This is a genomic window from Planctomycetaceae bacterium, assembly GCA_041398825.1.
Classification (GTDB): Bacteria; Planctomycetota; Planctomycetia; order Planctomycetales; family Planctomycetaceae; genus F1-80-MAGs062.
The window spans coordinates 1-57,671 of record JAWKTX010000002.1; the positions used below are offsets into that span (position 1 = coordinate 1).

Sequence of the window (57,671 nt, forward strand, 5' to 3'; positions counted from 1 at the left end):
TTTGCGGGATGATGTGTTGAATATTACGGCAAGCGACCAGCGGGAGCGGCGGAGTCCGTACCGAGCGGCAGCTCGAACCGGGTGGAGGGCAATGCCCTCCTTCGATCTGGTGCAGTCACGTTCGGCCAACAAGGTGAATGAAATCACGGGCATCAGCAACACGACCGGTACGGCATGGGCGACTCCGTCGTACGATGCGGCAGGCAATATGACGGGCCTGCCGGATGCCGGAGAAAGCACACCAGTAGGCTCCAACCCGGCGTGGGTACCTCTGGTGGAAACGCAGTGGAATACGCTGACAGAAGCCCAATGGTCGGCCATGACGGAGACCTACTCGTCGGTGCCTGAACAGATGCAGGCTCAGTATGGTGCATGGAACCGCTTAGTCTCCGTTCGTGGCGTTGCCAGTCCGATTGTTGAAAAGCTGTGCCGAATTTCTTTGGATTCCAAGAGACTTGGTTATTACCCTTGCCAACCTTGAGTGCGATCTCCGTGTTCAGTACATCAAAGAACTAGCTTAACCCTCGAGTACGCAACGGGATCGTCTGTCACCGATCAAATTCGAGCAGACCGCATCTTCTAAGTACAAGAATGGATCATTGCCGACGCTATTGCTTCAAGGCACGCGAAGAAGATCCGGCGATTGATCTTCGGCAGGGATAGTTGTCAGGCACGGTCCTGGCTGTCATGCTTTCGTTCAGCGATGGAGACGGATGGTTTGTGTACCTGGCACATTTCTTCAAAGTGTGACGATGTCACCAGTGCGCCGGTATCGTAGATTTCCAGAAGCGTTCTGGTCGCTGGCGTGATCTGACCTGATGTTATTGACATCTGAGAGTTTCATCACGTGTTCTTTGGCCGATAACAATCCTCTGTTCATGGTGAGTTGCAAAATGAAAATGACGACGCTCTCCGCTTTTTACGTTTGCAGCCTGCTTTCGAGCAGTGTTTGCCTGGCGGGGAAAGGGACCGACATTTCTCCCGACCTTGCGAAACCGGGACAGCTTCTTTTCGAAGACCAGTTTGACGATGCTCAGCTGGGCACAACGTTTGTCGCTGTGAAGGGAGAGTGGAAGGTTGTTGATGGTGTTGTTGTGGGGAACGAGTTGGCAACGGACAAACACGCAGCCGTATTGAATTGCCAGAAGAAGAACCGAAATTCGATTGTCCGGTTTTCGTTTCGACTGGACGGATCAACTGATGGACTGCATCTGAGTCTTAACCACGCCAAAGGGCATCTGTTTCGAGTGATAATTGCGGAAAATGGCATGACCGTGCGTACCGATGCTGACAAGAAGGACAAGAGTATCAAGTCTGAATTGATCGGCCAGGCGAAGGGGGCCTTTGAAAAAGGCAAGTGGTATACTCTGCAGGTTGAGATGAAGGGAAATCAAGTCGTTGCTGCGACTGACAATGGCCTGAAAGTCAGCGGCGAAAATGTACGACTCGATACCGACAAACCCAACTATCGATTTGTCATGAAGGGCGAATCACTGTCGATCGATGATCTGAAGATCTGGTCGGCTGAATAGGCTTTTGCTGTCGACCCGGCCCTGACGGAAATTCATTCTGCCCGTCTGGTCCTTCCAGTGTGACTGGTCCCGCGACCCGCTGAGATCTTTCCCTGCAGCAGGATTTGACGGGCAGAGCGAATGCCTGATTCATCCGTTTTTTATTTGTGGAACGAGGTCCCCGACGATGATGACTTGTCAACGTAAAACTGGAATGGAACGGTTGTGCGCGATGTTTGTGCTGGTGTTTCTTATGATCAATTCATCTGTGATCGGTCAGGCACAGGAAATCGCGTACAGCATCCCCTACCTGGATCTGGATGATCAGACCTGGCGTCAGGTTGTCGTGGATCATGAATCCGGCCAGTATCTGGGCCATCCAACCACCGTTTTACTGGAAGATGGACTCACAATGTTGTGTGTCTATCCGAAGGGGCATGGACGCGGGGGTATTGTCTATCAACGTTCGACGGACGGTGGGCAAACATGGTCGGGCCGCCTGGAAACTCCGGCCAGTTGGGCGACTTCGAAAGAGGTGCCTACGCTCCACCGAGTGATCGACGCCTCCGGAACAAAACGCATCATCATGTTTTCCGGCTTGTATCCTGTGCGTATGGCTGTCACTGAAGATGATGGAGCGACCTGGTCCGAACTTAAGGAAGTTGGAGACTGGGGCGGCATCGTCACTATGGGCTGTGTGGAAGCACTAAAGACCGGGCCGGGCCACTATATGGCAATGTTTCATGACGACGGACGGTTCATTCGCAGCGGATCAGTGCAGGAAAAACCAGTTGCCTTCACATTGTTCAAATCGCTTTCCACCGACGGTGGATTGACATGGTCGCAACCGGAAGTCATTCATAAGTCTTCCGAATACCACATTTGCGAGCCTGGGATCATTCGCTCTCCGGATGGTAAGCGACTGGCTGTTCTGCTGCGTGAAAACAGCCGTCGCCATAATTCACAGATTATTTTCAGTGACGATGAAGGGGTGTCCTGGTCGGAACCACGCGACCTGCCGGGCTCATTGAATGGCGATCGCCATACCGGGCGATACGCCCCCGACGGTCGACTGCTGATTTCCTTTCGCAGTGTGACGCCCAAAGGGATCTCACCACCCGCCCACAATGGCGACTGGATTGCGTGGGTCGGAACGTGGGATGATCTGACCGAAGGACGCGAGGGCCAGTATGTGGTTCGACTGCGCGACAACAAGAAAGGCGCGGACTGCGCTTATCCGGGAGTTGAAATCCTGCCCGATGGTACATTTGTGATGACGACTTATGGCCATTGGTCTGCGGGGCAGCAACCCTGGATTCTGAGCGTGCGACTCAAACTAAGCGAACTCGATCAGATGGCTGCGGCCATGAAAGTGTCCCCGTAATGACGCCCATCGAGCCTGCCAGTCCGCCGGAGGAAATGTTCGACGTCGTCGATGCCGATGACCATGTCATCCAGCAGTTGCCGCGATCTGAAGTGCATCGTCGCAAACTGCTGCATCGCGCTGTGCATGTCTTTCTGTTTCGATCTGATGGTCGCCTTCTGATTCACAAACGAAGCCCGGCCAAAGAAGAATTTCCTTCGGTGTGGACGTCGTCAGCCAGTGGGCATGTCAGCGCCGGAGAAGATTACGATTCGTGTGTGCCACGAGAGTTGAAGGAGGAGCTGGGTCTCCGGGCACAGTTGATGCGACTTCAGAAGTTTGCGGCCTGCGAAGCAACGTCCTGGGAATTTACAGTGCTGTATTCGGCCTGCAGTGATGATGAGATCCATTTCGATCCGGTTGAAATGACTGAGGTGCGCTGGATGGAACTCACAGAGATCGACAAATGGATTGAAGACAACCCCGGGGATTTTTCGCCAGCGTTTCGCCTCCTGTTTCAATGGTTTCAATCTCAACCTAAAGTTCAGGACAGTTGAATCGGTTTTGAATTCGCGGTTGTTACGCACGACGCCGATCCTGGCACAGGGTTCCGTGCATAAGGCTGTGTGGCATTGCTCTGATACTGGATTCATTCTTCAATTTCGTTTTGTCGGCAGCACTGTCCCGGATTACGACTTGTACGAATATCTGCAACCGGGCGGAGAGGCCTCCGGGCATCATCTGAAGAAGCCGTCCGCGGTCATTATGAGGCTCCCCCAAACGGCCTGGCACTCACTTCTGTTCTTCAAAGTTTTGCTATGAAGCGATCCGGAAACGAAACCATAACGCTCACACATGCACAGTTCCTGATCAGCGCAGGGGCGTTTGAAGGAATGTTGCTTGCTGTGGCGTTCCTTCTGGGCTGGGGATTAAGTTGCCATCCCACCGCGCATCTGCACTGGGACAAAACCGATTTGATGATGGGTCTCTTGGCAACAATCCCAATGTTGTTGTTGCTGGCCGTTTGCTTTGTTTCGACATCCAAGGGAATTGTCGCGATCCGGGTATTTCTGAGGGAAACGCTTGGGCCTTTACTGAATCGATGCAATCTGCTGGATTTATTTCTGTTGGCTTTGCTGGCCGGTCTTTGCGAAGAAGTGCTGTTTCGGGGGCTGCTGTATTTTCTGATCCACCCCTGGAACCCCACGTTGGCAGTGATAGTGAGCAACCTGCTGTTTGGGTTCGCTCATGCGGTCACGCCATTTTACGCTATGCTCGCCGCCTTTATGGGACTGTACCTGACGGCCTTGCTGGCTGTTGATCCGACGCCAAATTTATTGATACCAATCACCGCCCACACGGCCTACGACTTTGTGGCGTTTCTGGTTGTTATCTGGGATTGGCGGCGCTGGAAAAGGCTGAATCCTCAGTACAGCCCATCGGCAGATGCGTCAGCCGAGGACGAAGAGACAGATGCCAACAAGCCGTAGTCGGTTATTGTGACTGGGCGATTTCTGCGATGGCGGACAGGGCCGCGTCGATCTGTGATTCTTCGGTGAAACAGCCGGGGCTGAATCTGACAGCACCATTGAGGTCAAATGTGTTGAGTGTTCTATGGGCCAGAGGTGCGCAGTGAAGGCCAGCGCGCGTCTGAATATCGAATGACTGGTCCAGAATCATTGCCACATCGCGGCAGTCCAGTCCGTCGATGTTCATGCTGAGGATCGGACAGCAGTCCGCAACGGCAGCATCGTCTGCAAGCGGACCATAGATCCTGACTCCGTTCATGTCCCGGAGGCCAGCGGCAAGCCGTTTGGTCAGGTCCAATGTGTGGCGATGAACCGCATCAACTGTTTGCGAGCTCAGCCACTGCGTCGAAGCCTGCAGACCACAGATTCCCGGCAGGTTCATGTTGCCACTCTCCAGCAGGTCCGGCATCTGGGATGGCTGACGCATGGACTCGCTGGATGAACCAGTGCCACCGCACCGGATGGGTTGAATCAGTTTTTCCAGACCCGGACGAACTGCAAGAATGCCTGTGCCGAGAGGACCCAGCAGACCTTTGTGGCCGGCTGCGGCCAGGAAGTCCACGTCCAGATCCTTCATGCTGAATGGAACGTGTCCGGCCGTTTGAGCCGCATCCAGCATCACCATTGTTCCCGCCTGGTGTGCCAGATCCACGATTTCGCGAACTGGCTGGATGACGCCGGTAACATTCGATGCGTGGCTGATCACCGCCAGTCGAGCGGATGATTCATGCAGTGAACGTTCAAAGTCAGCCGGATCAACAAGGCCTGTGACCGGATCGAAATCCACGAGATCGAACAGCAAACCGATTTCATCCTGCAACTGATGCAGTGGCCTCAGGACGGAATTGTGTTCCATCGTTGTGGCGATCACTCGATCACCTGGACGTACTAGTCCTCGAATGATCAGGTTCAGGCTGTCGGTGCAGTTAAATGTCAGGGCGACATGCGACGCCGCGGGAAGTCCGAGCAACCGTGTGAGCTGGACGCGGCATTGCTGAACCATGTGGCCGTTAGCTTCGGCCAGAGCATGCTGTCCTCTGCCAAAAGCAGTGCCGTTGTTTCGCATCCAGTGGTCGACGGCATCGTAAACCGATTCCGGTTTGGGAAAGCTGGTCGCCGCATTGTCCAGATACATGGTGCTTGATGCCAATGCCGCAATTGGGCCATGCTGTTGTTTTGGGCAACAGCGATTCTCGAACAAATTCGAAATGGGATCGAATGGGGGAGCGAATTGAATGGCTCAACTCGCTCCCGGGATTCAACGGAAATTAATCCTGACCTGGCAACCAGAGACCGCCACCGGATCCGCTGGCTGCAGGTTGACCGGCATCTGAACCGGGCGTCCAGAGTGATCCGCCGCCGACACCCACACCGTCCAGCTCTGACAGAAGGTGCTGACAGTCCGATTCAATCAGGTGCATTTCAAGGACTTCGCGGATTTCAGGAAGCTTCGCGAAGTACCGATCGCGAATTCGATGCAGCAACGGAATCAGCTTTGGGTCTTCCGGATCCCCAAGCCGCATCGATAGTTCTCGAATTTCTGCTTCCAGTTGTTCGCGAAAATGACTCGGCCCTTTCGGGACTGCATCATGGGCTTTTTCGAAGCACGTGTTCATGGTGGTGCTGTCGTTGTTGGAGACGGCAAGTGCTGCTCGCATCATGCAGCCGCGCACCACCCCAAACGATTCGAGGGCAGCCGGGCGGTTGAGCAATTCATCCAGCCCGCGCTGAGCCATATCCGGAAAGCCGAGCATGGAAGCACGGTTACAGAATTCCTGGAGCTGATCGTCGCTGAGCTTTGTGCAGTCCAGGCGTTCGAGATGAAACGTTGGAAGTGCTGCGCAGTGCTGACCCTCTGGTAAGTCCATCGTGTCGGGCACTTGAAGGTGCAGCCGATTGAATAAATCGTCAACATTCACTCGACGATCGGCATAGCGGGCAATCACGTCCAGCGACAGGACGCTGGCTGTGAGGGGAATCTTCAGAGATGCATCTTCAGCAGCCTCAAGCGGAGACTTGCCGCCGAGCGCAGTTTTGGGAGACGACAGCCAGTTCTCTGCCAGCTCACGATCCCGGGCAAATTCCAGTTCACGAAATCTTGGCTTTGATACGCTTTTGGGACGATGCAGGTCGATTGCAAAGTCCCTGGCTTCACGAACGATGTAGCTGCTGACGGGTTGAGGTTCGCGTGGAGATTCAGCGACAAGCTGCTCAGCAAGCAGTGATCGCAGCAAATCGAGTGCTCTTTCCGCGTTGTCGTCAGAAACTGTCACAGCAAGTTGCGAGTGTGGAATTCCACTTTCTGCACCCGCTTGTTCGCTCACCAGATCCAGTACGTCAACGTCGGCAAGAATGACGGGAAGGTCCGTCCATGCAGCAACATCGGTATCGGGGGCAGGTCGGTCGAAGATCTCAAACGATGCGGTTCGGGTGAGGAAATCTGAGTAAGATTTCTCTTCGTCCTCTTCCCGCTCTGATTTATCCCGGTGTGTCTGGACGGATTGTTCAAGAAGACTTACTACCATCGAGGTGCTTTGAATGCTCAGATAGTGTGTCTTCGAAGGAATCTGGCAGTCAGGATTTTCCTGATCGATGATTTGAGCGAGCCATTCAGCCTGAATAGCGTGAGTCGGATCCGAGAGCAAAGTGGCGGCCTGATGCAGGGATTGACATGCATCTTTCATGCGTCCGTCCCATGCTTTGCAGAGCCCCAGATTAAACTGAATGGCTCCATCACCCGGCGCGGCCTCGGCCATGCGCGAGTACAGAATCGATGCTGGTTCCCAGCAACCAATGATGCTGAGCTTCCTGGCACGCAGATCCTGCTGCATGATTTCGTCAGAGCCCGATACCGGCAGCAGAGCATGAGGCGTGCGCAGCAGATAGGGAATGCTTCCGTCGGCTTCCAGCATTGCGAGATTCATGAGGTACCGGCGACCATTTTCGGTACCGGCGAGGCGAACCGCCAGTCCCAGGTGCTCGCGGCCCCCGAGGTACTCGCCGGATGCGACCAGGTAAATGCCCACAGAGTTTGCGAGGTCCGCAATCTGCAGCGGAAATGAACGCGAAGAAATCTGAAACGCGCGATGCAGAACTCGACGCGATGCCTCGAAGCCATCCATCAGCAGGCACAGTCTGGCCATCCAGATGAGCCCCATGGGATGGTCGGGGTTATCCTTCAGGAATTGCGCAACCATTTCACGAGCTTCCTCGTGACGACCCTGCTGGGGCAAAATCATGCAAAGTTCGCCAACGATAACTTCGCGGCTGGGATAACGGGCCAGCAGGTCACGCAGGATTTTTTCGGCAGCTTCCGGCTGATTGTCCATCAGGCGATGCGCTTTGATCATGTCTGGCAGAATGTCAGCGCAGCAGAACTTCAGCTTCTTGCCGCTGCCGCAGGGGCAGGGTGAATAGGGGTCATGACTCATGAGATTAACCTGATCGAATGTTTCAAATGAACGAATTTACGGCCTTTGTGGACCGTGAATGGTGTTTCCAGTCGGGCATGAACGTCACATGCGCTGGGGCTGATGGTAGCAGGATTTGAGGACTTTGGCAGGTCAGAGGTGGCCCGGAATTGTTCGGCCGCTAAACTTGCTGTGCCGGAACGCTTGTTTTCCTGAGGCGACCTGAGTGTATCTGAAATGAATGAACAGCCAGCCGATTCGTCGCACAGCGACACGACTCCCCTGAAAACGCGGGACTTAAGCAATTCGCGTGTGGGCGAATTTCTGTTGCTTCGGCGTTTGGGAACGGGAGGTATGGCGGATGTCTATCTCGCAGAACAGACTTCACTGGGGCGGTCTGTCGCCATCAAGATCCTGAAGGACGATGTCTTGAACGGAAGTGGCTCACTTTCGTCGTCTTCCACCACTCGAAAGCGATTTGAACAGGAGGCCCGAACGGCAGCCGCTCTGAACCATCCCCATATCGTTCAGGTGTACACGACAGGCCATCAGGATGGATTGAATTACATCGTTCAGGAGTACGTTGCCGGCTGGAATCTCAGCCAGTGGATCCGCAAACACGGTAGCCCCGACTACGGAAAAGGGCTGAAATGGATGCAGGAAATCGCGTCGGCTATTCGAGCGGCCTCAGAGGCAGGTGTCGTCCATCGCGATATCAAGCCCGAAAATATCATGATCACCACGAATGGAATCTGCAAGGTGACCGACTTTGGCCTGGCCCAGCTGAACGCTGTTCCGGAAAAGAAGGTCAACCTGACTCAGGCAGGGACCACCATGGGGACGCCGCTTTATATGAGCCCCGAGCAGATCAAAGGCGACTCTCTTGACCATCGGAGCGACCAGTACTCATTCGGCGTGACGTGCTTTCACATGTTTGCGGGCCGACCGCCTTTTCCCGGAAAGAATGCCGTTAGCGTCGCTGTGCAGCATCTGAAAGAGGAACCGCCTCGGCTGGAAACACTGCGAGCCGACCTGCCTCGAAAGCTGTGCAACGCCATTCACCGAATGATGGCCAAAGATCCGGCTCAGCGTTTTCAGTCGCATGCAGAGCTTGAAGCCGTGCTGAAGGCGCTGGAAAACGTTCCGGTGAACACCCGCCTTGGCTCTGCCTACAGCGTTTGGTCCACCATTCATGCGTGGCTGCCGCCAGCAGGCATACTGATCCCCGGCCTCGTTGCTGCGATGCTTGCCACTTATGTTGCCGCCAGTCAGGTGATGCAGCCTGCACGGCTACCCGAAGTTGATAACTCCGTGCCGAAAGAGTCGACAGCGGTTCGGCAGTTCGCCGTCGCACTGCTTAATCCTCGCGACACAACGAAATGGAAAGCAGTCCTTGAGTACTTCCCGGAGACCGAAGAAGCGGAATTCGCTGCGGTGCGCCTTGGGCTGCTTTATGTCTCTCGCGGGGCATTTTCTGAAGCGATGGAAACATTTGACGCCCTGCAAAAACAAGGGCTCGTCCCGGAAAAACGTCATCTCCGCGTTCTTGGCTTAACAGGGAAAGCCTACGCCCTGAGCAAAGAAATGGCCCGGAAGGAGGCGGCCGACAATAAAGCGGACGCCGACAAACTCCGCGAACAGCGGGACGAATTGCTGGATTCGATCCAGCCGTATGGGTCTGACTACCCAACAGACTTCGATCTTGAGCTGATTTTTAGCCAGTCGCCGGAGGAGCTTCGCGAATTCTACGGTCCGTTGCGGGCTCGCAGCCCGCTCTTCCGTTGATCCGCAGTATCCCTTGTGGGTGGATCTTCGTTTCGTAAATTCCCACGCGAGCGGTGGATGTGAACGCATGATCAGGCATATGGCGTTCATTCGTCACGAATCAACGGCTTTGGCTGGACACAGTGATTGTGCGTTCGGAGAATGCCGCACTTCCATTCGGTTCTGTAAAGCGCGATCTGTTGGCGACTGTGCCCACAGATTTGGACAACACCTTTCATTCCAGCGCTTTCGTCCTGTGTTGATGGCAGGAATTGATGCTAAATCGAGACGCGATGCTGAGCTATCTGCGGGACGGTCGTCCTGTAATCGCTCCGTCAATGCTGAAGTGTGATTTCGGTAACCTCCATCGAGAGATGGAGATGCTGGATGCGGCCGGGGCACCCCTGATGCATCTGGACGTAATGGATGCCCATTTCGTCCCGAATCTTTCGTATGGTCCAATGGTCATCGAGAAGATGCGTCCGCTGACGTCGACCCCTTTTGACGCGCACCTGATGGTGACTGATCCGGCTCAGTTTCTCGACGAATACATAAAGGCTGGCTGTGAGGCCATTACCTTTCATCTTGAGGCGGTCCCCGATCCAACGGAGTTGCTGCGTGAAATTCGCAGTCGCAACGTGGTTGCCGGGCTTGCAATCAATCCTGATACCCCGTTTTCTGCTGCTGAACCCTTTCTGCCCGAATGCGATCTTTTCCTTGTGATGAGTGTGCATCCCGGATTTGGCGGCCAGAAATTTATCCCTGACGTTCTTTCCAAAGTGAGTCAGGCTCGTGCCGCAGGTGGCCCGGATCTGATCATTTCTATTGACGGTGGTGTTGGCAAAAGCACCATCGCGGCTTGTGCCCGAGCTGGAACGGACGTGTTTGTGGCAGGCAGTTCGGTGTTTGATGAACCCGATTACTCGGCGGCTGTCGCCGATTTACACCAGATCGCGCTTTCTGCGCGGTCGAGTTGCTAAGGAACAGATCCATATGGCAACTATCGTTTTGATTCGAGCTGGCTGCACTGATTACGACGATCAGCATCGCCTTCTGGGGACACTGGATCTGCCGCTGAACCAACGCGGCGTGGACCAGATTCGCGAGGCCGTTCAGGTGCTGAATGAGCGGGGAATTCGGCTGGAGGCGATTTACACCTCTCCGGAAGATCCGGCATGCGGCACTGCTCATGTTGTGGCAGAGTCGCAGGCTTCCGCAAAGGTTCGCGAGCTGGATGAACTGCGTAACGTTAATCAGGGCCTTTGGCAGGGATTGCCTGAAGCCGACATTCGCAAGCGTTTCCCCAAATTGTTCAAGAACTGCAAAGACAGCCCGGTTGCGATTTGTCCGCCGGAGGGAGAAACGCTTTCGGATGCCTGTCAGCGACTAACTCGTGTTTTGACAAAAGCGATTCGTAAGTACGATGTATTTGCAATCGTTGCTCCGGAACCGCTGGCGACCGTCATTCGGTGCACGCTGGAACGTCGGCATCCCCGCGTTTCGGCCTGCCTTTGCGGGGAAGAGCAGAAAGAGTTGCTTCAGATCATTGAAGCCGAATCGTTTGATGCGGAACGTTTTCTGGCGGGTGAATTCGTGGCACCAGCAGAAAATTCCGTCACGGTCGCTTCCTCAAATCAGGAGAATGCTCGATGAGCACTGTTGAAAACAGCGACGCAACAACATCACCTGCCAGCACGGCAGCAGCAGGAAGTCGTACGATTCCCAAACGCAGTGTTCCTGATGGTCTGTGGCTTCGATGTGATGCGTGCCATGCCACGCTTTTTCGTAAGCAGGTGGAGCAAAACCTGAATGTGTGTCCGGATTGCGGACACCACTTTTACGTTCCAACGGAAGCCAGAATTCGTCAGCTGCTGGACCCCGACAGTTTCGAGGAGTGGTGGTCCGAAATGATGCCCTCCGATCCGCTGGGCTTCTCCGATCGCAAACCATACCGGGAGCGAATCGTTGACGAACAGAAGAAGACCGGAATGCGGGACGCCTGCACTGTGGGACGCGGGTACATGCGGGGACGCCCGCTGGTTTTTGCGATGACAGATTCCGCATTCATCATGGGAAGCATGGGTTCTGTCGTCGGAGAAAAACTCACACGAGCCGTAGAAAAGGCGACCGAACTTTCGCTGCCATTAGTGATCGTCAGCGGATCCGGCGGCGGTGCTCGCATGCACGAGGGCATCGTTTCTTTGATGCAGATGGCCAAGGTGTCGGCTGCCTTAGCGCGGTTTCGACAGGCCCGCGGGCTTTTTATTTCCGTGCTGACGAATCCCACGATGGGCGGTGTCGCCGCCAGTTTTGCTTCGTTGGGAGATGTGACCATTGCGGAGCCCCGGGCATTAATTGGCTTCGCAGGTCCCCGCGTCGTTTATCAGACCTGCAAGATTGAACTGCCGGAAGGATTCCAGACCAGCGAATTCCTCCTGAAGCATGGATTCGTCGATCGAATCGTGCACCGGTCAGAACTTCGTACGGAACTGGCTCGCATCATCGACTATTGCGCTGGCTAACGGCATGTTTGAAAAGCTCTTCGGAAAAAAGAAACCGGCCCACGAAACCACCGACATCAACCGCCGATTTAATCTCATCGGCCGGGTTGGTCAGGGCAGTATGTCGAAAGTCTGGAAGGCAGTTGACCTTCAGTCCGGGCGTACGGTTGCTTTGAAGGTACTGGATAAGGAAAAAACGGCCCGTTTCGAGGCCCGTTTTCAGGGACTCAATAAGCCATCTGAGGGCGAAGTGGCGATGACGCTGAATCATCCACACATCGTCCGGACTCATGAATTCGGATGGACGACTGACGACGAAATGTTTCTGGTGATGGAATTCGTCGAGGGTGTCGGTCTGAGCCTTCTGGTGGACCTTCAGAATGACGAAATGAAGCGATATCGGCTTCGTTACATGATTCAGATCGGTGAAGCGCTGAACTTCTTCCATGCTCAGAACTGGATTCACCGCGACATTTGTCCTCGCAACATCATGGTGTCTGAGGAAAAATGCATCAAGCTGATCGACTTTGGGCTGGCGGTCCCGAATACGCCGGATTTTCGGAAACCTGGCAACCGCACGGGAACTGCCAACTACATGGCGCCTGAACTGATTAAGCGGCAGCCGACAGATCAGCGGATTGATATCTTCGCTTACTCCGTCACATGTTTCGAAATGTATGCGCGACGGTGCCCATGGGACGCTGCATTAACGATTGATGCGGTCCTGCAGCACATCAACAAGCCACCGGTCGAAATCACCTCGGTGGTTCCAAAGATCGATAAGCAAATTGGTGAAACCATCATGAAGGGATTGCAGGCTCGTCCCGATGATCGCTGGCAGCACGTCTCGGAAATGGTCGGAATTTTTCGCGAAGCTGAAGCGCGTTTGGTTCGTGCTGCCAGAGAAGCCGCTGCCCGACGTGCCGCTCGCGACACAAATCGCTGACGATCCGGTGCGTTGCGTTCTTCCGGGTTTCTTGGCTGGGTTGAAGTCGTTTGCCCCTGAGATGATTTTTGACAAACTGGAAACAGTTTTCTTGCCTCAGCGATTTCATGATCTAGGGTTTGGGTAGTCGCCCCTACGGCTGGCCATCCCGTGCAGGCGCTAGACCGTTAATGCCGCAGCAACTTCGTCTGCACGGCATCTGCGTTTCCCCTGACGCAGTTATTCTGATCAGCGTTTTATCGTTCCCGACAGCGCGGATGGGTCAGATTTCGTGAGTTTGGTCGGCTTCGTCGACCTCAGGGGTGGGATGTGAGAGCGTCAAAAAGAAATCATCAGCCAGCCAATCGCAGTGGGGCCGTCGTTGTCGAAACATCGGTTGTACTGCCCGTTTTCTTCATGTTCCTGTTCGCCATCGTTGAGTTCGGTCACTGCTTCATGGTGATCCACGCGATGAACTCTGCCGCGTCGCAGGCTGCTCGAGCAGGCATTGGTGATTCTGCAACGACCGCACAGGTGATCAGCAGAGCAAAGCAGATTCTCGGTTCGGCTATTAATGCGAATCACGAGAACGTGGTGGTGAGCGTTAAGGATGCATCTGCTTTTGATGACCCGTCGTTCAATCCGTCCACAATCAACTACAGCAGTCTGCCTGATGTTGAAGTCGCCGATCTTCCGTCTCGTTCTTTGTTTATTGTTCGGGTTCAGGTGCCGTATTCGGAAATGGGGATCCTTGGTCCGGTCTGGATCACGACAGGAAACCTCTACGGCCAGTCGGTAATGCGAAAGGAATAGCAAGGTGCTGAAACGAAGATCCACAAGAATCCACAGCTCGAAGGAACGGGAAGGAGTGGCGGCGGTTGAGGCGGCCATTCTGCTGCCTGTCTTACTGATGCTGGCTCTTGGCGCAATCGAGATCGGAATTGCAATGCGGGCTGCGACAATCATGCAGTCTGCTGTGAGAGAGGCTGGAAGGCTTGTTAATACTGACTGGAGTGAGCTGGTTGGTGACCAGGACGACCCCAATACCAAGCTGGAACGTGACCTTCGGAATTATGTGACGGCTTCGGGTTTGCCAGGTAGCGCCCTGGTGATCTCAATTACACATGCCGGCGCCGACGGAGGACAGACGTTCGATCTTGCCGACCCGGACAATGAACTACAGCATGTAAAGATTTCACTCAGCCTGCCCCATGAGAGCATCAGCGTCTTCCCGAATCGTTACCTGCGGGGCTCCAGCATTGGAGCACACCTGGTTATGCGAGCCGGTCTTTCGGGTGGTCTTTCGAACTAACTCTGCTTTTTTCTCCCCCCTCGCGTTCCTGTAAAACTTTCTTCGGATCCTTGTTGTGAGGCGGCTATGAAGACTTCTGGATATCGAAAGCTCGTTGAAAAACTGAGGGCGCATCCGCGTCGAGGCGTTTTTCTCGTGCTGGCTATCATTGCAATCATCGGCGTGATGACGTTTGTGGGTTTCGCAATCGACCTGGGGATGATTACCCTGACGAAGACTCGAATGCAGGCGACGGCAGATGCGGCCGCACTGGGGGCAGTACAGGAAATCGTTCTGGGGGTCCGTTCAGCGGGGGAGCAGGGCATAACGAACCTTGCCGAAGTCCAGGCTGTGGCAGCTCAGGCAGCAAGAGACATGGCAGCCGAAATCGTTCAGCTGAACGGTCTTTACATTGATCCTTCGGTAGACGTTCAACTGGGAACGCGATTGCTCGCGGAAGACGGCGAGTCCTTCATCGAAACGTGGGGAACGCCACCGTATAACATGGTGAGGGTGACCGTTCGAAAGACAAATTCCGACCTCACGCAGCCAGATGCGAAGCTTCGATTGATGTTTGCTCCATTTGCAGGCGACCGTTCGCAGGCCATCAGTGCGGATGCGACAGCTTTCATCGAATCGCGTGATATTGTTGCGGTGCTGGACTATTCCGGCTCGATGGCGTACGACAGCCTGTTAATGAATTCAACGGTCAATCGACTCACGAAGGCTTCTGTTGAGTCTGGTCTTGACGAAATCTGGGATGAACTGGTCGCATCGGATGTTCGATACAGCGACGAAAACAGCACGAAGAAGTTTCCGTCTGGTGGGTATGGTTTACTGAACTCATACGAGGGCACTTATCTCAGCACGAGTTCAACGTCCACTGTGATTGAAGACCTCGGGATTTATGATCCCGGTGATAACTACTGGGACTCCTGGAGCTATTCGAGTTCAAGCGGCGGCTACCATTATCGGACTGAAGGCGGCTACCAGTACCGAAAATACAACAGTGGCACACTAAAACGTCGCTCTGGCTATGGTGGATCATGGCAGACGATCAGCGATTCCCAATATCCCGGCTACTACGAAAGCACTCCTGAATCCTGCATCCCGTTCCCGCAGGAGGGAAAAAACTACTACGGAAGCCTGCAGGGTAAACCATCGATTAGTGACAGTGTTGCTGCGTGGAAAGCCTATGCCAACTACGTAATGTCTGACAGTGACCTCTACAACCAGGGGTACCGAAAGAAATATGGGTTCCGGACTTTGGCCCACTATTTGGTCGACAGCAGGAAATCCAACAGCCAGTCAGAGGATCTTTGGCGAGCCCCCATTTATCCGTTTCACGGCATGAAACAGGGGATGACCAACCTTGCCACTTTTCTTGACAGTCTGGGTTTTGGCGACCACCTTGGCCTTGTGACCTACGCAACCACAGCCCGCATTGAAACCGGTCTGAACGAAGAGGGTGCCGATGTAACGGTGGATCTGGCTGGAAACTACCTCACCGAGAATGTCATGGATATCGACACGATTCAGCGGCACAAACAACCAGGGCATTACAACTCGTCAACCGGCATCGGGTATGGGATTGAAGAAGCCAAGTCACTGCTCAGCAATCAGGGACGTTATGGGGCTCAGAAGGCTATTCTGCTGATGACAGATGGACAATCGAATCAATATCCAGGTGGCTGGAGTTCCAGTTCGCTTCCTTCAGGATGGAACTGGAATGAGATTACCGACTTCAATGACGATGGTACGGCTGATCTCGTGATTGACAGCAGCTACAGCAGCGGCGGAAATGGGGATGGAAACTGGCGTGCTGCGCTGCACACGTTTGTGCGTGCCAAAGAAGCGTACGATGCCGGCTATACCATCCATACAATCTCGATGGGTGACGGGGCAGATACGACGCTGATGAACGCGATCGCTCAGATGAGTGGCGGAGAGTACGTTCATATCCCTTCCGGCTCGTCGAATGAAGAACTTGTTTCCCGTCTTCAGGGAGCGTTCGCAGTCCTCGCTGGGCAGGTGCCCCCAGCTCGATTGGTAATCGAACAGGACTGAACGAATGAATCGTTCGGTTTCGGCTCTTTGATGCCATCTTCCCGGTTTCCCGGTCAAATCCAGATTCAGGCCAGCCGCCAATCCCGGCTGGCCTGAATTGCTTTACAGCCGGGTTTTCTGTGGGACTTTTCGTGAGATAATGATCCGGATTGTGGCATTCCTCTGGAAAAAAAACGTCCTTTGATGAATTGTCGGGGCGGACCGCTAGACTCTGGAATCATGAGCTTTTTCGGTGCGGCAAGCCGCCAATCGGGGATGGATTGACCGTCTTCATTGTTCACACGCTGGGGCACCCGGCGCAGGGCAGGGCCCGATTCATCCGTTGAGGCTCAGTTTGCTCGGTTTTCTCACGTCCACTTACGTCAGAACTGCGAATTCTATGAATCAGCCCCGCGACCTCAGGACACTGGAAAAACTTCCCTGCACAGTCTTTTCGAATGCTCGCGAAGCCGCCCGAACTGTTGCGGCCGAGATTGCTTCGATGATTCGGAGTCGAGCGGCGGAAGGTCGAAACTGTGTGCTCGGTTTGGCGACAGGTTCGACCCCAACCGGTATCTATGCCGAACTGGTTCGATTGCACAAGGAGGAAGGCTTGTCGTTTGCGAACGTCATTACGTTCAATCTTGATGAATATTACCCGATGCAACCGGAAGATCTGCAGAGCTATGTGCGATTCATGCGCGAGCATCTGTTTGATCACATTGATATTCCTGCGGGTAGTTTTCACGTGCCGGACGGGACATTGAACGTCGAAGACGTTGCCGGATTTTGCGAAGAATACGAACGTAAGATCGAAGAAGCAGGTGGCATTGATCTGCAGATCCTTGGGATTGGCCGAACCGGGCATATTGGATTCAATGAGCCGGGTTCTGACGAATCAACTCGCACCCGTATGATCACCCTGGATTCCGTCACTCGAATTGACGCTGCCAGCGATTTCTTCGGCGCCGAAAACGTTCCTCGTCGAGCGATCACTATGGGCGTTGGCACAATTCTGGCCGCTCGCCGAATCGTCATCCTGGCGTTTGGTGAAGGCAAATCAAAAATCGTTGCCAGAACCGTCGAAGGCGACATGTCACCGTCCGTACCAGCGACTTACTTGCAGCGACACCCTGATGTTTCAGTGATGCTGGACAATGCGGCGGCGGCAGGGCTGACCCGGCTGAAATCACCATGGCTGCTCGAATCAGTCGAATGGGATCCGACGACCATTCGTCGGGCCGTGATCTGGCTTTCTGAAAAAATGGGCAAAGCCATCCTGAAACTCACTGATTCGGATTACAACGAAGAAGGACTGCAGCCATTGCTGGCGGCCTATGGGTCCGCCTACGAAATCAATTTGCAGGTCTTCCGCTATCTCCAGTCCACCATTGTGGGATGGCCCGCCGGCAAGCCTGAACACCGCAAGAAACCTGGTGATCGGCCGCGTCCCTTCGACCACATCTTCCCAAAGCGAGTCATCGTGTTTTCTCCGCATCCGGATGACGATGTTATTTCAATGGGAGGCACGCTGATTCGGTTGGCTGATCAGGGGCACGAAGTGCATATTGCCTACCAGACATCGGGCAACATTGCTGTGTTTGATGACGAGGCCCGTCGGTTTGCTGAGTTCGCTGCTGAATATTGCCACCAATTCAATCTGGCCTCTGATCAGATCACATCGCTCACCGAATGTGTTGACCGGTCGCTGCAGTCCAAAGTGCCGGGACAGGTCGACAGCCCTGAAGTCCAGAAGATTAAGGGGTTAATTCGTCGCGGAGAGGCACGTGCCGGAGCGCGTTGCTGTGGAGTTCCCAACGAACGCTGCCATTTCCTGGATATGCCGTTTTACGAAACGGGTCGAGTGAAGAAGAAGCCGCTGGATGAGAACGATATTCAGATTCTTGTCGACCTGATGCGAGAGATTCAGCCGCATCAGATTTACGCAGCTGGTGACTTATCGGATCCCCATGGGACTCACCGGACATGCCTGAAAGCAATCATCGAAGCATGTGATGTGTGCCGCCATGATGAGTGGTACAAGACCTCTGAAGTCTGGTTGTACCGCGGAGCGTGGCAGGAATGGCCAGTGCATCAGGTTGAAATGGCAGTACCGCTGAGCCCGCAGGAAGTGAAACGAAAACGCGAAGCTATCTTTAAACACCAGTCACAGAAAGACCGGGCTTTGTTCCCGGGCCCCGATATGCGGGAATTCTGGCAGCGAGCAGAAGCTCGAAATGCCGGCACAGCAGAACGTTACGATAAGCTGGGGCTGGCCGAATACGAAGCTATTGAAGGCTTTGTGCGGTGGGACGGAGTTTGGGGGCTGGACGATTAGTCGTCCCTGTTTTCCCCGCAATGACATCAATGCCTGAACGGTTTGCAGTCAAAGAAAAATCTGAGCATGTCCAGCGAAACTCAACCACCATCATCGACTCCGCCGTCAGAGAATCTGACCAGTCGCGCGCCGCTGCAGGGGCGCGCGGAAGAATTACCACCGGTTACCCCGCCATCCGCTGGTTACATCATTCAACTGTTTTTGATTCCTGCACTGATTGTTGCCGCCGTGGTCGCCGTTTGGGCATTGTTTGGCAAACTGGCCGATTCAGAGACGGACTGGCGGCAAATGGTGGCAGACCTCGGCAGCAGTAACGAACATCGACGCTGGCGGTCAGCACTTGGCCTGGCCCAACTGCTGCGAAACTCTGATCGCGCACCAGTCGAAGGAGAACTTCCGCTCAGTGAACAACCGATCGTGATCGAAGGTTTGACTGAACTGCTGAAGCAGTCACTTTCCGGCAACGCCACGGATGACGAGGATATTCGTCATCAGGAGTTTCTGGCCAGAACACTTGGTTCCCTGGATGCGGATGACAAAGTGTTGCCGGTGCTCGCCATCGCGATGTCAAAGGATCAGGACATTGACGTTCGAAAAAGTGCGCTGATGGCCGTTGCGATGATCGCTGGGCGACATTTCGAAAAGGCCACTGAATTCAACCCTGCTTCTGAAGACTCGCCTGTAACGGCCGCGGAGCGGGGGCTACCGCTCAGTCGGCCGACGATTACTGATGAACAGGTCCTGCAACAACTCAGGCAGGCCGTTCAGGATGAAGATCCTGTCATTCGGCACCTGGCGGGTTTTGCTGTCGCCAGTGTGAGCGGGGATGACTCCATCGCCATGCTCAAAGTGATGCTGGACGACGCTGACAGCAAGGCGAGAGCCAACGCGGCCATCGGACTGGCTCGTAACGGGCTAACCGACGGAGTCGACCAGCTGCAGGCCCTGCTTGCATCATCGGGGGAAGCTTTTGATATGAGTTCGGTGCAGTCGTTGTCGCCCGAAGAACAACTGATGGAGAAAAATCGCTTCGAAGTCGAGCAGCCAATGATTGCTCGGAATTGCCTGCGTGCCATACTGGAACTCTGGCCCCAGATTCCCTCGGAAAAGCAGGCAGAACTGTCAAAACTTGTCGACGAACTGGCCCGCAGTCATTTTGCGGCTGACGTGCGTGCGATGGCTGCAGAAACGGCAAAACAAATCAACGCTCCGTAATTCTGGATGCCTCAGACCAGAAGCCTCCGGCAGACTTCTGTTTCGTTGTAACAATTATCGCTCGCCGCGCACCAGAAGAACTCAAAACGATCCCGACGATAGAACCCGGGTGGCCCGGGAATTACGTCGATCGCCATTTCACGACCGATGCCTGGCGGCGTAAGATGCCGGACCGAACGGGATCCGGATGTAAGACCGCTGGCACAGGCAACGGTGGTGCCGCTTGCCTGACATGAAAGAATGACGCGGATGGACCGACGCAGAATTCGCTATCGCATAGAATACGGAGTCTTTCAGATATTCCTGTTTGTGATGCGATGTCTTCCGGTTCGCACCGCGAATCAAATGGCCGACGGAGTTGCCTGGATATTATTTCACCTGATTCCCCGGCGGCTGACGCGATATCAGGTTGCCAGAGAGAACTTGCAGCGAGCGTTCGGCAATTCGCTCAACGACTGGCAGATTGATGAAACCATCCACGGGATGTGGCGTCACCTGTTTCGAATGATCGTTGAAATCGTTCATCTGCCTCGGCGGTTGAGACTCTATAATTGCCTCGACATTCTGGATTTCACTGGCAGGGATGATTGCGTGAAAGCGATGTGTTCGGGACGCCCGGTGCTGTTTCTTGGCGGCCACTTTGGAAACTGGGAAGTCAGCGTAAACACGTTCGGGCACTTTGGATTTCCCATGAGTGTCGTAGCGAGAGCGCTGGATAATCCATGGCTTCATCAATGGTTCCGGCAGTTTCGCGAATCGACCGGAAACCGCCTGATCGACAAGGATGGAGCCAGCAGTGAACTTATGCGAATCATGGAACGGGGAGGAATGGCATCGCTGTTGTGTGATCAGGATGCGGGCCGCAGTGGATTGTTCGTTGATTTCTTCGGTAAGCCGGCTTCAACTTTCAAATCCATTGGTCTGCTTGCACTGCAGTACAATGCATTGATTGTTGTGGGGGGGGCGTGGAGGTTGCCCGATGCTGAACAGGCCGGTGCGCGATGGAACCGTTTTAACCTGACAACCGAAGACGTGATTGACCCTGCTGATTATCAGGGTGTCAATGGACTGACAGAATTGACCCAGCGATTCACCACATCACTTGAGAACCTGATTCGACGTGCACCGGAACAGTACTTCTGGGTCCATCGCCGATGGAAAACAGAGCCGAATACACGACGCAAAGCTCGCGCGGCCTGAGGTCAGGCGGCCTGAGGTCAGATAGAGTGGCCAACCCAAATCAGCCCAACAGATTCCGGATTCCATCGGTCAGAAGTTGATCCAGTTGCGGCCCGCACCAGGCAACACTGACGGCGTAGCCGCCCTGCGGATAGGCTTCGGCCGTGGGGATGTACCACGGACCACCGTCGCCATACGCCGCACAGGCAACAAAACGATCAGCGGCGAATGACTGCGCTCGCAGCTGGTATTCGACAAAGCTCTCAGACGGCAGGTGCAGCATGGACACATCGTTCAGATGAAGTCCACTGAGAGTAATGGGAATCTGCATGGCTGCTCGCCGGATCCACGCCACGGTGTAGCTGGGACGATTTCGATTCACTACCGACTGGGCTTTGTCATTGATTTGCCTCATCAGACTGGCTTCATCCCAGCGGGAATCCGTTGGAGGCTGAATATCGTTTGTTTCCCATCGGATGGATGTCACGGGTTGTGGATCCAGGGCAGATTCCGACTGCACAATCCCTTCCAGAATTCGCTGTGTGAGTACAGGGCGCATTTCATGGCTGCCGTCGTTGTATTTTCCCGCACCAATATTGCCGCCGCAGCCATTGAAGTAGAGGTGCGTGCAATTCGGCTCCTGTTCCTGTCGCGCCTTCCGCGCCAGGCCGCAGAAGTCTGAGCTTACACGGCCATCCCCGTAGTAGCTCATCGGGTGGCAGGCATAGTAGTGGCAGGCGGCGATCTTCCTGTTGCCATTGTAGAAGGCGATCGTTTTCAGATAGGGATCAATCAGGCCTTCCGGCAGTGCCTGGTGTTCGGGGTTGCGCGAACTACTGCCTCGTTGCGAAGCAACCTTTCCATCCGGTCCCAGGATGCGGCGGTTGCCAGCAACTTTTTCGACCTTTGCCTGCCCGTGGGCTACATGGGTCAGTGACTGCGCGCGGGGGATGGCATCCGCCACTGCTTTCCGTCCTGCATCGAGGCAACGGCGGAAGAAATCCATTTCGATAATGTGTGGCAAGTCGCCCTGCTGAAGAACAATATCTTCTGCGGTCAGACATGCAAACGGGGCGTTGTGCTGATGGACACAGTGAACCGTGACTCGGTCGATCGTTGTGCTGGCGGCGTCAGCCAGTGCCTGCCTCCACTGGACGTGGGCCATGTTCAGCAGCCCGGTCCAGTCGACGACGCACACGACAATCGGAGCACCCGCACCAAGGATGACGATACCAATCGCTTCCAGCGAATCATCCACTGCCTCCACAGGTTTGATCCAGCCGCCGCAAAGCGAATGGCCCATGGGTGGCGTGACGTCAAATCGAAATGTTGCCAGCGAAAGCTCGCCGGGCTTTATAGTCTGTTCAGCGAAGGACGAGGGCCAATGCAGACTGCACAGTGGCAGCGATCCGGCTGCGATCGCACGGGCTGCGGTACCCAGGAAGAGTCGACGATCCGTGTGAAGGTTCTTCGAACGTGATCCGACCGGTTTCTTGGTCATCCATCGTCTCCCGTTTTTGAAGGGCTGTTCAGGTTTGAGTGCTGTCAATTAATTGCTGGCCTGTTCAGATTCCGAAGTCTCAGCGGTTTCGCCAGTGTCCTGAGGGTATAGTATCAGACGATCGTGACATAGCAGCAGCAGGTCGGCCCGGCCGTCACCTGTGACATCGACGACCATCCCTTCACGTGGTTCTGTCCCTCGACTATTAGATTCCGACACAAGCCGTTTTTCTTCGAATACCCGAAAGTGCGTCACAGCATCGATGCGATCGGAATTGAATCGAAGGATTTCGACGCCGTCGATACTTGTGTCAATCACCGTCAGGTCTGTGACCCCGTCAGAATTGATATCTCCAGCGATCACATCTGCGGGATAGGCTTCTTCCCTTTCTGTCTTATACGAAGCAAGCTCCTTCATCACAGGATCGCGGCGACCGCTGTACAGCACCGAAAAATGTTGTGTTCCGGCTACCAGCAGATCGGGTTGCTGATCGCCGTTGAGGTCGGCGACGATGGTTCCTGCGAAGCTGATACTTCCCAGTTCTACTTCCTTCCACGGGCGGTATAGGCCGTCTTCCTTCCGAAGGACTCGAAGTTTCCTGATCCCGGTATCGACCAGGACGATTTCATTGCCATCCTGACCATCCAGATTCAGAGCTGCAACGCCTTCAAGGCGTGCCGACGATTCACCAGCATTGAACTGGTCTTTGACTTGCCAGCCGTTTTCGTTGAATTGCAATTCTCTCGCGAAGGTTTCCCGAGCCGCCAGCAAATCGTTGCCCGTCACGAACAAACCACTGGCCGATCCAATGCCAAGATCCAGAACACTGCGATTAGTTTGTAACTTCAATGTTCCATCGGCCTCCTGCTGAAGAACCTGAACGCCGGCTTCACTGGTTCCATTGGGGACCGACAGAATATCAAGGCGTCCATCCCTGTTGACGTCCATGGTGATCAGATCAAGTCCACGAGAACCCGTGGCTGCAGTGACTTCAATGGGTGAAGACTCCTCGACTAATGCCCACGTGTTATTCTGATCCAGGCTAAGTCGCCGCCACGTGACGCGAGCTTTGCTTCCGCTTCCTTTTGAAAGGCCGACAATAATCTGAGTTCCGGCAGGTCCCGGGAGAGGTTCGATTGCAACCAGATCAAAACCGTCAGGTTTTTTCAGAATGGCTTCCGGGAAAGAAAGTCGGCCATCCTGAAAATGGCTGATTGCAACGACGCCCTCTTTTTCGCTTAACAGAATGGCCTCAGTTTTTCCGTCACCATTCACGTCGGCCATGCACAGATCTTTCGCGCCCAGAAGGCTTGGAAAGACTTCTGCGACCCCCAGACCATCGATGCCGTTTTGTCGAAATAACAGTATTTGCGCCTGATCGGGGTCAGTGACGACTACATCCGTCAGACCATCGTTGTCGACGTCTGCAACTCCATAGCTGCGTGAACGAACATTGCCTGCACCGATCCCGTATTGGACCAGTCGTTCCGGCAAAGCGCCTGGTTCCAGACCGGCAGGTTCCAACCCGGAAACCACCACTCGGCCGGTGCGTGATTCGACGGTGATGATTTCCTGGCCAGGTTTCTTGTCAACATTCTGCAGTGTGACGCTGCGAGGCTGCTGCAGGTCGAAGCAGATCTCCGGACCGAGTCGGCCGTCTGACGTTTGCAGCCTTGCACACAATCCGCGTGTGCTGCCTTCGTTTGCCATGTAGCAAAGATCGGCTCGCCCATCGCCATTGATGTCAGATGCCTGAATCATCGAAAGCTGTGACGAAGTGTTGATCAGAGATTCAGGTGCAATGAATCCATCTTCGGACTGGGTGATCACGTAGGTGACATGCTCCCCAAGCACGACAATATCCGCCCGCTTGTCGCCGTTCAGATCTCCGGATGCAATCATCCACGATGCCGGCTTCAGACCGGGAAGTCGTACCGACCATCGATCGCTCCATTCGCTACCCGCTTTTTCGGGTTGAAATCGAACGATCAGCTGATCCGGCACTCCGACGTAGGCGACATCCATTCGTCCATCTGAATTGAAATCCCCTGTTGTAATGCCTGCAATCTGTTTGTCGACAGAGATTTGCTGCATGTCGAAACGCCAGTCTGATGCGAGGTCGTTAATGCGAGCTCCTGCGACGGGCTTGATGGCTGCTTTATCCTTTTTCTGAATCAGGAGCTGAATGGTGCTGGAACGGTTGTCGACCAGCATGACGTCAGTCAGTCCGTCATTCGAAAAGTCACCCGCCTGCAGATTGAAGACTCGTTGCTCAAGCTTAAACAATTCGATCCCGCTGAAGCCGTAGAACTGGGCCAGTTCATTTGGTTCATCATTCTCCCCTGCGAGGGCTGAATCAGGCATGCAGTTCAGAACGGTCATTAGGAGTGTGAAGAGCAGGCGCATCGCTGCGGTCAGATGACGGCCGCCAGTACGGGAACGCCGGAGATGAGTGAAAAACGATTTCACAGGTTAGCCTTTACAGATTCAAAAATTCGTCACTGGTAAACAGAGTCAGTCTGTTGCAGCAGTGAATGTGATTTCAGTGATGATCCGTTGTTTGTCAGTGATTTCCGGTCTGCCTCGTGCCCGTTCGAGCCAGTGCCGATTTGCGCCCACGGTGTTTCGCATTCGACGAAGAAAGATCGAAGGAGCTGGTTTCGAAGCTGTTTTGCATCGGGAGAACCAGTCTCGCTTTGTTAAACAGGCTCAGGGTGAATCCATGGGGATCTGTATTTCCTTCGCAATAACTGGTTCGCTTCTTCGTCATTAATGACCTGGTGGGAAACAGGGTCCCATGCGAGTGTTCGCTGCAGCTTCATGGCCATATTTGCCAGGATGCATGACGACGTGGAAATGTGTCCCTGCTCAATATCCGAGACTGGTTTTTCACGTGATTCGATGCAGTGCAGAAAATCCTGCATATGCCCGCGCACGGCAGATGCCACATGTCGTTCCAGGTCTTTTTCGGTCCTGTCTTCCGGATACTTTTCGTATTCAAACAAGGCCTCGCCCGTCAGTTTCTGTCCATTGCCTCGCGGGGTGAATTCATACTTGTTGACGCTGAGTTTTAATGTGCCTTTGTCACCATAAATGGTGGCGCCCCATGGGTATTCGGGGTCAGGAGCAGCACCCCATGAGCGATGTTGCCAGACGACAGGAAAGTCCGGGTGCTGGAAGATCGCAGTTTGAGTATCCGGCGTATTTGCCAGAGCGTTCGTCTGCACAAGGATTCCACCAGACGAAGTCACATGGCTCGGCCAGCCCAGTTTGAGCATCCATCGCACCATGTCGTACATATGCACGCACATATCACCAAGAATGCCATTGCTGTACTCCATGAACGCTCGCCACGAACGTGGATGAATCAGCTCGGTATAGGGACGCATGGGAGCTGGTCCCGTCCACATCTCGTAATCGAATCCTTCGGGCGGAGTGGTCGGCTGCGGGTTGCTTTGTGATCGCATATGGTAGTAGCAGTACACTTCGACCATGCCGATATCTCCCAGCAGCCCTTCATTCACGACTCGATCGCGTGCTTCGATCAAATGCGGCGTGCTGCGGCGTTGCATACCGACCTGCACGACTCGATTGTTTTTTCGAGCCGCTGTCAGCATCGCATGACTTTCCACGACATCGACAGCCGTTGGCTTTTGCACCCAGACATCGATGCCACGATTGACAGCATCAATCATCGGCAAGGCATGCCAGTGGTCGGGTGTGTCGACAAGAACGATGTCGAACTGCTCCTTCGCAAGCATCTGGCGATAGTCGCTCCACGTGCGTGGTGTTCGACCGGATTTCTGTCGCCCGGCAACGATGTCTGCAGCTTCGTTCAGCATGCGTTGATCCACGTCGCACAGGCCCACGACTTCAGCCGACGAAACCTGAAGGAGCCGAAGGAGGTCGACCTTGCCATACCAACCACAACCGATCAAACCGACACGCAGTTGCTTCTGTGGTGCCGCTGCCCACACGCCGTGATTGACAGACATTGCGAATGCGGATGCTGCTGTCGTCTGAGTGGCTTTCTTGAGAAATCCCCGGCGATCCATGATTTACGTCCTGAACATGTTGAATGAGAATTCGATGGTGGTGGTCAACCAGACGGCAATCGGTGGCCTCCAGCGGACTTCCAGCAGTTTAGGTATGTGCAGAGTAAGAATCCAATTCATCTCCATCGGGATCTGTCGTTGCACAGCTGAAGAGGTGATGCGGTCTCAATTGGTGTCGTGTGTCTTTCGCGAGCCGCCACTTTGGCGCGACAGTAATCAGTCTCGCAGCCACGAGAACCGCATCCGCAGGATTTGCTGGCCAATCCAGCGTGCTTCTCCTTCTGTCAGATTGGAAATCGAACAGAGTTCGATCATTGCATCCGAGACAACAGCCAGTTCAAAGCCATTTGACGGGAGTACCGAACCGAGATTCTTCTTCGGAGACGCTGAATTCGACGGCTTCTGTTTTCTCAGCTGCAGCTGGTAGCGGCCGTTTGGTTCCCACTGTTCGCTGCGATTGAAGAAAGGCCACTTAATAACTCGTCCGATCGCGATGGTGTCGAATTTCCAGAACTCGGTACGGAAAGGGGCCAGCACTGTGAGTAACAATCCACTGAACATTGCCAGACCAATCAGTTCGAAGGGAATGAGGAAAAAGAACAGAAACCACCATTCTCCGGTGAATCTGGCTGGGCCGTTGGGAAGAGCGCCCCAAAGTGTCAGGACGAATACGGAAACAATTCCATTCCAGAAGGAATTCAGGAAAAGCAAAAGGAAAAAGGGAGCTGCTCTGAACTGACCTCTTCGTCCAAAGCGAAGTTCGGTAACCCGTTCCTCCATCTCCCACTGATTGTCTGACACTGCCGGGAGCTCCTCAGGTACCTCGATCAGCGTCTCCACCATCGCGAATGACGACGTGTCGTCGGTACTGCTCAACGCAACACGAACCACCTCCTCCTCAGATGCGACCGAGGCTGCGTCGGTATCCATAGCGAACGCCTGACCTGGATTCAGGAAGTCGTTCAGACGATAAAGAATCCATACGCGGTCCTGAGGATCTAACCGGAATCCAAACTCAAGGGGTTCTCCGGCTGTCACCATACGAATTCCGTGCAGGTGCTGATCATTCTGGGTGTGCTTACTCAGACAACCTTCGAATCGCAGGATCTCTGATCGAGGCACCTCGCGGGCTGAAAGTCGGATAATGGCGCTGCGGACGAATAATGCTTTGTCATGTTTCAATACAAAAGTTTCTCGGCCGAACCAGAGCCAGATCAGGAAGCTTGATACGGCCAGCCATGATCCCCAGAACGGAATTCCGAACGCGATGTTTCCCACAGACGGATCTTTGACAGCATTGGCGATCAGGACGACGCAGCCCACCGTCCAGCCTGATAACCAGACCACCAGGAAACAACCCGTGCCGATGGCCTTGTTTCGGATACCAAATCCTATGCCGTCGTCCGTTTCGTAGTACCGGACGCCAAGCCTGGCTGGTTTTGCTGGTGGTACGAATCCCTGACTTCTGGACGTCTGAATCACAACAGCCTGCTTTCGGGAGACGGACGGATGGGGTCAGTGATGGGCATCAACGTAACTGGATCGAACCAACTTCGGCGGGAGATTCATCGCACATTCCAGTCGATGGACGCAAGACCTGATTTGATGAGGTATGCGTTGATCTGCGAGAACGGTTTGCTGCCAAAAAAACCCCGGCGAGCCGACAAGGGAGATGGATGTGCAGATTCGATAATCAGGTGGTGCGATGCAATCAGACTCTTCTTCTGCTGCGCAGGTTTCCCCCAGAGCACAAATGCGACGTTTGGGCATTCGTTCGCGCACTGGATGATTCGGTCGGTGAGTTGTTCCCACCCTTTCTTTCGATGGGAAAATGCTTCGTGAGCACGGACTGTCAGGACCGTGTTCAGCAACAAGACTCCCTGCTCCGCCCAGGATTGAAGGCATCCATGTCCGGCGGGTTCTATCCCCAGATCATCCTGCAGTTCGCGATAGATATTTCGCAATGATGGCGGCAGTGGAACATTCCGCTGGACACTGAAGCTCAGTCCATGGGCTTGCCCATCGTCGTGGTAAGGATCCTGGCCAAGAATGACTACTTTTAGCGTGGACAACGGAGTGAATTGAAGCGCGTTGAAGACATCCTTCTCCGCGGGAAATACCTGATACTGACGGCGTTCAGCATCGACGAACTGTTGAAGCCTCAGAAAGCTGTCGCGCGCGAATTCGTCACACAGCGCATCCTTCCAGCACTCTGGCAATGCGTTCGTTTCCATTTTGAAGACGGCTTTCTCGATGAGAATCTGTGGTATTTATCCCGCTGGCATGTGACAACCGTTTCTGGTGTCCACATCGACGGGCAGCTACGCACGGTAGCATTGTGCGGATTGCGGGAAAAGGAACGCATTTTGCGGTGATCTTCAAGCCCGAAACTCGACGTGACGACCTGTTATGAAGTGGCAAAGCCGGACCGTCGCGTCTAGAATTCCCACTGAATCTGATCTTTCCCTCCTCACCTTCCTGCCCCCAAAGATGTCTTCGCCTCGACCTGATTGAGTTATGCGAAGTTACAGCTCCACCAGGAACCAAATGGCAATCTGGTTACCAATACCGTTGCCTTTGTTTCGAGACGTTCGATTAACCATAAAACCACCCTGGCTTTCCCGCACGGCCGCAGCGAAATCATGGACATTCGTTCTGGCATTTCCTGAGTCTGTGCGTTCATCCAAATCGAAAAGCGATCGAGCTATGAATCGCCACACACACAATGTCTTCGTCAGGCTATGGTCCTCCTTCGCGCTGGGAGTGATTACGGCTTCAGCGATCTGCATGCCAGCGTCCGCAGAAGAACGTGCAGAGTTTTTTGAGAGCCGTATTCGTCCGTTGCTGATACAAAAGTGCGCGGAGTGTCATACCGGTAAGACTCCCGAAGGCGATTTGCGCATCGACAGTGCGGCATCGCTGGTTGAAGGCGGGATGTCGGGGCCAGCCATTGTTTCGAAAGACGCATCGGCGAGTCTGCTTGTCCAGCGATTGCTGACGGACGACCTCGATTTAGTGATGCCACCGGAAGAGCGGCTGTCCGAAAAAGAAATTGCCGACGTGACGCAATGGGTCAATGATGGAGCCTACTGGCCAGCGGATGAAAAAGAATGGACAACAGCAGAAGACCGAGCGAATCACTGGGCGTTTCAACCCGTACAGGCTCTCACTCCACCCGATGTTGACAATGCAGACTGGTGCAGGTCGGACCTCGATCGATTTATTTCTGCAGGCCATGCCGCGAAGGGCGTGACACCACTGCCAGCGGCAGATCGCAGAACGCTGATCCGTCGGGCAACGCTGGATTTGACGGGATTGCCGCCACAGATTGAAGACGTAGAAGCCTTCGCAGCTGATGAATCTGAAGACGCATTCGAAAAGGTGATCGATCGATTGCTGGCGAGCCAGGCATATGGCGAACGCTGGGGGCGACACTGGCTCGATCAGGCACGCTATGCCGATACAAGCGGCGACGGCACGGATACTCCCATTCCGGAAGCTCGTTACTACCGTGACTACGTCATCCGGTCCATCAATGCCGACTTACCCTACAATCAGTTCCTGACGGAACAAATTGCCGGCGACATTCTTGCTCAGCAACACCCGGACGACCCGCGTGCCAATGAACAGGTGATTGCAACGGGCTACATAGCCCTGAGTCGACGATTTGGAAATTCAGCCTTTGCGGAAATGAACCTGATTGTTGATGATACCATCGACACCATTGGCAAGTCCGTCCTGGGTTTGACTCTGGGTTGCGCACGCTGCCATCATCACAAATTCGATCCTGTCACCACAGATGACTACTACGGGATCTACGGCTACTTCGAGAACACTCAGTACCCGCATGCCGGGACAGAGCACCAGAAGGATCGAGCACATTTTGTATCGCTCCGGAAAAACGACTCGTGGCCATCAGACTATGAATCGCTGGAAGCCTGGGCTGTCAGCGACAAACCTAAACAGGTCGGCGATGTCAAAATCATGGTTGGCGGTGACATCAATCAGCGGGGTGAAATTGCGAAACGCGGTTTCCTGTCGGTGCTGACCGAAGAGTTCCCGGATATTCCGAAAGACAGCAGTGGACGTCTGCAGTTTGCCGAATGGATTGCCGCAGACAATAACCCGTTGACCACGCGTGTGATCGTGAATCGAGTGTGGCAGTACCACTTTGGCCGCGGAATTGTCGAGAGCAGCAGTAATTTTGGACTGCAGGGCTCAAAACCAGGTCATCCGGAGCTGCTCGACTGGCTGGCCGCTGACTTTGTGAAACACGGCTGGTCGCTGAAACACCTCCATCGTCGGATCATGCTTTCGGCGACGTGGCAGATGGCCAGCAGTGGCGACCCGAAACTTGTTCAGCAAAACCTGAAACTGGATGAAGCGAACACGAGTTGGTGGCGTTTCGATCGTCGCCGCATGGATGCGGAAACGATCCGTGACAGCCTGCTGTCAGTTAGCCTGACGCTCGAACCCGGCGACGGTGGCCGACATCCCTTCAAACCAACCAAAGACCTCAAATATTCACAAGGGCGCCCGTTCTATGCCGTGTTTGATCACAAGCACCGGTCTGTGTATCTGATGATCACCCGACTGCAGAAACATCCGTTTCTGGCCCTGTTTGACGGGGCAGATCCCAACAAGACCACCGACAATCGTCGAGAAAGCACCGTTGCCCTTCAGGCTTTGTTCATGATGAACAGCCCCTTCCTGAAGGAAATGGCAACCGCGTTTGCAACACGACTTCGGGAATTCAGCAGTGATCCTGAAGCCCGGATTCAACACGCATACGAAGCTGCTTTGGGGCGGCCTCCAGAGGACGACGAGCTGGCTGATTCGCTGGCCTTCGTTGGTGAATACCAGGCCGAAATGAATGCCTGTGGTAAATCCGTTGATGAGGCCGAAGAATTAGCGTGGAACAGTCTTGCACGCGTCTTGCTCAGCAGCAGCGAGTTTATCTACGTGGACTGATCTGTGCGCCTTCCATACCAGAACAGAGATTGACCAGCTTCGAATTGCGAGGCACTTTTCAAAAGGTGAATGACTGATGTTTCCAAATCTGTTTTCACAGCCAGCATCCAGACGTCGTTTTATCTCCCGGAGCGCAGCGTTTGGTGCATCGGGAATCGCATCTGGTCTGCTATCGAAGCTCGCCATGGCTGACAGTGCCAACCCACTGTCACCGCTGCAGCCTCATTTCGAACCCAGGGCGAAACGCGTCATTTTGCTGTTCATGCCTGGTGGCGCATCGCATGTGGATGGATTTGATCCGAAGCCGGACCTGCGATCTCACCATGGCAGAGATGCCGGACGCGGACGAGTCTACACAGGCAGTCACTGGGGACATCATCGCTGCGGTTCGAACGGGACACTTGTCAGCGATCTGTTTCCTCACATCGGCAGCTGCATGGATGATATTTGTTTGATTCGGTCGATGCATGGCGACAAGGGTGATCACTTCGAAGCCACGCTGAGTATGCACAGCGGCACAATGGCCGAAGCTCTGCCCGGCATCGGAGCATGGGTGAGTTATGGCTTGGGGACGGAGAATCCGAATCTGCCGTCGCATGTGGTGTTCGCCGAGGCCCTGCCATACGCCGGAGCTCAGTCGTGGGACAGTAACTTCCTGCCTGCCTATCACCAGGGGACGCGGATTGTTCCCGGCAGTGAACCGATTTCAAACCTGAATCCTGACCCGCTGACAGGCGCGATGCAAAGCAAAGAACTTGCGATGCTTCAGAAGCTGAATCAGCGACACTTCGCCTCGCGTTCAGATGATTCGACGCTTGGGGCTCGCATGTACTCATTTGATGCAGCGGTTGGTCTGCAGCAAAAGGCCCCTGAGGTGTTCGATATGTCAGAGGAATCTGACGAGACTCTGGCGCTTTACGGCATCAAACGCGACGACACAAAGAGTTTCGGGTGGCAGTGTCTGGCGGCGCGACGAATGAGTGAACGTGGCGTGCGATTTGTTGAAGTTGTTGACAAAGGCAATTGGGATGCACACAGCAACATGAAAGGCTACAGCAGGCTGGCCGGGAATACCGATCAGGCCATTGCTGGTCTCCTGAAGGATCTGAAGCAACGCGGTCAACTCGAGGAAACACTCGTCGTCTGGTGTACCGAATTTGGCCGAACTCCATCGGCAAAAAAGACAGCGATGGATGGGCGAGATCACTACAAAGATGCATTCACCTGCTGGTTGGCTGGCGGTGGAAGCAGGGGCGGCCATGTGTATGGTGCAACAGACGACATGGGCGAGAAAATCATCGAGAACCCGGCCCATATCCACGATTTTCATGCGACCATCATGCACCTTCTCGGCTTTGATCACACGAAGCTGACCTACCACTTCAGCGGTCGGGACTACCGTCTGACCGGTCTGGCCGGGAACGTCATTCACGATGTGATTGTCTGATCAGCCGGGCCCCGTCGAACAGCCGAGGACAGAGGAGACGCAGCGATTGCGCACGCGGGGGACACCGAGTCGCTCGTTTGTCCTGGTGGTCTGGCGGGTACAACGCGTTTCCGGTTAACGGCGAGTTCTTTACAAAGACTCGTCATCTGTTGCCGGGAATTCGAATACGACCAGCAGCGGTCGATGGGCGGTGGAAACAGCGTCTGGCGATTGACCGTCGATGTCAACTGATGGTGCAGGATTGACTCGTGAATCCAGACTGTGGTCTCCCTCCGCAACGACACGACGATCGATCTCGGATTGATCTCCTTTTGCCAGGGTCGAAACGCCGTCTGATGCAATGCCAGCCGCAGCTTCGGGCTTTCTGATTTCAGCGCCGTTTCTCAGGCGACGAACCTCTGACTTGTCGGATGAGTCTGTGGCCATGGACTTTGAAGGTGCAGTGACATCGGTCTGAGCACGTGTGATGCCTGATGCCACCATGGGTTCGCCCTGTGATCCCGGCACGTCCTGACCGCTCCGGGGGACAGCAACCAGAACCTGACCAAAGTGTAACTCTGACGCCGTGGGACTCAGCATTGATGCTCGAATCGATGCAACAACCTGTTGCCGGTCACGATGGGCAACTTCGGATGGATTCCATTCGCTGGAGAGCACCATTGGTGAGTCAGTTACGCTCTGCAGGAAGCTGTCTCTTGCAGCGGGCGCCGATGTTAAGATGACACCGAATCGACTTTCGTTCTCAACGGATTCAGTCTCCAGAGCTTCCAGTTTAACGGCCGCTGTGCTGGCGACCCTGGACAGCAATGTCATTACTTCGCGTCGGTCCTTCTGATTCAGGCGAATCACCAGAACCTGCCAGTCGCTGCCTTCGGCGAGTATCTGAGTTCTGGTTTCTTCACTCGCTGATTTCCGAACAGAAGTCCGATCGCTTTCAGCGGCATCTGCCATCGCGACTTCGTCCATGTCTGTCGCACCAAATTCCCGGGAGAACTGCTCCGGCGACGCGACTTCAACTTCCTGGTCCAGCGGTATGCGTGGCCCGGGCATCACCATCAGAGCAATGGCCGCACAAGCGACAATCAGGGCAGCTGTCATTCTTCGGAACCCGGAAACCTGCGTTTTCTCTGCGGTCGCTGATTGAGAAGCCCCGATTGACGCGTTCGTCAGCGGAACGATGCCCGCCATCACTGACTCGGTGAATTGTCTGCCACCCGGCTGAACTGGCAGACTGCGAAGCAGTTCGCCGAGTTGTTTAGCGGACTGTTCGAACTGTTTGACTTGCCGTTCCTGAGGCGATGACAATTCGGAATAGGCAACATCCGGGGAGAATTCTCCATCCAATCGCGCCGATGCGTCTTGCATGGCATTCGCAAGTGGATCTGCAGAATCTGGAGAAAAATCGCGTGAGGTTGTCATGGCGGGGGAGGCTGGGTGGGCTTAACTCTATTGATGGCGGAATGTTACGGAAGATGTTGGATCGTCATTGTCTGCTGAAACGACCGCGCACGCAGAACGGGCACGCGCGGCGTTGCTGTTGAGACGCGGGAGAGTCGGCGAGAGTTCCGCAAATGTCGCTGCCTACGTTAGAAATTCCAATCTGAAGTTATACTGTACGGATGATCCGGTGAAAGTGAAGTTCCACTTCCTGATCAACGACCCGCCGTACCCCTTCGACGAGGCAATTGGGTTCGTGATCGGATTCACCGATCCTTTTGATTTCAGATAAAGGAGTTCCCGGTGGCACGCTGAAGGCTGCCTGGTGGATGATCTGATTTCCTGCATCCAGTTCAGGAACAATAAAGTGAACTGTTGATCCAAAACACAGCATGTGATGTTGGAATGCATCTTCGTAGGGACGGAAGCCAGGAAATGGTGGCAGCAGTCCATGATGCAGATTGACGATCCGCCCTCCGGCGAATTTCCAGCAGAGATCTGCTGGCAGCACTCTCATATATCGGGCGAGGATCACATAATCAATTTCGAGTTCATCGACGACCTGTTCCAGCTTCCCGTAGTCCGGATTCCCGTCAGCGTCGCCGATACTTACCCATGGCACATCGAATTGCTCCGCAATACTGCGGCAGGCGTTGCGGTTGCCAATCATCACGGCTGCTTCGGCTTGCAGACGTTTGTCGCGTATGGCTCGCAACAGGGCCAGAGGTGGTTCCGATCGGTACGTCGTGCAGATAGCCAGACGTGGCGGTCGGTTGAATTCAGTACGACACCAAACCCGGATCTGCAAACCTCTCATTTCGCCGATCTGGTTCAGGTGATCTCGAAGTCTTGAGACGTCGTCAGAGTCGCCCGGCCAGTCGATTCGCATCATCATCGCGAAGAGCTGCTCAGAATCACGGTCGTACATCTGAATTTCAAAGATGTTGGCTCCCGCTCCCGTGACATAGTGGACAATAGGATCTGCCAGACCTCGATTATCAGGGCCAACTGCGGTGATAATGACCTGCATGGAGTTTTACTTTCTGCACAACCCGGCGATCGTTAGTGGTATGAATCAAAATCAGGATGGCTACCGGGTTGCTCCCATACTGAATTTCCTGCCATTCGACAGAACCGGACTGTCCAGTGCAGCCGATATAGCCACAGAATCTTGCCACGGTCACGAAATGGATTCCCCAGGAAGCAGATTTTGCCTGTGTCCCGCCAACAGTCCAGTCGATACAGAACTTCAAGTCTTGTTTCTTGTGTGATCAGGAATGAATTCCGATGAACGCCCGGCTGCTACCCGTAATCGTCGTCACCGCCGTCTTTATGCTCGCATGGAGCGGCGATCGAAATGCCATGCAGGCAGCCCTCGCCCGGCGCGACGCCGTTCAGTCAGTTTTACTGGCTCAAACTTACGGACAGAAAACTCTGGAACCCAACGAGGCGAGACATGTCTCGACCCTTGTTTCCAGATCTGAAACCGCATCCGCAGTCGAAGATTCGGAATTGGTACCGCTTCCTGAGGGTATTGCATCCGGGGTCTACCAGGCTGTGAATCAGTCCGGAGCCAGTGTCCGGGTTTCCGTGCCTTCTCAGGGAAAGACGGATCAGACGAACGCGAGAGATTTCTATATCAGCGATTCAAAGGCTGGAGAACGCTGGTACATCGTGCGAATTCAGTCACCCATGACCGTTCATTAGTGCCTTCGATTCACTCGCTGGCGTCGATGACATCACAAGCCGTCCTGCGTTGTGAATAATTTCAGTACGGAATAGACGACTGCTGATATTCTCCGATGCGGGTTCATCGCCGCCGCAATCGCTCGCCATCGAAAATCATTCCTTTACCGGAAGCCGTCTTGCGATGACGACTCTGGTGCGGCCAGCGATCCGTGCAAACAGAATCGTTCGCGGTGGATCGTCTCCGGTGGGAAGCTGTTTGCGAACCGCGTGAGCGTCTGTCGGTATCCGACGACATTTGATTTCGTAGTCGCTGGACGGATTGTTTTTTCGAAGCCACTGTCTGACTTCCCTGATGTTGTTGGGCAAAATTGCTTCAACGAGGAATCCTTTCACGAACACCGATTCGACCGGCGCTTGCCCTGTCAGATATTCTTCCTCCGGATCCAGACGCTCCAGTGACAATAATTCTGCGACACCATCCAGCATGCCGCTGCGCACGACAGCTGGATCCGGGTCGAAAAGAAAAGCGCCACATTCAGCAGCCTGTGGAGCCCATGCCGAAAGCGGATCGATGGAAATGGTTTCTATTTCGACGCCAGCGTCTTGTTGTGATCCTGAACACTTCGATGTCAGGACTGTTGCTCGAAAGGGGTGATTGCCTTTCAGATGGCCAAACCAGACAGTCGCTTCGCGGCATTCTCCGTCCAGGCTGATAAGTTCAATTTCACATTCGGGGAACTTCTGTGTGAAATTGGAGGCCGGGCTGATCTTGATGGCTCCGCCAGCGGCGGTCTTCGTGAGATGCTGCATCCATTCCAGCGGCGGTTGATACTGTTCCAGTCTTTTGACGGGGCGGTCACGCCCGGCACGGCGATCAGGATCGGCATGAACAATTTGCGCGTTCCAGTCTCCTGCTGTAACATCAAGACACCGCGTGATCACCGCCGGATGTGAAGTGTCCCGATCTGCTGATCGAAGAATGTCTGCGTTCCACTGACAGCGAAGAACCATTGACGGATCGGAATCGATCGCCTGCACTTCGCAATTCCGGGACAATGCTGCGGCATCAATACCAATGCCGCAGCAGAGGTCTGTTACGGAATCGCAATCTTGAAACCGCGAAGCCTTGTACAGCGCGAGCTGCCAGTTTGTCGATTGCTCAAGGCCCACCCGCGTCAACCAGAGTTGATCTGCCCGGGGAAGAACTGAAGCTGCCCTGCGCCGAGCCTCATGGAGGCTGAGCGCCGCTCGTACAAGCTCCTCATCAAACTGTTCCCGGAGACGTTTCTGGTTCTTGAGTTCGGCATCGGTGCAGCTGGCAATCACCTCAAACACGGAAGGCGTGTGTCTAAGTCGTTGCAGCAGCAGGCAGTCCTCGTTTGACCCATCGGGATCCATCATTAGCTGCCCTTCTTTCGCATCCGAACGATACCGTCCCAGTCGGCGGGAGCTTTGCGGTCGTGCTGAGTAATCATCATGGAAAGATAATCCTGTGCGCGGTCTTCCGCCGGCATGCTGTGCAGATGCTTCCACGCCTCTGCCCATCGGCCCTGAGTGAATTCTTCTACACCCAGTTCGAAATCGTTAAGGTGCTTTGAAGTCAGTACGGGGAAGCGACTTTCAGGCGGAACCAATTCGCTGACCGTGAGAGGTTTATCCATTCCATAGGGAAGCAGCCGAAGAAGTCGCCGAACACGGCCTTCATCGGGTGGCATGTTCAGACGGATATGCTGATCAAGGTATTCATCGATCAGGACGGACACATGCAGCTCGCGCGTCATGCTTTCGAGTCGACTGGCAAGATTTACGACCGGGCCGAAGACCGTCACCTTGACTTGTTCGCGGGTTCCAATCTTGCCGGCTACAGCGCGGCCATGAGAGATGCCGATGCTGGTTTCGAAATCTCGCAACGGATGGTCCGGATCCGCCTGTGCTCGGGCAAACTCATCACGGATCGCCAGTGCCGCACGACAGGCGTTGAGCGGCGCTTCGGCGGATGCGATTGGCCATCCCCAGAATCCCAGTGCAGCATCTCCCTGAAAATCTCCGGTCACGCCGCCAAAACGCAGAATCTGACTGGTCATGACTTCCAGCGCGAGGCTGACTCGTTCCAGCAATCCCGTCAGATTGTCGGATTCCTCTTCGGCGCGATGACTGAATCCCCGGAGATCACAGAACAGCACGGTCACATCGCATTCCCGAGGTTCCAGCAGTGACGTGTCGAGATCGCGCCCCAGGGCTTCCAGAACCGGTGGAGAAAAAAACTGTCGCAGTCCGGATTGCTGACGTTCCAGTTGTCGTTCTCGCTGCAGTGACCCTACAATTTCCGCGATGAACTCAGTGAACTTAATGTCTGCATGCAAACGCTGTTCATTGGCCTGCGCGCTGTCACCGACGCTTCGACCGGTGACATAGAAAGCGCGATCCCCTCCAATATCCGTGAAGGGTGTACAGAAGGCCCAGTTGTATCCGGCAACCTGAGTGAACGGCTGGTGTTCAGCCTGTTGATCGTCCCAGATATGCACAACATTGCTTTGTTGTTCCATCGCGCTGGAAATCAGCCTGGCGCTGGGTTGAAGCATGGGACCTGTTTCGAACCGCTGCTCCTGATGGAAGACGCGCGGGCGGCTCGATTCTGTCAGCCCCACGATGGCAACCCCATCTGCATTCTGAATTCCTGCCAGTAACAGGCTGCAGAGTCGGATGTGCAAATCACGTTCGACACCCGATTCCCGAATCACCGACGGTAAGCTGGTCAGGACTTCAATTCGCTTTGCAGCATCGTCGTATCGAACGCGTTGAAGCTGCTGGCGATTGATGGCAACCTGCTGGACAGGCTGGTTGCGCGGCGAATCGCTTTGAGTGACCTGCTGAAGTTCAAATCTGGTGCCGCCGATCACGAACGATTGTCCGGCTGTCAGATTCGCATGATCGAATTCGGTGCCATCGATAAAGACAGCGTTGGATGAACCTGCAACACGTTGCAGTTTGATCCCCGATTCTGTGGGAGTGAGATCGACATGGTGTCGGGAGATGGAATCATCCCAGTCCGTTCGGATGGCTGCCTCCGGCGCGCGGCCCAGCGAATAAGTTTTCTGCTGCGTCAGCAGAAACTCCCGATCCAGTCGACGTCCGTGATGAAAGGCCAGCATTCGAAACATCGGGGTAGTATAGTAGGCGATACGACTGTGGTGTTAGCAGGCCACTGAAAAAGGTGTCCTGATCTTCGGGGACGGCATTGAAATACGGCCTGTGAGAAGCACAAGTGCAGCTGAGCCGCTGATTCCGGGTGCACGTGACGCAGCGAGTCTGTATCCAGCGCTATTCTTCAATGCCAAAGTACCGATTCAGAAACGTCTGCCGATCCTCTTCCGTCTGAACGTACTGCACCAGTGCATACAGTTTTTTCTGATCGCGTAACAGTTTGGCGGCTCTCTCATCGGGATCCGCCAGGGACGCGGGCAGAGCACCGAAAATCTGCAGTCTCGTCAGATCGATTTCATCTTCGATCACACCGTATCGCTGCAGCATGGCCAGGACGGTCTCCACTCGCCGATCATGGCGCTGGCGGTCACATAGTCGTTCGCGAAGCCAGTCAATCCCGAAGGCTCGCACCTTTTCTTTTTCATGCGTCAGTAAATCAAAAGTACGTTCATAGAATTCGGCGTCCGGATTGCTCCACCGAATGAATTCCATCTGCGTGTTCAAATCCCGCTGATCATAAAGAAGGACGCATTCGGATGGTTTTCCATCACGTCCCGCGCGACCGATCTCCTGATAGTATGATTCCATCGACCCGGGCACATCGGCATGAACGACGAAGCGAATGTCTTCTTTATCAACGCCCATTCCAAACGCATTTGTAGCCAGAACAAGGCGTCGACGCCCTTTCATAAAGTCGTCCTGAATTCGTTTTCTCTGCCGTCGATCCAGGTCTCCGTGGTAGCAGACATGGTCAATGCCGGCGTTGCGGAGCCGGTCGCTGAATTCTTCCAGCGTGCGGATCAGTGTGAAGTAGATAATCCCGCTTCCTTTCAGGTTTGGCTGGATCCAGCGGTGAATGATGGCCTGCATCGACCGTTGTTTCTCATCTGAGTCCCAGATGTTTTCGACAACCAATTCCAGGTTGGGTCGATGAATGCCTTCGTGGAACAGCCGAACCTGTCCTGTCTGCAATCCCAGTTGTCGAATGATGTCCTGCTGAACATCCGGCGTCGCGGTTGCGGTCAGGGCAATCGTTGTGGGGTTGTTCAGAATCTGTCGAAACTCGGCCAGTCGTGTGTAATCCGGACGAAAATCGTGACCCCACTCGCTGACGCAATGCGCTTCGTCCACTGCGAGCAGACAGACATTTCGCTTTGAGATTACTTCCAGAAAGTCGGGCTTCCGAAATCGTTCGGGCGTGACATACAGCAAGCAGTGCTGCCCTTCCGAGACCGATCGATAACGAGCTTCGCGTTCCGATTTCGTCAACGAAGAATTGATGAATGTTGCATTGATTCCGCGTCGCTGAAGGCTGTCTACCTGATCCTTCATTAGCGCGATCAGCGGCGACAGCACCAGTGTCAGCCGCGGGCGACCATCGGAATCATTGTTTCCCGAATCACCGCTGGCGGAAGAATGCATCAATGCAGGAATTTGAAAACACAGTGATTTGCCGCCCCCCGTCGGCATGATGACCAGCGCATGCTTCTTAGCCATCACGTGATCAATGATGTCCTCCTGAGGACTTCGAAATGCTTCGTAGCCGAAGTAATCCAGCAGCAATTGGGCGGCCTGAGACATCGTGGAATTGGTTTTTCTGCTTTTTGGTAGTGCAATTTGCGTGCTGACTGAAGCGTCTGAAACGTCCTCAAAATCGTTGTAATCGCTTCACGTTCTCGTTGTCTGTCATATCGTTTTACGAACAAGGAGGGTTGTTCGGAAGCAGCGATACCGGCGAGGCATATTTTCTTCAACATCAGGTTCGAATGTTTGAAGACTGTTTCCACTGCCATCCGCACAGCGATTTCAATTATGCCGACCGCCGACCGCCTTCCTCAGGTTTCCGTTGTCATTCCTGTCTATAACGGGGGGGACTATACGGCTTTGGCGATTGAAAGTGCTCTCGGACAGCGGGATTGTGATGTTGAAGTGATTGTCGTCAACGACGGATCGACTGATAAGACCCAGGAAGTGCTGAGTTCTTTTGGTGATGCGATCATCGCGATCAATCAACCGAATCAGGGAATTGCGAAAACCCGAAATCGTGGCATCGAAGCGGCAACTTCAGAATGGGTGGCCTTCCTGGACAACGATGATCTTTGGCTCCCGGAAAAGCTCAGCCAGCAGCTTCAGGCCGCAGAAGCCACACGGGCCGGAGCTGTCTATACCAATACAATGAATTTTGGCGCCGTGGAACGCATTGATTCGCTGCGTCATCCGGATCCGGCCTCGATGCCAATCGGCGATTTGTTTGAGCAACTTTTGATGGACAATTTTTTCGTCACGTCTTCCCTGATGGTTAAGCGTGATGCTCTGAACGCTGTGAGTCGGTTCTCGGAGAATCCTGACCTGGCAGAAGACTGGGATTTATGGCTGAGCCTTGCGGCGGCAGGCGTGCGATTTGCCGCGGTCCCTGACGCACTCACAAAATATCTTTGGCGATCAGGTTCGTTTTCCAAAAATCATGAACGCATGCGTTCATTGCGAATGAACACCGTGAGAAAGGCTCTGGAGACAGATCGAGGCAAATCGCTTCCATGGACAGTCCGACGGCAGGCTCTGGCAAACGTCGAGCGGTGTTCGGCCTGGTTCCTCGCTTCGTCATCACCGCGCAAAGCCATCGCATGGTATATGAACTCGATTCTGCACTGGCCATTTGATGCCGACCCGTGGAAGGGAATTGTTAAGGGCTGCCTCGGTCGCTGTTAGCAGGCCGCTGGAATACGCATGAAACGTAAGCCGAAGCGTGAGCGAGGGACGTTTTGACAGTCGCTGGCGGGACGGTGATCCCTCGCTGACGCATCGTTTTTTCAACGCACTGTTCGATCGGCTGTCTCACGATGACGATCATTGCTTCGAACTGAACAGGCGAAGTTCGGCGGCGGCTTCGCTTCGGCAGGAAGCAAAGAATGATGACTAACGCCTGCGGATCAAATCCGATAAGGCCACCTCACGGACAATATCTTTGATGCCGTAGTGATGTTTCTTGGCTTCGTCGACAATCGCCTGAACTCCCTCCCGATCATCCACGGTCAGCACGCGGCGAAGCGCGTAGGTGCACAGGTGTTCGATAAAGGCACGTGCAAACTCGTCGCGGTCTTCGAGCAGCAGTTGTTTGAACTGCATGGAATCGGTGAACGTCCGTCCGTCCGGCAACACGCCCGAGGCATCCACGAGCGGATCTTCGCCGATGCCGGTTGGGACGTATTCGCGAGTGCGCCACTGGCCAATGGCATCGTAGTGGTCGAATGCCAGTCCAAGAGGATCGATATTCCGATGGCAGGCGGCGCAACTTGTGTTCTGTGCGTGTGCTTCGATCCTGTTACGGATGGTGATTTTGTTTCCCTGAGGAGGGACGGGTTCGATCGGATTCACATTGGCCGGGGGCGACGGCGGAGTCCTGTTGAAGATTGCTTCGCTGAGCCAGACGCCGCGATGAACCGGGCGATGGCGCGTTCCGTCTGAGGTCAACCCAAGCACCGCGCCCATTGTCAGTAAACCACCGCGATGGTTATCGGGCCTGAGCGAGACACGATGGAAACCATCCTTATCTGGCTCCGGCAGTCCATAAAAATCGCACAGCCGGGCGTTGGCCATCGTCCAGTCGGAATCCAGGAAGGCCTCAATGGGCAGATTCTTTGTGAGCATTTCACGGAAGTATTCAACCGGTTCCTCGCGCATGCTTGCCTCGAGCCAGTCGTCGTATGTTGGGTAGAGAGCCTTATCCGGCGGGAACATGCCGACCCGGTGGAGTTGCAGCCACTGACGCGAGAAGTCGTTAATGAAGCGGTTGATTCGGCCGTCCGTCAACATCCGGTCCACTTCTTTCTTCAGGCCATCATCTTTCTTCAGGCTACCGTTGCCAGCTGCAGCGAAAAGGGTGTCGTCCGGCATTGAACTCCACAGGAAATAGGAGAGCCGCGAGGCGAGTTCCCAGTCAGTGACGTGCTGACGTGGAACGGGATCGCCCTCGACCAGGTAGATGAAGTTTCTGGACGTCAGCACGCTCTGCAGGGCAACTCGATAGGCATCGGCCGGCTTCTCGCCAGCCTCACACCCGACACGGTAAGTTTCCAGATACTCGTGCAGCGTTTCCATTTCGACCGGCCGCCGCCACGCGCGTTCGGCAAAGCGTTGCAGATGTTCGGCGACGACTTCCAGGGGCGCTTGATCGGGCGGCAGTACATTGCTGCGGCGGGATTTCTCTGCCTCTGTGACCAGAGGACCTTCCCATTCGATCCAGTCGAGGATCACGGTCGAAAAGATGCCGTTCCCGTTCCCGTCGAACATCTGCGGCGCATTGGGATTGAGCAGAGCGGTTTCGCTGCTGTGGGTAAAAACGTATGAATTGCTGGCAAGTGCATTGCGGAAGGCTGCACCGCCACGTCTGTCCACAATGTCGGTGGCTACTACGGCGAAATGTAACTGAGCCGGCATTTCCAGGAACACGTCGAACTCGTAAACCTGCGGACTGTCTTCGGGGGCTGTGATGTCAAATTCAATAAGTCCGTCGACGGTTTCCTCACTCGTCTGCGCACCAATGCTCAGATGGGCCGGTTGACCTCCGGGTGGACGAATACCGCTCGCCTGAAGACGCATGCGATAGAGCCCACTGTGTTCCGGGCCTGTTGCCCCAAACCAGCTGGAGGTCAGCGCCTGTTGTACCCGTCCCGGGAAAAGGAGATAACGCAATGGTCGCTGGATGCCGAATCGATCGAGCGCTGCCTGCTGGGCTTTTCCACCACCGTAACGCAAATCCGCCGCCGTCTTCCGAATCCTGCGCGCTTCGCTGGACGAAGTGGGGAAAGCACGATCAAGCACGATGTCCGCCGCGCGGTAATAGCGATCCACGTGTGACGGCGAAAGTGAAAGCTGTGCTCCGATTCGTTCGTAGCCGTGCCACAATGTGTCCTCGTTTAATTCCCCCGGCTTAGCCGGATCGTATCGTACTCCCAGCAGGTCGTAGACCGTGTTCTGATATTCTCTGCGACTGAGTCTGTAGTGTGACACGGCCGGTCGCGCTGCCATCCGAGCCGCTCGACCCTCTTTCAACAGCGCGTCAAGTGTGGTCACGAACGCTGCGATCTCGTCCTGAGTCGGCTGAGGCTCATCCTTCGGCGGCATTTCGCCGCTGTTGAGCTTATCCAGCGCTTCGGCCCAGTGGTGGGAATCCAGTCCGGAACGGAAGTCGCGCGACAACTGATCAATCCGGATGTCGCCTTCCTCTTTCCGGGGACCATGACACCGAATACAGTGCCTGTCCAGAAACACTTCAAAAGGCTCCGCTGCTTTGACGGCATCGGTGAAAGAAAGGGCAGCAAACGAAAGGCCAGCGCAGAGCTGGAGGCTGAAACGTAACAAAGATCGAATTTGCATTTTGGTCGCCGTCAGTTTCCTTACGCGAAGAGTCGCTCGCTGCAATGCATGACTGGTCAACAACTCCCCACGGAATTGAGAGCACGTGACCTGATGAGGGCGGACGGGATTCGAGTTGAAAACTCAAACGGAAAACAGAACTCATGAGGTCTTGCTCCGTCAGCAGTATTGATCTTTCGAACTCGGACCGCAAGGCTCTGTTCGCTTTGCACCCTGATGGCGATCGTGGCTGAATTTCGTGAGCAGCGAGTCTCATGCCGGGACTGAAACCCGGTCCGTTTTAATGGGGTTACGGAAGGTTGATCGACGAACGGTGAAAGCGGGAAGCAACAATCTGATGTGAGTGAGATGAAATTTTCTGGCTCGGTACAGCCAGCTGTCCGTTGAAGAACCAGGACAGGTACGCAGAACGACTGTAAACTAACGACTGTAAACTATCGTGTTTTCAGGTCTCCTGCTCGAGCCAGTCCTGTTTTTCACCTGGCTGCTAAAACGGCCCTCAATTGCGTACGCTACGGTCACACAAAACGCTCTGGCACGTACTGCCGTGCCGCTTCAGCTCATGGATAGCAAAATGTTGTATCGATCCCGGACGGTAATCTGTCTGACTATTTGCCTGCTCACTTCTGTTGCTGCACGCGCACAGCAGCCAGGTAGTCCCGGTCAACACGTTGACTTTGCTCACGATGTTGTGCCGATTCTTCAAAAGCATTGCGTTTCTTGTCATGGTGGTCGCGAAGCCAAGGGTAGTTTCTCGTTGAATACTCGGGAATTGCTTGTTGATTCAGGGCATATTGTCGCTGGCAAACCAGCGGAATCTTATCTGCTGGAACTTGTCGCATCGGAAGATCCCGAAACCCGAATGCCTCCCGCGGATAAACCGCGTGTTTCAAAGGCCGAACAACAAGTGTTGCGTGCCTGGGTTGCGGAAGGTGCCGTTTGGGAGGATGGCTACAGTTTTGCTCCGGTATCGTACGAACCACCGCTGCTTCCGCGCCGTCCTGAGCTTCCCGAGGCTCTTCCGGGCCGCAATCATCCGGTAGATCGAATCCTGGATCAGTACCTTGCGTCGAATGGAATTGTGCGACCGCAGGCAATTGATGACGCTCTGTTTATGCGTCGTGTCTCGCTGGATCTGGTCGGATTGCTGCCAACGCAGGAGCAGTTGCATGCATTTGTTGCCAGTACGCAGCCAAATAAACGTGAGCAGTTGATTGACGATCTGCTAAATCAGCAGATTGCATATGCCGATCACTGGCTGACTTTTTTCAATGATCTGCTGCGGAACGATTACAGCGGTACGGGTTTCATTACGGGAGGGCGTACGCAGATCAGCGCCTGGCTTTACGATGCTCTATTGCAGAATATGCCCTTCGATGTGATGGCGCGTGAACTAATTGCTCCGGCAACGCCTGCAAGTCGAGGGTACATCGATGGTATTAAATGGCGCGGGGAGGTGAGCGCGGGGCAAACGGTAGAGATTCAATTCGCGCAGAGTATTTCCCAGTCGTTTCTTGGCATCAACATGAAGTGTGCCTCGTGCCATGACAGCTTTATCGATCGATGGAAACTGGATGAAGCCTACGGTCTGGCAGCTATCTACTCGACACGTCCTCTGGAAATTCATCGCTGCGATAAGCCTGTTGGTCGTCAGGCTCAGGCTTCCTGGCTGTTTCCGGAACTGGGACAGGTCGATCCGTCCGCAGAGCGTGACGTACGGCTGCAACAGCTGGCGAGTTTGATGACGCATCCGGACAACGGACGTTTCTCTCGAACGATTGTCAATCGGCTCTGGTACAAGCTGATGGGGCGTGGCATCGTTCATCCTCTGGACGCGATGCAGTCAGAGCCGTGGAATGCAGACCTGCTGGACTATCTGGCGGTGTCACTCTGCGACAACCACTACGATCTGAAAGCCGTGCTTCGTCTGATCGCAACATCGCAGGCCTACCAGTCGCAGTGTCTGTCTCAGGCAACGGAGCCGGGCAGCAGCGCTTATCTCTATCGCGGCCCTGTCGCGCGTCGCATGACGGCAGAGCAATTTCTTGACAACGTCTGGCAGCTTACGTCCGCCGCGCCGACGACAATTGACGCTCCGGTGTTTCGCGCGGTATCGAATGATCCTTCAGCACCCGATCTGCAATTGCAGGCAAAGTGGATTTGGGGAGACTCTGCTTCCGAAGGAAAAACACCACCCGCCGGTGAATCGATCTCGCTTCGTAAGAGTTTCAAACTGGAACAATCGGTTGAACGTGGCGGTGCGGTCATCACCTGCGACAACGCCTTTACCCTTTATATTAATGGTCGCGAAGTCAGCCGTGGTGACAACTGGACTCAGCCTCAGGCAGTGGCCATGCATACGCTGCTGAAGAAGGGCGACAATCAAATTGTTGTGGTGGCAAGCAACGCCGGCAATGGGCCCAATCCTGCGGGTCTGTTTTTTGAATCTCGCCTGGTTCTTGCGGACCAGTCAACGGTCCTGATCGCATCTGACGAAACCTGGGAGTTCAATGCCAGAACTCCCAATGGCCGTGAAGGCAGACTGGGCGGCATTCCAGGTAAATGGGCAGCGGCGACCGTCGTGCAACCGGTGTCCTCATGGACGCAGACAATCGATGCATCCGCCCGCAATACTCTTTCGCTGGCGATCAGCGGTAACGTTCCAATGGTCCGCGCGTCACTTGTGAAAAATGACTTCCTGATGAAATCGCTGGGTCGACCATTGCGCGAGCAGATTGTTTCAATGCGTCCGTCGGAGCTTTCGACACTGGAAGCAATCGACCTGAGCAACGGAGCTGCGTTCGCTGCGTCGCTGCAGCGCGGGGGAGAAACGCTGGCGTCCAGAGAATGGAAAGGTCGAAGCGAACTTATTCAATTTGTCTTCGAATCGACGTTGTGCCGGCGACCGACACAAGAAGAAGTTCTGGCCGTGGAGTCGTTCCTGAGCGGTGAGCCATCGCCGACCGAAATCGAAGACCTGTTATGGGCCGTTTTCATGATGCCGGAATTCATGCTCGTGCGGTAGGCGGATTAACCGATCGATTTCACTGATTCACCAGGGGATCAAGCCGGTATCCGCAACGTCGCCTGCAGTTCTCGCAGACTGCGTCCGAAGGTTTCGAAGCGGCTGCGGGTCATGTTTCCTGAATGGCCTCTCACGGCCAGTTGAACCGCGAACGTCAGTTCTTCGCGCAGGGGTGGAGAGAGGGGGACGCTGTTGTTGAGCCATTCACGGCCTGTTAGTTGTCGTTTCCATTCTTCAGCGGAGGTTGAGCCGGTGAGCTGCTGGCAAAGATCCCGCGCCAGGACCTCTGCGGCTTCTGCGTAAAGTTTTGATGATCCTCCCACGGTTCCCAGCTTCTGTCGCGAAATCATCTGCAACGATGATTGCATCACGCGACTCGCAACCTGAGCTGGCTGGATGCTGTTCTTTTGTGCCAATCGCCACAACAGCCAGAGAGCTGCGATTCCAAACAGCAGCAGCATGACCGCACGTTGATAAAACGGCTGCCGGACGCGTCGCGGGCGGTCAGCCAGGACTTCGTTGACCACGTTGGATTCTTCTACTTCTCGCACAACAGCATTGGCCAGGCGAAGCATGGTTTCAAGTTTTGGCTCCGGCAGGTCTTCCGGCAGTTGATCCGGGAGCGGTGGGATCTCTGGTGGTATTGTTGGTGACTCAGCCGTCTGAGACGGCATCGCTTCAGGTTGCATGGCCTCTGACTGTGTGTAGCTGACATTTGCCTGACGGTCGACCATGAACAACAACCTCTTTCTCTGACCGTTGCACAGCATTTCGGCAACATTCACGGCCAGCATCGCGTTGTCGCCATGCCACAACATCAGGTTTGTGAACAGGCTTTGATCGGCAGCCATTAACAGCAAACCTCTGCTTCGGCTTGCTTCGTTTGAATTTGGCAGACGCCCCTGTTGACGCGGCCATCCCATGACCATGGCGGCCTGCTGTCCGCTTCGTCGTGGTGCACAGTCGGCGGGTAATCGAGCCGCGACAAACCAGTTCAGGGTGCCGCTCCACGGGATCGTCAGCCAGCCACTTCGATTCAACACAATGTTCTTCAGGCCCCGTGTCAGTGACGAACTCCGGCTGAGGTCTGTGGCCAGCACGCAGTCTTCAAACCCCTGATACTGGTGTTCTTTGGCTGACGTCGAAACCGGCCCGGCGTTGAATCCGAGAATTCTGTGCGACTGGTCCGATGCCAGAAGCACAGTGCCCCCATTCACAACGAACCGTTGTAATCGAAGCCAGTCTGTCTGGTTGAGCGACGACAGGTCACCCATCATTACAACAACGGTTTCAGACGGGGCAGTGGTCGCTTCGTCAAGATCTGACAACATCGCCAGACCCCGTTCTTCCAGCAGCATCTGGAATAACTCGTAACCGAACGACCATTTTTCGCCGGCAAACGTCGTTTCGTTTGCATGACTGACAGCGGCAGTGGACTCCTGCGCGTGCAGGCGGGGACCTGACATGCCCGAGTTAACACACTCAAGGACCGTGAGGCAGGCAAGAAATGGGGCGACGCGCATCATCGATTCGCCCCTCTCTCACACAGGGCCAGGGCGTCACGCACATCACGGATTTGATCGTCTGTCAGATTGTAATCGTCTGGCAGGTACCTTGCCTGTTCATAGATGTCTGCCAGCACCTGAACCGCGTTGTTCAGCGACGGTGACATCATGGTCAGCTGCTCGGCGGCTTCGCGGTGAGTTCGCCAGTCTTCGATGGATGGCAACGACGGATTAATTGTGCGGCCAGTCAATTGATGGAAAGCTGTGACCACATCTCGGCGTGTTTGAATTGTACCTGAGCGAATCGCTGATGCCCGGATCGTTTCGGTCTGAGCGTCAGGCCACATGCCGGTCTGTTTTGCAGCAAGTGCCAACAACGCTGCCAGCAAAGCACCAATGACCAGTATGGGGACGATTATGCTGATAAAAGAACTGCCAGCGTCGGCCAGACTCTCCAGTGACGATGCGGAATCCGGGGCGGATGGCATTTTCGCATCCGGTCCGGAGGCCAGGTCGGATAAGAACTCAGACGCACCGTCGCGAATCGAACGTAAAGTTTCTGATTTCGCCGGACCATTTTGGGGTCCGCCCCCGGAATTACGCTGTTGAGAGATCTCCGGGGATCGGTTTTTGATATCAGGGCGCCAATGCGGTGACTGCCGGCTGCCCGGCTGACCCGTGTCGGCTGATGACCGCGGGTTCTGCTGACGAGACTCTTCCTGGAGCTCCTTTGCTATTTCCACGACGTCATCTCGTAATCCATCCAGAGTTCGCAGAAGTGATCTTTCGACGGAATCGTTGTTTCGAATGTTGTCAGAGGTGGTGGCGCTGCCGCTGGCAGAAACGCTGGCATTGTCACCGTTTTGGTTTTGCGAATTCGGATTGTTCGACATCGCCCGACGAGCTTCCTGTTCCGCCTGCTTCTGCGCGTTGGCTTCTTTGCGAGCCTGCTCAACAAGTTTTTCGAAAGTGCCTCGCAGCCCGCGTCGCTCGAGTTCCTGTCTGATATCAATACCCGGATCTGCGGACTCACGTCTTGTCTGGCTTTTGACGGATTCAGAACCTGAACGACCGTCAGGGGAAGTCTTCGTGCCCGATGGCAGACGTTCGGCTGGCCGAACGTCTGGTGCTGACGAATTGCGAGTGCCGTTTCCAATGCTATTGGAATCAGAATTCTGCGGGCGAGGATTCTGCGACATCGATCGCTGAATTGCTTCCAGTTGTCGCCGGGCCTGCTCCAGAGCATTTGCGTCCGGAACCATGCCCGCGCTGCCCGGTCGAAAGCGGGATCGTTCATTCAGAGTATCTGTGGCGTTGCCACCGGAGAGACTTTTGGCGTTGGAAGGTGCATCCTGAGACTGCGTTTGATCCAGCCATTGCCTCACTGCCTCCTGCATTGCTCGCAACTGATTGGGGGCCATTCCCGCCAGTGGATTCCGGGGACCCATTGAAGATCCGCCAGGTGCCGGGGCCTGACTCGGTGATGTCGAGTCGTTTCGTGCAGCAGCTGAGCTCGTTTCATTTGGGAGTTGATTCAGGTTGCTGCTGTTCTCAGAATCGCTTCCACCCAATTGCGGCCCTGATGGGATGCGACCAGATGGATCGGGAACCGTCGGAGAAGGTTTCTCGTTTCCAGATGTCTTCCTTGAATTCGTTGGGGGATTTGCCTGCTGATGCTTTGGCGGATTGTCATCCTGGGCAGGGTTCTCTTTTGAATCGCCTTTTGGCCCGAAGCCCAGGCTCTGCCAAAACCCTGAAGAATCCCTTTCGCGCGAAGATTCCGCAGGCCTTCCATCCGGCGTTTTGTTCGCCTCCGAGTCGTCTTCAATTTCGGGTTGGGGAGTTTCTCCTGACTGTGGTGAACCGGAAGTGGGTGGCGGAAACCGATTGGTCGTTGTTCTATCGGGAAAGCTGTCCGGGTTCGCGGCACCGGACTGTGTTTGTGGCGAGCGAGGTTGCCGGGACTGTCCCTGTAGCTGCGGCGGTATCGGCAGTGGCGGCGCTGCATCGCTGGAATGCGGTGGCGTGGGAAGCGTTCCATCATTGGCAAATTGTTCGAGCATTTGTCGGAGCTGTTGTTGCCGTTGAGGATCCTTCAATGCGTTCTCAACCTGTTGACGTTGCTGTGCATCGATGTTTGGAGGGAATAATCCCGGCGGTAGTTGTCCATCGAATTGACGCTGCAGCGTTTCCTGAAGTCCCTTGAGTTGATCCAGCGAGATGGGTGATGGATGGCCCGGCTTTGGTTCCGGATTGGCGTTGTCCGGTTGACTACTACTGCCCGGAGAAACCTGCGGAGGACGCTCCCCCGGTTGTTGCCGCATGATCCCCTGTAACTGTCTCAGGAGCATGGCCTGAGCAGACGCATCTGCGTTCTTTCCATCCGGCAATGGCAATAGTCGATGCGGCGCTTCGTCGTCGGGCGACTGACTGGTGGCCGACTGAATGATGGCTGCCTGAATGATGGCCGACTGACTGGCGAACGCCTGGCTGACGGATACGGTAGAGCCCGGGATAACGATCAGGGAAATTCCAACCGCAATCGCACATCGGCACATTCGGCCAGTTACGGCAAGCATTCCTTTGCGTTTGCGATCACCTGTGCAGTCGATAGGCAAATGGGATTGAAGTGATGTCCGCATAGCTTTGCTCTCAAGGATTCATGCCACAACCGACTCATCATCTTCCCGAAACCAAATCAGTGCCGGACTGGCTTTCAGAGAAAACGAAGCCCACCAGCTTCCTGATTTCGCCCCGTACCCGAATTGAGGGTTTTCCGTACGCAGGACGCTCAGATAAAGATGCGCCGTTGCAAAATACATGGCACGTCCTGAGCTGAATTCTAATGCTCCCTGCCAGCGGAGTGTAACCGGAGCCTGACGGAAATCGGACCAGAAATGCGTAGAGGGCAGTTGCCATCTTTGAAGGTTCCGCGATGCGAAATGTCCGGGAACGGAAGCTTTTTTCCAGAGATGAACAACGACATCCGCCATCGCTGTTCCTGTTAGTCTGGGCAAAATGCAAGTCTCGTGTGGCCATGAAGGCTGCAGTACGGCAAATCCCTACAGGGTGTTAACCATGCTGCTTACCCGGGGCCTGGTGATTGACGATCAAACGGACTGTGCCGAATAGTTTTGTTTGCGCGATTGAATCAGCCATGACAAAAATCGGGCGTCTCGGGTGTGTTTGGTTCCCACGGGCCAGGTAACTTGTGTTCAGGAGAATTGGCAAATGCCACCTTGGAAAAAAACGGTCTCCCTGTTTGTCATTCTTTCGTTGCTGGGCAGCTCCGTCACCCCTTCTATGGCGGGAGACGGGGCCGGATTCTTTTCTGCAGCTCGGTCGAAATGGTCGGGGATGCGGAAAGAGACTGAGTACAACCATGTTGAGCAGCTCGCGTTGTGCCTGGATAAGCTGGAAGAAGAACTGCTTGAAGACGGCGCAGTTGTCGCCAAGGCCCCGGACATTTGGGGAGAAGCACGCCTGACTCGCCATCGTCAGGAATTTGAACGCAAGCTGGCTGAAAAGCTGGATGGATTTAATGTCCGATTCAACGCCAATATTGCCCGCAGCGACCAGGCATTTCTGGCATCGGCAATTGCCCTGCAATCTAATCTTGCGGCGGGTGCGACCTCGGCACCTTCGGGCGACCTGACTCAGATCAATAACCTTCTGCCGGGCGTCATTCTGAATCCAACCGGAGAAGCTAATACCGGTGCGACTACATTCAGTGTGTATTCAACAAAGCCCGGTAACCTGTTCGATCAGAGTCCTTTTGGACTCGATGACGCGAAGGTCAATATCGAACCCACAATCGAACTGGACCAGCGAGCTCGCTACATCAACCATCTGCATGAAATTCGCCGGATGAATGAAGGCGACGACACATCGGATTCGCCCGGCTATTCGCTGAACCTCGTACGCATTCCGATTTCACTACTTCCTGGCAGCAAGACTCGAAAGGGCTACGGTGCAGAAATCACTGTCACTGCCGAAGCCCACGTCACCGACGAATTACTTCCCACTACATTCCGGCAACTGGTGATCAACGACCTTGTTGACCAACTGAGCGTTCCGATTTACTCCATGATCCGATTTGAGAGCGAAAAGGAATCCGCTCTTCAGGACGCCTTCCTGAGCACGAAAAGACTTTGGCAACGTGTTGCACCAACACTTGTCAGCATCTACCCCCAAATAGACCTCGAAGGTAAATGGCTAACGCGTGAGAAGTTTGATGATGTTGTTAAGGGACTCGACGAACGGTTTTCACCCCGGCAGGTGGCTGACGATCTGGAGTTTCTCTCCCGACTGGTTCAAAAACATGATGCTGGCAACACGTCGATCACAACAGCGGAAACAAATCGGCTTAAAACGATCGTCGATGAACTCATCAGTCAAGTCCGCAGAGTTTTTCCGGACGAATACAACACTGTCCGTGCACTCGCAATCCAGCAAGTTGCCGCGGTACCGGGTGGCCTGAAAGGGCTCAATCCTGTCCTGGAAAAGCAAATATCCAATGTCCTTCAACCAGCAGGACTCTCTACGGAGGCATTAACCAGGACTCTGAGTTCGGATCCGGCGATGCAAATTCTGACAGACCAGGCTCTGTCCGCAAGAATCGCAAAAGAATACAGCTCCGCTGGGCATGCCAGCGCCAAGAGCGATGCCCTGAATGCAGCGTGGACACAAATCCTGCAGACGCTTGCCAGCGGTGGTGAAATGGCAGAGCGAACACTGGGCTCCTATCGCGCCGTGAATATGGCTTATACCTCCGGTGCTGGTACCGCGTCCGCCCAACGCAGAGCACGTTCACCATTATCCGGTCAGAATCTTCAGGATACTCTCGGAAGAGTGCGAACTGAGGAAATCGCGAAACTCTTCGCCAAATCAGTCAATGGAAATGACCAAAGTCTGCCATCTGCCCTCCGTGGCGTTCTGCGAGACGAATTGGAAACTGCCTACGATGCTACCTTCCATGACACATTGTTTGGTAAGCAGTCTCTGGAAGTCTTTGAAACGGCCATCCTCACGGGCGCCGGGATCGAAGGCCTGCGAAACAACATCGATCAGCAGTTCGCTCAGGCTTCCGTCGCAACCAGCTCTATGCGGGCTTTGCTGGCATGGCCCATTATTGTGGAATCTGTCCTGCTGAATAAGCAACTGAACGACGACATTCAACACGTCTCCAAAGATCCTGAATGCCACTGCATGGCACCCGGATATCAATTACCTTTCTACGGAACGAATCCTCCGCCGGAGGCACGGCAGGCGTTTGTGGAATACGTCAAATGTCGGTGGCCAATCCATGTGTTCGCTCTTGACCCGATGGCTCAGGAGCAAAACATCGCCGATCAGTACAGCATGCGACGCGAAATGCAGCTGGCAATGGCGCTCGCGTTTGCCAACGGATCCACCAACGCGCAGAACGCAACTCGTTATATGAGACGCCTGGAAATGGACATGGAGACCGTCGCGCTTAATCGAACGGCCGTCGCATTTGGTCACGGAAACGATACCTTCGGATGGCGTTTTACCCCTCGTGTTCAAACGCCGGATTTTGAAAGTAACACGACCACCGGATTCCGCGATCTGTTGCTTGGCGGTCCAAACCGAGATGATCTGCGAAAAGACTGGGAACTGGAAGCAGGCATGAAAGAATGCGTCGCCATCGTGCTGATGCCTTCGTTTGTGACACATATTCGCTTTGACTGCCGAGGTCACTTCTATCCGCTGACCTGCGGGCGCCTGGGCATCAAAACACCATCCGATGCACGCACGTCGGTGTATGATAATGTCGAAATGAGTCGCATGGTGCGACAGATGCAGGACTGTGCCGTGTGTGCTTTCAACGAATCGCACCTGTACCGGGATGGCGAAGTGGATCGCCTGCTTCGACGTGTCAAACAGCTGGAAAAGCGATTACCTCTTCAAACATCCTACAGTCGTGTTCCCAACGAGAACACGCTGGGTGGATTTGAAATGTTTTCTTCCGGCGTCACCGATCTGGCTCCCGAACTGTATGACTTCTACGGCGAACCCGGATTCGAGCCGGGAACAGAATCCCGCTTCTTCCTTGTCGGCGGCAACTTCAGCGTAACAGGCACGCGAGTGATCGCGGGAAATCGCGAAGCCGAATTTGATCTGCTGAGTCGAGAGGTTATGGAGATCGTCATTCCTGCAGACGCGGTTCCAACTGATGGACACGATGGAAAATCATCCATCGACATTCATGTTGCGACGCCGTACGGCGTCTCACCTCATGTCCATATACCACTGCGAGAGGTGGAACCGGTCGTTAAGAACGGACCAGTTTGGTCAGCCAGCCTTCAGGAAGTCCTGTATCGATGGACCACCACCCAAAATGGAGGCTCAGTAGTCGGATGGGAGGTTTCAAACGATAAGGTAATGGTGAAGAGGCCACATGAAATCCGAATCGCACTGCCTTCAGGGGCCGTCAATCTGCCAGTCAAAGCAAAGCTGGACTGGACGGCGTCGATCGACGCGGGTGATAACATCAGCGATTCGGACAAGGTGATCGTGAATTCATCAAGTGTCGTTGATATTCCATACGACGCGGCTTCAGGGGAGTACGTTGTTGATAGTTCGAAACTGCAGACGCTGCATTTCGCCCTGAAGGACGGACTCGTTCAAAAGCTGAAAGCACTGGGAGACAAGAAGGGACCACCTTCTGATGATCCAGTCACAGTCCTTGTTACCGGAAAACTGACGCTGACGGTGGACAGCAGGGAGCAGACCCTGCCTGTTGGGGGAGTGCTGAAGTTGAACGTGTACTTCCCTGATCAACCGGACTAACGCAGCCTGGCTTCCGATTTAAACGGATCACCCGCGAGCAGTGACTTGCCGCACGGGTAACACGTCATCAGGACCTGAGTCATTATCGCGAGCAGTGCAACCTTTTCGCGGATGGTGACATCAGGTCCTTTTGTTTGGTGTCAGCGCTGTTGAACATTCGCTTACTACCTTGAGGCAGTCCTGTTTCGCCATCGCTGCATTTGTTTTTGCACAAATGCCTGCAAAGGAGCAGCAAGTGCGAAGTAACAGAAAATCAAGGGAAGCGCCATTTCACGGACTACAAACACCAACACGAGCGCGAAGACCATCTTGAGCAGTTGCCTTCGTCCTCGCTCTCCCCGCACAAGTTGATTGAATACGTGGGCATAGCGAACACGAGACACCATCAGGATGGCAACGGTCAGGGCAATCAGCGGCAGAAGTAAAGACAACGCAGGCAGCAGAAAATCTGTCACGGGACGTGCCCATTTGACGTTTCCTTCGATCGTCAGATCATGCAGGCCCTTCAGTCCGATCGGAAATGCGGCAATCACACCTGCGGCCGCAGGAGATGGCAGCCCACTGAAGTGGGAGTGAGAATCTTCGTCGTCGGTTTCCACATTGAATCGAGCGAGACGCAGGATCGCGCAAAGCATGAACAACGCAGCAATCGCCCATAGAATTCGCGCCGGGTATTCGAAGGGAGGCTGGGTTAGCGAATGCAGCAGGTTATTGTCCGGGTGAGTCAGCTTCAGCATGATAAATGCCGGTGCGACACCAAAACTGACGGCATCGCAAAGACTATCCAGCTGCGCGCCGAATTCGCTTGTCTGATTCGTGAGCCGTGCGGCACTTCCGTCAAGCATGTCGAACAGCATTGCCAGAAAGATCAGCTGTGATGCATGGAACAAAGTAATCAGCGGGATTGACGCGGCATCAACTCCACCGGCGACGGCCGCAGCATCTGACGCCGCCGCCAGCATATCAGGTCCCACGCGCGCGCAGAGGGTGATGGCGCCGAATCCGCAGACCGCATTGCTAAGCGTCAGCAGCGTCGGCAGAACCGCGAACACTTTCTGGCGTCGCGTCTTCGGAGCGGGAGGGGCCGTGAAACGAGTCGCGGTGGATTCAGTGTCATCCAGTTCAGGTTCGCTCAACGCAGGTTCGTTCATCACGGGTTCGTTCATCACAATGTCCTTATCAGGGCTCGATCAGGCTGTCCAAAAGCCCTTATTCGATCGGGGCCTGCAGGCTCCGCCCTGGTCGATGTCCCCGAATCTGTCCGAATCTCCGGATCGTGGCGTTGTTTTCATTCGAATTCCAGCAATGGTCTGCGGAACCCGCTCGGAAACTCTGATCTGAGGCGCATTTTGACGGAAAGTCGGCATGCTGGCCAGGATCAGCGGGGTGGTTGGTTCCGTGGCCGTGCGCCGCCACGAATTCTGCTGGTCCGGATTTCTGCTGTGAACCTGAATCTGTGGCTACTGCGTTTCCAGATACGACATCAGATCTGCGAGCTCTTCGGGGGTCGTATTTCTCAGCAACCCGGACGGCATCAATGATGAACGCTGTACCTCCTGAGATTCGATGTCCGCAC

At 54.6% G+C, this 57,671-nt stretch carries 42 protein-coding genes (1 of these 42 running past the window's edge); 22 read left to right on the top strand and 20 right to left on the bottom strand.

Going from position 1 to position 57,671, the window contains the following annotated elements; genetic code table 11:
• A partial coding sequence (locus R3C20_03970) for a hypothetical protein (GenBank protein ID MEZ6039636.1) occupies nt 1-481 on the top strand: 481 nt, incomplete at its 5' end.
• A 185-nt stretch (nt 482-666) separates the two neighbouring features.
• On the opposite strand, the gene R3C20_03975 is transcribed toward R3C20_03970, so the two are convergent.
• Nucleotides 667-831, bottom strand: a complete 165-nt coding sequence (locus tag R3C20_03975) for a hypothetical protein (GenBank protein MEZ6039637.1) — start codon at nt 829-831, stop codon at nt 667-669.
• 62 nt (nt 832-893) lie between these two features.
• Between R3C20_03975 and R3C20_03980 the strand changes: the two genes are divergently transcribed.
• From R3C20_03980 to R3C20_03995, 4 genes are all read left to right on the top strand, one after another.
• A complete protein-coding gene (locus R3C20_03980; protein MEZ6039638.1) occupies nt 894-1,532 on the top strand; it encodes a hypothetical protein in 639 nt (212 codons plus the stop codon).
• A 232-nt stretch (nt 1,533-1,764) separates the two neighbouring features.
• The gene (locus R3C20_03985) at nt 1,765-2,895 is read left to right on the top strand and encodes a sialidase family protein (GenBank protein ID MEZ6039639.1); all 1,131 of its coding nucleotides are present in this window, start codon (nt 1,765-1,767) and stop codon (nt 2,893-2,895) included.
• Nucleotides 2,895-3,431: an NUDIX domain-containing protein gene (locus tag R3C20_03990; GenBank protein ID MEZ6039640.1), complete on the top strand. Its 537-nt coding sequence runs from the start codon at nt 2,895-2,897 to the stop codon at nt 3,429-3,431. Before R3C20_03985 ends, R3C20_03990 begins: the two co-directional genes overlap by 1 nt.
• A 261-nt stretch (nt 3,432-3,692) precedes the next feature.
• A complete protein-coding gene (locus R3C20_03995; protein ID MEZ6039641.1) occupies nt 3,693-4,364 on the top strand; it encodes a CPBP family intramembrane glutamic endopeptidase in 672 nt (223 codons plus the stop codon).
• Between the two features lie 4 nt (nt 4,365-4,368).
• Here the strand turns inward: R3C20_03995 and R3C20_04000 are convergent, their stop codons facing one another.
• Complete coding sequence (locus tag R3C20_04000; GenBank protein MEZ6039642.1) at nt 4,369-5,538, bottom strand: aminotransferase class V-fold PLP-dependent enzyme; 1,170 nt, start codon at nt 5,536-5,538, stop codon at nt 4,369-4,371.
• A 133-nt stretch (nt 5,539-5,671) separates the two neighbouring features.
• Nucleotides 5,672-7,834 (bottom strand): tetratricopeptide repeat protein, encoded by a 2,163-nt coding sequence (locus R3C20_04005; protein ID MEZ6039643.1) that lies wholly within the window; start codon nt 7,832-7,834, stop codon nt 5,672-5,674.
• Between the two features lie 216 nt (nt 7,835-8,050).
• Here R3C20_04005 and R3C20_04010 point away from each other — a divergent pair, with 216 nt between their 5' ends.
• The 11 genes from R3C20_04010 (at nt 8,051) to R3C20_04060 (ending at nt 21,093) form a co-directional block, all read left to right on the top strand.
• Entirely contained in the window at nt 8,051-9,598 is a 1,548-nt protein-coding gene (locus R3C20_04010) for a serine/threonine-protein kinase (protein MEZ6039644.1), read from the top strand.
• Nucleotides 9,599-9,852: 254 nt separating this feature from the next.
• Nucleotides 9,853-10,557, top strand: a complete 705-nt coding sequence (gene rpe / locus R3C20_04015) for a ribulose-phosphate 3-epimerase (protein MEZ6039645.1) — start codon at nt 9,853-9,855, stop codon at nt 10,555-10,557.
• A 13-nt stretch (nt 10,558-10,570) separates the two neighbouring features.
• On the top strand, nt 10,571-11,230 hold the full coding sequence (locus R3C20_04020) for a histidine phosphatase family protein (GenBank protein MEZ6039646.1): 660 nt from the start codon (nt 10,571-10,573) through the stop codon (nt 11,228-11,230).
• Nucleotides 11,227-12,099, top strand: coding sequence for an acetyl-CoA carboxylase, carboxyltransferase subunit beta (gene accD / locus R3C20_04025; protein MEZ6039647.1), 873 nt, complete (start codon nt 11,227-11,229; stop codon nt 12,097-12,099). Before R3C20_04020 ends, accD begins: the two co-directional genes overlap by 4 nt.
• Before the next feature lie 4 nt (nt 12,100-12,103).
• The gene (locus R3C20_04030; GenBank protein ID MEZ6039648.1) at nt 12,104-13,024 is read left to right on the top strand and encodes a serine/threonine-protein kinase; all 921 of its coding nucleotides are present in this window, start codon (nt 12,104-12,106) and stop codon (nt 13,022-13,024) included.
• A gap of 309 nt (nt 13,025-13,333) precedes the next feature.
• Nucleotides 13,334-13,816, top strand: coding sequence for a TadE/TadG family type IV pilus assembly protein (locus R3C20_04035; protein MEZ6039649.1), 483 nt, complete (start codon nt 13,334-13,336; stop codon nt 13,814-13,816).
• 4 nt (nt 13,817-13,820) lie between these two features.
• On the top strand, nt 13,821-14,315 hold the full coding sequence (locus tag R3C20_04040) for a TadE/TadG family type IV pilus assembly protein (protein MEZ6039650.1): 495 nt from the start codon (nt 13,821-13,823) through the stop codon (nt 14,313-14,315).
• Between the two features lie 66 nt (nt 14,316-14,381).
• Nucleotides 14,382-16,361, top strand: a complete 1,980-nt coding sequence (locus R3C20_04045; GenBank protein MEZ6039651.1) for a VWA domain-containing protein — start codon at nt 14,382-14,384, stop codon at nt 16,359-16,361.
• A gap of 379 nt (nt 16,362-16,740) precedes the next feature.
• A complete protein-coding gene (gene nagB, locus R3C20_04050) occupies nt 16,741-18,678 on the top strand; it encodes a glucosamine-6-phosphate deaminase (GenBank protein ID MEZ6039652.1) in 1,938 nt (645 codons plus the stop codon).
• Between the two features lie 66 nt (nt 18,679-18,744).
• On the top strand, nt 18,745-19,893 hold the full coding sequence (locus R3C20_04055) for a HEAT repeat domain-containing protein (GenBank protein MEZ6039653.1): 1,149 nt from the start codon (nt 18,745-18,747) through the stop codon (nt 19,891-19,893).
• Nucleotides 19,894-20,142: 249 nt separating this feature from the next.
• A complete protein-coding gene (locus tag R3C20_04060) occupies nt 20,143-21,093 on the top strand; it encodes a lysophospholipid acyltransferase family protein (GenBank protein ID MEZ6039654.1) in 951 nt (316 codons plus the stop codon).
• A 40-nt stretch (nt 21,094-21,133) separates the two neighbouring features.
• On the opposite strand, the gene R3C20_04065 is transcribed toward R3C20_04060, so the two are convergent.
• The 6 genes from R3C20_04065 to R3C20_04090 all read right to left on the bottom strand — a co-directional run bounded on the left by R3C20_04065 (nt 21,134) and on the right by R3C20_04090 (nt 29,417).
• Nucleotides 21,134-22,573, bottom strand: coding sequence for a hypothetical protein (locus R3C20_04065; protein MEZ6039655.1), 1,440 nt, complete (start codon nt 22,571-22,573; stop codon nt 21,134-21,136).
• Nucleotides 22,574-22,621: 48 nt separating this feature from the next.
• Nucleotides 22,622-24,937, bottom strand: coding sequence for a VCBS repeat-containing protein (locus R3C20_04070; protein ID MEZ6039656.1), 2,316 nt, complete (start codon nt 24,935-24,937; stop codon nt 22,622-22,624).
• A 335-nt stretch (nt 24,938-25,272) separates the two neighbouring features.
• A complete protein-coding gene (locus R3C20_04075) occupies nt 25,273-26,628 on the bottom strand; it encodes a Gfo/Idh/MocA family oxidoreductase (GenBank protein MEZ6039657.1) in 1,356 nt (451 codons plus the stop codon).
• Between the two features lie 216 nt (nt 26,629-26,844).
• A complete protein-coding gene (locus tag R3C20_04080) occupies nt 26,845-28,110 on the bottom strand; it encodes a hypothetical protein (GenBank protein ID MEZ6039658.1) in 1,266 nt (421 codons plus the stop codon).
• An 83-nt stretch (nt 28,111-28,193) separates the two neighbouring features.
• A complete protein-coding gene (locus R3C20_04085; protein ID MEZ6039659.1) occupies nt 28,194-28,862 on the bottom strand; it encodes a uracil-DNA glycosylase in 669 nt (222 codons plus the stop codon).
• Nucleotides 28,863-29,153: 291 nt separating this feature from the next.
• A complete protein-coding gene (locus tag R3C20_04090; protein ID MEZ6039660.1) occupies nt 29,154-29,417 on the bottom strand; it encodes a hypothetical protein in 264 nt (87 codons plus the stop codon).
• Here R3C20_04090 and R3C20_04095 point away from each other — a divergent pair.
• Both R3C20_04095 and R3C20_04100 read left to right on the top strand, forming a co-directional pair.
• On the top strand, nt 29,416-31,599 hold the full coding sequence (locus R3C20_04095) for a PSD1 and planctomycete cytochrome C domain-containing protein (GenBank protein ID MEZ6039661.1): 2,184 nt from the start codon (nt 29,416-29,418) through the stop codon (nt 31,597-31,599). The two genes, R3C20_04090 and R3C20_04095, sit on opposite strands and share 2 nt — an antisense overlap.
• 184 nt (nt 31,600-31,783) lie before the next feature.
• Nucleotides 31,784-33,046 (top strand): DUF1501 domain-containing protein, encoded by a 1,263-nt coding sequence (locus R3C20_04100; GenBank protein ID MEZ6039662.1) that lies wholly within the window; start codon nt 31,784-31,786, stop codon nt 33,044-33,046.
• A gap of 129 nt (nt 33,047-33,175) precedes the next feature.
• On the opposite strand, the gene R3C20_04105 is transcribed toward R3C20_04100, so the two are convergent.
• On the bottom strand, nt 33,176-34,465 hold the full coding sequence (locus R3C20_04105; GenBank protein MEZ6039663.1) for a hypothetical protein: 1,290 nt from the start codon (nt 34,463-34,465) through the stop codon (nt 33,176-33,178).
• 187 nt (nt 34,466-34,652) lie between these two features.
• On the bottom strand, nt 34,653-35,513 hold the full coding sequence (locus R3C20_04110; protein MEZ6039664.1) for a formyltransferase family protein: 861 nt from the start codon (nt 35,511-35,513) through the stop codon (nt 34,653-34,655).
• Nucleotides 35,514-35,770: 257 nt separating this feature from the next.
• Here R3C20_04110 and R3C20_04115 point away from each other — a divergent pair, with 257 nt between their 5' ends.
• Nucleotides 35,771-36,190 (top strand): hypothetical protein, encoded by a 420-nt coding sequence (locus R3C20_04115; GenBank protein ID MEZ6039665.1) that lies wholly within the window; start codon nt 35,771-35,773, stop codon nt 36,188-36,190.
• Between the two features lie 135 nt (nt 36,191-36,325).
• Here R3C20_04115 and R3C20_04120 read toward each other — a convergent pair whose 3' ends face one another.
• The 3 genes from R3C20_04120 to R3C20_04130 form a co-directional block, all read right to left on the bottom strand.
• Complete coding sequence (locus R3C20_04120) at nt 36,326-37,573, bottom strand: class I SAM-dependent methyltransferase (GenBank protein ID MEZ6039666.1); 1,248 nt, start codon at nt 37,571-37,573, stop codon at nt 36,326-36,328.
• Nucleotides 37,573-39,333: an adenylate/guanylate cyclase domain-containing protein gene (locus R3C20_04125; protein MEZ6039667.1), complete on the bottom strand. Its 1,761-nt coding sequence runs from the start codon at nt 39,331-39,333 to the stop codon at nt 37,573-37,575. Before R3C20_04125 ends, R3C20_04120 begins: the two co-directional genes overlap by 1 nt.
• 160 nt (nt 39,334-39,493) lie before the next feature.
• Nucleotides 39,494-40,957, bottom strand: a complete 1,464-nt coding sequence (locus R3C20_04130; GenBank protein MEZ6039668.1) for a RecQ family ATP-dependent DNA helicase — start codon at nt 40,955-40,957, stop codon at nt 39,494-39,496.
• 231 nt (nt 40,958-41,188) lie between these two features.
• Between R3C20_04130 and R3C20_04135 the strand changes: the two genes are divergently transcribed.
• A complete protein-coding gene (locus tag R3C20_04135) occupies nt 41,189-42,085 on the top strand; it encodes a glycosyltransferase family 2 protein (GenBank protein MEZ6039669.1) in 897 nt (298 codons plus the stop codon).
• Between the two features lie 207 nt (nt 42,086-42,292).
• Here R3C20_04135 and R3C20_04140 read toward each other — a convergent pair whose 3' ends face one another.
• Nucleotides 42,293-44,752: a DUF1592 domain-containing protein gene (locus tag R3C20_04140; GenBank protein MEZ6039670.1), complete on the bottom strand. Its 2,460-nt coding sequence runs from the start codon at nt 44,750-44,752 to the stop codon at nt 42,293-42,295.
• A 574-nt stretch (nt 44,753-45,326) separates the two neighbouring features.
• Here R3C20_04140 and R3C20_04145 point away from each other — a divergent pair.
• Entirely contained in the window at nt 45,327-47,777 is a 2,451-nt protein-coding gene (locus R3C20_04145) for a DUF1549 domain-containing protein (GenBank protein ID MEZ6039671.1), read from the top strand.
• Nucleotides 47,778-47,815: 38 nt separating this feature from the next.
• On the opposite strand, the gene R3C20_04150 is transcribed toward R3C20_04145, so the two are convergent.
• Genes R3C20_04150 through R3C20_04160 form a run of 3 tightly spaced genes read right to left on the bottom strand, consistent with a single transcriptional unit; the run spans nt 47,816 to nt 52,275 of the window.
• On the bottom strand, nt 47,816-49,303 hold the full coding sequence (locus R3C20_04150; GenBank protein ID MEZ6039672.1) for a hypothetical protein: 1,488 nt from the start codon (nt 49,301-49,303) through the stop codon (nt 47,816-47,818).
• Nucleotides 49,300-51,924, bottom strand: coding sequence for a hypothetical protein (locus R3C20_04155; protein ID MEZ6039673.1), 2,625 nt, complete (start codon nt 51,922-51,924; stop codon nt 49,300-49,302). The genes R3C20_04150 and R3C20_04155 overlap by 4 nt, the downstream gene beginning before the upstream one ends.
• Before the next feature lie 18 nt (nt 51,925-51,942).
• Nucleotides 51,943-52,275 (bottom strand): hypothetical protein, encoded by a 333-nt coding sequence (locus R3C20_04160; protein ID MEZ6039674.1) that lies wholly within the window; start codon nt 52,273-52,275, stop codon nt 51,943-51,945.
• A 238-nt stretch (nt 52,276-52,513) separates the two neighbouring features.
• Between R3C20_04160 and R3C20_04165 the strand changes: the two genes are divergently transcribed.
• Nucleotides 52,514-56,095 carry a hypothetical protein gene (locus R3C20_04165; protein MEZ6039675.1) on the top strand — a complete coding sequence of 1,194 codons (3,582 nt, stop codon included), beginning with the start codon at nt 52,514-52,516 and terminating at the stop codon, nt 56,093-56,095.
• A gap of 164 nt (nt 56,096-56,259) precedes the next feature.
• Here R3C20_04165 and R3C20_04170 read toward each other — a convergent pair whose 3' ends face one another.
• Nucleotides 56,260-57,261, bottom strand: a complete 1,002-nt coding sequence (locus R3C20_04170) for a CDP-alcohol phosphatidyltransferase family protein (protein ID MEZ6039676.1) — start codon at nt 57,259-57,261, stop codon at nt 56,260-56,262.
• A 294-nt stretch (nt 57,262-57,555) separates the two neighbouring features.
• A protein-coding gene (locus R3C20_04175) for a c-type cytochrome (GenBank protein ID MEZ6039677.1) crosses the window boundary here: on the bottom strand, nt 57,556-57,671 show its 3' end. 3,247 nt of this gene lie beyond the right edge of the window; only the last 116 of its 3,363 coding nucleotides appear in the window; its start codon lies off the right edge, out of view; its stop codon occupies nt 57,556-57,558.

What these genes read in the sequence shown, in the direction of transcription:
- R3C20_03975 (MEZ6039637.1), bottom strand. Translation starts at nt 831, where the DNA reads ATGTCAATAACATCAGGTCAGATCACGCCAGCGACCAGAACGCTTCTG.
- R3C20_03980 (MEZ6039638.1), top strand. Translation starts at nt 894, where the DNA reads ATGAAAATGACGACGCTCTCCGCTTTTTACGTTTGCAGCCTGCTTTCG.
- R3C20_03985 (MEZ6039639.1), top strand. Translation starts at nt 1,765, where the DNA reads ATGATCAATTCATCTGTGATCGGTCAGGCACAGGAAATCGCGTACAGC.
- R3C20_03990 (MEZ6039640.1), top strand. Translation starts at nt 2,895, where the DNA reads ATGACGCCCATCGAGCCTGCCAGTCCGCCGGAGGAAATGTTCGACGTC.
- R3C20_03995 (MEZ6039641.1), top strand. Translation starts at nt 3,693, where the DNA reads ATGAAGCGATCCGGAAACGAAACCATAACGCTCACACATGCACAGTTC.
- R3C20_04000 (MEZ6039642.1), bottom strand. Translation starts at nt 5,538, where the DNA reads ATGTATCTGGACAATGCGGCGACCAGCTTTCCCAAACCGGAATCGGTT.
- R3C20_04005 (MEZ6039643.1), bottom strand. Translation starts at nt 7,834, where the DNA reads ATGAGTCATGACCCCTATTCACCCTGCCCCTGCGGCAGCGGCAAGAAG.
- R3C20_04010 (MEZ6039644.1), top strand. Translation starts at nt 8,051, where the DNA reads ATGAATGAACAGCCAGCCGATTCGTCGCACAGCGACACGACTCCCCTG.
- rpe (MEZ6039645.1), top strand. Translation starts at nt 9,853, where the DNA reads ATGCTAAATCGAGACGCGATGCTGAGCTATCTGCGGGACGGTCGTCCT.
- R3C20_04020 (MEZ6039646.1), top strand. Translation starts at nt 10,571, where the DNA reads ATGGCAACTATCGTTTTGATTCGAGCTGGCTGCACTGATTACGACGAT.
- accD (MEZ6039647.1), top strand. Translation starts at nt 11,227, where the DNA reads ATGAGCACTGTTGAAAACAGCGACGCAACAACATCACCTGCCAGCACG.
- R3C20_04030 (MEZ6039648.1), top strand. Translation starts at nt 12,104, where the DNA reads ATGTTTGAAAAGCTCTTCGGAAAAAAGAAACCGGCCCACGAAACCACC.
- R3C20_04045 (MEZ6039651.1), top strand. Translation starts at nt 14,382, where the DNA reads ATGAAGACTTCTGGATATCGAAAGCTCGTTGAAAAACTGAGGGCGCAT.
- nagB (MEZ6039652.1), top strand. Translation starts at nt 16,741, where the DNA reads ATGAATCAGCCCCGCGACCTCAGGACACTGGAAAAACTTCCCTGCACA.
- R3C20_04055 (MEZ6039653.1), top strand. Translation starts at nt 18,745, where the DNA reads ATGTCCAGCGAAACTCAACCACCATCATCGACTCCGCCGTCAGAGAAT.
- R3C20_04060 (MEZ6039654.1), top strand. Translation starts at nt 20,143, where the DNA reads ATGGACCGACGCAGAATTCGCTATCGCATAGAATACGGAGTCTTTCAG.
- R3C20_04065 (MEZ6039655.1), bottom strand. Translation starts at nt 22,573, where the DNA reads ATGACCAAGAAACCGGTCGGATCACGTTCGAAGAACCTTCACACGGAT.
- R3C20_04070 (MEZ6039656.1), bottom strand. Translation starts at nt 24,937, where the DNA reads ATGCCTGATTCAGCCCTCGCAGGGGAGAATGATGAACCAAATGAACTG.
- R3C20_04075 (MEZ6039657.1), bottom strand. Translation starts at nt 26,628, where the DNA reads ATGGATCGCCGGGGATTTCTCAAGAAAGCCACTCAGACGACAGCAGCA.
- R3C20_04085 (MEZ6039659.1), bottom strand. Translation starts at nt 28,862, where the DNA reads ATGGAAACGAACGCATTGCCAGAGTGCTGGAAGGATGCGCTGTGTGAC.
- R3C20_04095 (MEZ6039661.1), top strand. Translation starts at nt 29,416, where the DNA reads ATGCCAGCGTCCGCAGAAGAACGTGCAGAGTTTTTTGAGAGCCGTATT.
- R3C20_04090 (MEZ6039660.1), bottom strand. Translation starts at nt 29,417, where the DNA reads ATGCAGATCGCTGAAGCCGTAATCACTCCCAGCGCGAAGGAGGACCAT.
- R3C20_04100 (MEZ6039662.1), top strand. Translation starts at nt 31,784, where the DNA reads ATGGCTGACAGTGCCAACCCACTGTCACCGCTGCAGCCTCATTTCGAA.
- R3C20_04105 (MEZ6039663.1), bottom strand. Translation starts at nt 34,465, where the DNA reads ATGACAACCTCACGCGATTTTTCTCCAGATTCTGCAGATCCACTTGCG.
- R3C20_04110 (MEZ6039664.1), bottom strand. Translation starts at nt 35,513, where the DNA reads ATGCAGGTCATTATCACCGCAGTTGGCCCTGATAATCGAGGTCTGGCA.
- R3C20_04115 (MEZ6039665.1), top strand. Translation starts at nt 35,771, where the DNA reads ATGAACGCCCGGCTGCTACCCGTAATCGTCGTCACCGCCGTCTTTATG.
- R3C20_04120 (MEZ6039666.1), bottom strand. Translation starts at nt 37,573, where the DNA reads ATGATGGATCCCGATGGGTCAAACGAGGACTGCCTGCTGCTGCAACGA.
- R3C20_04125 (MEZ6039667.1), bottom strand. Translation starts at nt 39,333, where the DNA reads ATGTTTCGAATGCTGGCCTTTCATCACGGACGTCGACTGGATCGGGAG.
- R3C20_04130 (MEZ6039668.1), bottom strand. Translation starts at nt 40,957, where the DNA reads ATGTCTCAGGCCGCCCAATTGCTGCTGGATTACTTCGGCTACGAAGCA.
- R3C20_04135 (MEZ6039669.1), top strand. Translation starts at nt 41,189, where the DNA reads ATGCCGACCGCCGACCGCCTTCCTCAGGTTTCCGTTGTCATTCCTGTC.
- R3C20_04140 (MEZ6039670.1), bottom strand. Translation starts at nt 44,752, where the DNA reads ATGCAAATTCGATCTTTGTTACGTTTCAGCCTCCAGCTCTGCGCTGGC.
- R3C20_04145 (MEZ6039671.1), top strand. Translation starts at nt 45,327, where the DNA reads ATGTTGTATCGATCCCGGACGGTAATCTGTCTGACTATTTGCCTGCTC.
- R3C20_04150 (MEZ6039672.1), bottom strand. Translation starts at nt 49,303, where the DNA reads ATGATGCGCGTCGCCCCATTTCTTGCCTGCCTCACGGTCCTTGAGTGT.
- R3C20_04155 (MEZ6039673.1), bottom strand. Translation starts at nt 51,924, where the DNA reads ATGCGGACATCACTTCAATCCCATTTGCCTATCGACTGCACAGGTGAT.
- R3C20_04160 (MEZ6039674.1), bottom strand. Translation starts at nt 52,275, where the DNA reads ATGGCGGATGTCGTTGTTCATCTCTGGAAAAAAGCTTCCGTTCCCGGA.
- R3C20_04165 (MEZ6039675.1), top strand. Translation starts at nt 52,514, where the DNA reads ATGCCACCTTGGAAAAAAACGGTCTCCCTGTTTGTCATTCTTTCGTTG.
- R3C20_04170 (MEZ6039676.1), bottom strand. Translation starts at nt 57,261, where the DNA reads ATGAACGAACCCGTGATGAACGAACCTGCGTTGAGCGAACCTGAACTG.